Origin of the sequence: Paenibacillus sp. HGH0039 (assembly GCF_000411255.1) — a bacterium.
GTDB lineage: Bacteria > Bacillota > Bacilli > Paenibacillales > NBRC-103111 > Paenibacillus_F.
Genome location: NZ_KE150412.1, coordinates 2,453,324 through 2,500,107, shown reverse-complemented (window position 1 = coordinate 2,500,107; position 46,784 = coordinate 2,453,324). Strand labels below are relative to the sequence as shown.

Here is a 46,784-nt window from a genome sequence, read left to right as displayed (position 1 = left end):
CGGGGCCCGCCAAGGGTTACCAAGTCCAGTCAAACTCTGAATGCCACAGACATTACCCCGGGAGTCAGACAGTGAGTGCTAAGATCCATTGTCAAGAGGGAAACAGCCCAGATCATCAGCTAAGGTCCCCAAGTGTGTGTTAAGTGGGAAAGGATGTGGAGTTGCACAGACAACCAGGATGTTGGCTTAGAAGCAGCCACCATTTAAAGAGTGCGTAATAGCTCACTGGTCGAGTGACTCTGCGCCGAAAATGTAACGGGGCTAAACACACCACCGAAGCTATGACTTGCACCTAGCGTGCATGGGTAGGGGAGCGTTCTGTACGGAGTGAAGGTAGATCGTGAGGACTGCTGGACTGTACAGAAGTGAGAATGCCGGTATGAGTAACGAAAAGATCAGTGAGAATCTGATCCGCCGAAAGCCTAAGGGTTCCTGAGGAAGGTTCGTCCGCTCAGGGTAAGTCGGGACCTAAGGCGAGGCCGAAAGGCGTAGTCGAAGGACAACAGGTTGAAATTCCTGTACCACCGTAAGCCGTTACGAGCAATGGAGTGACGCAGCAGGGTAGGGACGCGGACTGATGGATGTCCGTCCAAGCAGTGAGGCTGATGTGTAGGCAAATCCGCACATCGTGAAGGCTGGGCTGTGATGGGGAGCGAAAATTACAGTAGCGAAGGTCTTAATCTCACACTGCCGAGAAAAGCTTCTAGCCAGGCGAAGGTGCCCGTACCGCAAACCGACACAGGTGGGCGAGAAGAGAATTCTAAGGCGCGCGGAAGAACTCTCGTTAAGGAACTCGGCAAAATGACCCCGTAACTTCGGGAGAAGGGGTGCCCCGGTAGTGTGAATAGCACGAGGGGGCCGCAGTGAAAAGGCCCAAGCGACTGTTTAGCAAAAACACAGGTCTATGCGAAGCCGCAAGGCGAAGTATATGGGCTGACGCCTGCCCGGTGCTGGAAGGTTAAGGGGAGCGGTTAGGAGCAATCCGAAGCTGTGAACCGAAGCCCCAGTAAACGGCGGCCGTAACTATAACGGTCCTAAGGTAGCGAAATTCCTTGTCAGGTAAATTCTGACCCGCACGAATGGCGTAACGACTTGGGCGCTGTCTCAACGAGAGATCCGGTGAAATTTTAATACCTGTGAAGATGCAGGTTACCCGCGACAAGACGGAAAGACCCCATGGAGCTTTACTGCAGCTTGATATTGGACTTTGGTACGATCTGTACAGGATAGGTGGGAGCCTTTGAAGCCTGAGCGCCAGCTTGGGTGGAGGCGCCGTTGGGATACCACCCTGATCGTATCGGAGTTCTAACCTACTACCGTGATCCGGTAGAGGGACCGTGTCAGGTGGGCAGTTTGACTGGGGCGGTCGCCTCCTAAAGAGTAACGGAGGCGCCCCAAGGTTCCCTCAGAATGGTTGGAAATCATTCGAAGAGTGCAAAGGCATAAGGGAGCTTGACTGCGAGACATACAGGTCGAGCAGGGACGAAAGTCGGGCTTAGTGATCCGGTGGTACCGCATGGAAGGGCCATCGCTCAACGGATAAAAGCTACCCTGGGGATAACAGGCTTATCTCCCCCAAGAGTCCACATCGACGGGGAGGTTTGGCACCTCGATGTCGGCTCATCGCATCCTGGGGCTGAAGTAGGTCCCAAGGGTTGGGCTGTTCGCCCATTAAAGCGGTACGCGAGCTGGGTTCAGAACGTCGTGAGACAGTTCGGTCCCTATCTGTCGCGGGCGCAGGAAATTTGAGAGGAGCTGTCCTTAGTACGAGAGGACCGGGATGGACGTACCGCTGGTGTACCAGTTGTCTCGCCAGAGGCATCGCTGGGTAGCTATGTACGGAAGGGATAAGCGCTGAAAGCATCTAAGCGTGAAGCCCCCCTCAAGATGAGATTTCCCAATTAGTAAGACCCCTTGAAGACGACGAGGTAGATAGGTTGGAGGTGGAAGCACAGCAATGTGTGGAGCTGACCAATACTAATCGGTCGAGGGCTTGACCTATAAGGTTATTTCCGACAGGAAAGACCGCATCGAAAGCATAGGCTATATATGCACCACAAGATCTTTGGATGGATCGAATGCACGTTTCGCTGCTAGTTTTCAGGGAGCAACCCTGATGTGTCTGAATAGACACCTGTTTGGTGACGATGGCGGAAGGGAACCACGCGTACCCATCCCGAACACGACCGTTAAGCCTTCCAGCGCCGATGGTACTTGGACCGAAGGGTCCTGGGAGAGTAGGACGTTGCCAAGCGATATTCCCTGATAGCTCAGTTGGTAGAGCACTCGACTGTTAATCGAGTTGTCACAGGTTCGAGTCCTGTTCGGGGAGCCACGCTTCCATAGCTCAGTAGGTAGAGTGCTTCCATGGTAAGGAAGAGGTCACCGGTTCGAATCCGGTTGGAAGCTTATTAAGGCCCGTTGGTCAAGGGGTTAAGACACCTCCCTTTCACGGAGGTAACAGGGGTTCGAATCCCCTACGGGTCATTACTGGGCGGACGCTTAGCTCAGCTGGGAGAGCATCTGCCTTACAAGCAGAGGGTCGGCGGTTCGATCCCGTCAGCGTCCACCATCATGCCGTTGTAGCTCAATTGGTAGAGCAACTGACTTGTAATCAGTAGGTTGGGGGTTCAAGTCCTCTCGACGGCACCATGTTTTATTGGGGGTTAGCCAAGCGGTAAGGCAACGGACTTTGACTCCGTCATGCATAGGTTCAAATCCTATACCCCCAGCCATTTTTAGTACGAGCCATTAGCTCAGTTGGTAGAGCACCTGACTTTTAATCAGGGTGTCGAAGGTTCGAGTCCTTCATGGCTCACCATTTTTCCAACTTGCGCGTGTGGCGGAATTGGCAGACGCACTAGACTTAGGATCTAGCGTCTTTGACGTGGGGGTTCAAGTCCCTCCACGCGCATCAGTTTTATGCGGAAGTGGCTCAGCGGTAGAGCATCGCCTTGCCAAGGCGAGGGTCGCGGGTTCGATTCCCGTCTTCCGCTCCATAATTTCATATGTGCCCTTAGCTCAGCTGGATAGAGCGTTTGACTACGAATCAAAAGGCCGGGAGTTCGAATCTCTCAGGGCACGCCATTCATATTTCGGGACGTAGCTCAGCTTGGTAGAGCACCTGGTTTGGGACCAGGGGGTCGCATGTTCAAATCGTGTCGTCCCGACCATATGTATGCGGGTGTAGTTCAATGGTAGAACTCCAGCCTTCCAAGCTGGTAGCGTGGGTTCGATTCCCATCACCCGCTCCATACATAACCAACAAAGATCTCATAGAGATCTTTTTTTTATTTATCCAGAACCGGGCTTGAGTTAAATCTTACTCGGCTTTCCTGTAATTGTCAGGCATGTTTCGTCAAAAATAGCTATAATGCAACGCGTGAATGTGGTAAAATATTCTGAAATGAGTATGAAATCAGATGAAATTTGGTGTGATTATCAGTAGAGAGAAGAGGCGAGGACATGTCGGATAACGAAACAATCGTTCAGAAAAATTCTACTAACAACTTGCTTCGCAGAGATGTGCGGTTTCTTGGGCATATACTTGGGGAAGTGCTGGTCCATCAGGGAGGCAATGAGCTTCTGGCAGTCGTAGAGAAGATCCGCGAACTGAGTAAATCCCTTCGGGCTCAATATGACCCAGCCATCTATGCGGAATTTAAAGCGACGATCGACGGGCTGCAGCCTGAAATTCGTCACCAGGTTATTCGTGCTTTTGCGATTTACTTTCAACTTGTTAATATTGCCGAGCAAACCCACCGTATTCGCAGAAAACGCGATTATGAGCGTTCCTCGGGAGAAACGGTTCAGCCTGGCTCAATCGAAAGCATCGTTCAGCAGTTGAAGCAGAATCAGATCTCCTATCGTGAGGTTCAGGAAATTTTGCAGACGATCTCGCTTGAACTCGTTATGACTGCCCATCCTACAGAAGCTACACGCCGTGCGGTTCTGGATATTCACCAGCGTATTTCCCAGGACGTGATGTACCTCGACAATCCAACGCTAACCTACCGGGAGAGAGAACAGCTTAGAGAAAAGCTTCTGGCTGAGGTTATGACGCTTTGGCAAACCGATGAACTACGCAACCGGAAACCGACTGTTATCGACGAAGTTCAGAATGGCCTTTATTATTTTGATGAAACCTTATTCGATGTTCTTCCTGAAGTTTATCAAGAATTGGAACGTTGTTTGGATAAATACTACCCGAATGAGACTTGGCACGTACCTAGTTTCCTTAAATTCGGTTCCTGGATCGGCGGAGACCGTGACGGCAACCCTTCGGTTACCTCTCATGTCACGTGGGAGACGCTGGAGCTGCACCGCGGCCTTGCTTTAAAGAAGTATGAAACAATTCTCGTGGATGTCATGTATCACTTAAGCTTCAGCAAGAATCTTGCTGAGATCAGTGATGAGCTGCAGAAATCTATTGAGGCCGATCATGAAGTTTTTGGTCCCCACAATGATTTCTGGAGCAATGACGACGAGCCGTACCGCACAAAGCTTGCCTACATGATCGAGAAAGTCAGAAACGCGGGGAACTCCCAAGTAGCGAGTTTCCAGAAGTATACCTCGCCGGACGAAATGATTGCGGATCTCTATGTGATCGAAAGAAGCTTGCGGAGCCATTTCGCCGATTATGCGGCGGACCGGTATATTAAGAAGCTGATTCGTCAGGTAGAATTATTCGGGTTTCATCTGGCTACCCTCGACATTCGTCAGCACAGCCGCGAACATGAGCTGGCCATGACGGAAATCCTAAACCGGATCGGTATCGTGGAGGATTACAGCACACTCCAGGAAAATGAGAAGATTGAACTGTTGAGCAAGCTTCTCGATGAGCCGCGTCCGATTACATCCCCATACATGAAATACTCCGAGTCTACTCAGGAATGTCTGGATGTATATAGAAATATTTATAAGGCCCAGCATGAGTTCGGACGCTACTGCTTGAACAGCTATCTGATTAGTATGACTCAGGGCGCGAGCGACATGCTGGAGGTTATGGTTTTTGCCAAAGAAGTAGGACTTTATCGTAAGGAAGCCGACGGTACGGTTGTGAGCAACATTCAGTCGGTGCCGCTTTTTGAAACGATCGACGATCTGCATGCGGCTCCGGAAATTATGGATACTCTTTTTAAAATTCCGGCTTACCGTGCAAGCTTGAATTCTGCGGCGCCTATGCACGAAATCATGCTGGGTTATTCCGACAGCAACAAAGACGGCGGCGTTATTACCGCTAACTGGGAGCTGCGCGTCGCGCTGCGTGCCTTGACGGATACCGGAAACAGAAACGGCGTGAAGCTGAAGTTCTTCCACGGACGGGGCGGTTCGCTCGGACGCGGCGGAATGCCGCTGAACCGGAGTATTCTGGCACAGCCTGTGGATACGATCGGCGGCGGTATCAAGATTACGGAGCAGGGCGAGGTGCTTTCATCCCGCTATTCGCTGCAAGGTATCGCGTACCGCAGCCTCGAGCAGGCAACGTTTGCTTTGATTAAAGGAGCGGTGCTGGCACGCAACCCGCAAAAACACCCGCTTGAAACCGAATGGGAAAGCATTATGAAAGGAATTTCGGAAAAAGCGCAGAATAAGTATCAGGACCTTATTTTCCGCGATCCGGATTTCATGACTTTCTTCAAGCAATCGACGCCTCTTCCGGAGGTCGGAGAGCTGAATATCGGTTCGCGTCCTTCCAAGCGGAACAACAGCGACCGCTTTGAAGATCTGCGCGCGATTCCGTGGGTATTCGCCTGGACGCAGAGCCGTTATCTGCTGCCGGCATGGTACGCTGCGGGTACGGCGCTTCAGGACTTTTATCAGGATAAGGCCGAAAATATGTCGGTTCTTAAGAACATGTATGAGAACTGGCCGTTCTTCAAATCCATGATCGACGGTTTGCAGATGGCACTAGCCAAAGCGGACCTTCTCATCGCCAAAGAGTACGGCAGCCTGCTTAAGGAAGGCAGCATCGCAAAGCGAATTTACGAGCTGATCAGCGCGGAATACGACCTGACTTCCAAACTGATTCTGGATATTACCGGGCAGCAGGAGATTCTCGACAACGTGCCGGTTATTCAAGAATCGATCCGGCTTCGCAATCCGTACGTCGATCCGCTGAGCTACCTGCAAGTGGATTTGCTCAAAGAACTGCGCGGGGCACGCGAGAATAACGAAGACGACAGCTTCCTGCTGCGTGAAGTTCTTCTTACGATCAACGGCATTGCAGCCGGACTCCGCAATACAGGCTGATAACGGACAACATCGCATAGGCACTGAAACAAAGAGTCAAGCCGTCCTTCCGGGCGGCTCGACTTTGTGTGTTTTACCGAACATAAGTGAAAAGAAGCCCCGTACTTCCTAGGGTTGGAGGAGTTATCTTGAATTTAGTAGAAACACGATTAGCCAAGCTTGCAAGGAATGGAGATCGTGGTGCTTTTGAGGAACTGGTGAATTTGTATAAAGATAAAATATTTCACCTGGCCTACAGAATGCTCGGTAACAAGCAGGAAGCCGAAGATGCTGTGCAGGATACTTTCCTGCGCGTATACAACAACTTAGACCGCTACGACGAGAACCAGAAGTTTTCTACCTGGATCTTCCGTATCGGAACCAACTTATGCATAGACCGGCTGCGCAAACGCAAACCGACCTATTCCCTCGACGCCGAAATGCCGGACAGTGAAGGAAACGATTTTTACGCCATGCTTGCGAGCAAAGATGAGCTGCCCGAGGACCAGATTGTTCTCTCGGAAACACAGCAGGTAATTCGCAGAGCCATTCAAACCTTGCCTGAAAAATACAAATCCGTCGTGATCCTGCGCTATCTCCACGATATGTCGCTTCAGGAAATCGGGGATGTACTCGGCATGCCCGTTACGACCGTCAAGACACGTGTTCACCGCGGCCGGGAGTATTTACGAAAGAAATTAGACACGGACGCAAATTTTTCTCTGTAAGTCCGATTTTTTTGAAACATCTTCTCCTGCCATACGTATGGTATTACACTATCGGCCAAGAACGAGAAAGGAGTGGCTTCGATGAATTGCAAACAGGCCCTCCCTTTGATGCACGAATATTTGGATGGGGACTTGCAGGGGGCCCAGGCGCTGGAGCTAAAGCAGCACCTTTTGTCATGTCCGGAATGCAACTCGCTGTTCCGGCAGATGGAAACGACGGATGCGCTCGTTCGTTCCATCCCTGCACCTACCGTGTCAAGTGATCTCACGAACCGTATTATGGGCAGTCTCCCTCCCGTTAAGAAGCGGAAGCCGTGGACGCAGTGGATCCGCAGACATCCTGCGGTTTCGGTAGCGGCTGTTTTTCTGTTAACGATGGCGGGCAGCTTTATGACCCTGTGGAATAACAACACCGAGTTAATGGTACGGGGTGCAGACCTGGAACGGGTAATCATCCAAGGCGATAAAGTGATCGTGCCCAGAGGAGAGACGGTAAAAGGCAATCTGGTGGTCGAGAACGGCCAACTGGTTGTAGAAGACGACGCCAATGTGGAAGGAAACCTGGTGGTCATCGACGGAAACATGAATTTGGCATCGACTGCTCACATATCCGGGGATAAAATACGCATTGACGAAGCTTTAAGCTGGATCTGGTTTAAACTGAACGATCTCATGCATTGACCTGCTTAAACAAAACAGCATGCATATCTCATACAGCTAAAGTCCTCGAGGGGTACCCCGGAGGGCTTTTTTCTTTGGAAACCGGGAAATGGGTAGAATAGAAGAATTGTTCGGATTGTGGTATTATCAAGGAATAGACAGATAAAGATAAGAAAAAAATCCGGATTTTTACGCGTTGATTTGGGGGAACTCCAGTGGAATTATTCGCAGATATTTCCATCACAGATATTATAGATATCTCGATTGTCAGTTATGTGGTTTATAAATTAATTATGCTGCTGCGCGGTACAAGAGCCGTACAGCTCATGAAAGGGATCATTGTCGTACTGGTCGCTTGGGCGCTCAGTGTTGCTTTCAACCTGAATACGCTGCAGTGGATCATGAACCAGATGTTTACGGTGGGTCTGATCGCCATTATTATTATTTTTCAGCCGGAACTTAGAAGAGCGCTGGAACAACTGGGCCGCGGCCGGCTTTTCTCACGCAGCTCGATGGACGTGGACCAGGACGTCAACATACGGATCGGCGAAGTGATTAAAGCGATGAATTACTTGTCCCGGCGTAAAATCGGGGCTTTGATCGTCTTTGAAAAGGAAACGGGCCTGACTGATTACATCGAGTCGGGAATAGCCATAGGCGGACGGATCAGTTCCGAGCTGCTTATTAATATTTTTATCCCGAACACGCCTCTGCACGACGGTGCGGTTATTATCCGGAACAACCAGCTGATGGCGGCGGGTTGTTATTTGCCCCTCTCGGAGAATCCTTTTATCAGTAAAGAGCTTGGGACCCGGCACAGGGCGGCTATCGGAATGAGCGAGGTTTCGGATGCCGTTTGTTTGATCGTGTCCGAGGAGACGGGGCAAATCTCGCTGTCGCTGAACGGGCAGGTCGTCCGGGATATCAAGGAAGAATCCTTGATTTCGAAGCTTTTTGATGAATTGAAGCCTAAGGCCAAAGACCGTCAAAACCCTTTCAAGAAATGGTGGGAGGGACGCAAACGTGGATAGATGGCTGAGAAATACAAATGTCGTCCGGGTGATCGCGGTCATTATCGGAATTCTTCTTTGGGCGGTTGTCCGGATGGAAGGCACTACCGTGACCAATTCGACAACGGGGGGAATTAAAGAGCTGCCGATCAGCAATGTGCAAATTACGCCGAAATACGATTCGGATAAATATTATATTTCTTCGATTGAGCCCAGCCGGGTACAGGTGATTTTGAAAGGGAAAGATTCCGCGCTGAAGCGGGTGAGTACGAGTGAGTACAAAGTCGTGCTGGATTTAACCAAGGCCGGCGGTAAAGGCGAGTATGTCCTTCCGTTGGAGGCGGTCGGCTTCCCGTCATCTTTGCAGGTGGACATCGTGCCGCGGAACGTCAAGGTGGTCGTCGAGGAGCAGGAGATGAAGGAAGTCCCTGTGAAGATCAATGTAAAGGGAACTCCGCAGCCCGGGTATAAATCCGGTGACCCTATCGCCAAACCGAGCAAGGTGCATGTATCCGTTCCGGCGAGCAAAGCGGACGAGGTGGCGACGGTTCAAGGGGAAATCTCGGTAGATAAAGCCGATTCGGCAGTAACCAAGCAGGTGAAGCTGAAGGTCTATAACAAAGAAGGCCGCGAGCTGCCTTACGATATAAGGCCGGCCGTAGTGGACGTGGATGTTCCCGTCACGAGTCCGTTTAAAACGGTGCCTCTGCAGATCCAACTGACGGGCAGTCTGCCTCCCGGTTACAGCATCGGTTCGATCAAGCAGAATCCGGACAAGATCATGGTTTACGGGCCGCAAAACGTGCTGGACGGCATGGACTTCTATTCGGGAGTTACGCTCAAGATCGACGGGCTCAAGGAAACGAAAGAATTTACGCTGGACATTCCTTTGCAAAAAGGGGTGACTCAGATTGAGCCGACGAAGGTGCAGGTAACCGTCGAAATCGTGTCTTCCATCAAAAAGGAATATCCGGGAATCCCCCTGAAAATAGTGGGACAGGCGGAAGGAACGGAAGTGAAGTTCACGGATCCTCCTAACGGCAGTATCACGCTGACCCTGGAAGGAGCGGCGCCTCAAATGGAGGCCGTTAAACCGGAAGACATCCAGGCTATCGTGGATGTGAGTAATTTGCCTCCGGGGACGCACGAACTGCCGATTACCCTCAATCTGCCGCCGTACATCAAAGATGGCGGGACACAGGTCACGAAGGCCAAGGTCGTCATTTCGGCGGCTCAGACGCAAACCGAGTCGAAAAATCCGAGTCCTACACCGATTCCGACTCCAACTCCAACCCAGAAACCGGATGACGTGGGAGAAACGGTCCCTAAAAAGGAGCCGTAACCCCCTAAACGGGAATTTTCCTTCGTAAGTTATAAGGGATATGTTAAAATCATGACAAGTTACCAGGATTTATAAAGAAGCCGATATGGCATTTACGTGCCGTTTATGAGAAGAGGGGAAGAGAACGATGGGGAAATATTTTGGAACGGATGGAGTTCGCGGAGTAGCCAATAAAGAGCTGACACCGGAGCTGGCTTTTGAAATCGGACGCTGTGGAGGATATGTGCTGACACGTCAGGCTCAGCATCCGAAGGTAGTCATCGGCCAGGACACGCGTATTTCGGGTCCTATGCTGGAAGCGGCGCTGGTCGCAGGTCTCCTGTCGATCGGAGCGAACGTGATCCGGCTCGGCGTCGTATCTACACCTGCCGTCGCGTATTTGACGCGCGTGCTTGGCGCCGACGCCGGCGTGATGATCTCCGCCTCGCATAATCCCGTGGAAGACAACGGGATCAAATTTTTCGGCGGAGACGGGTTTAAGCTGCTCGATGAGACGGAGCTCGAAATCGAGCGCCTCCTCGACGCGGACGACGACGAGCTGCCGCGGCCGGTGGGCGGCGAGATCGGTTCCGTGTCGGATGATCCGAAGGCGAAGTTCCTGTACGCCGACTTCGTCAAGTCGACCGTGCAGCATTCGTTCGGCGGCATGAAGATTGTGATGGACTGCGCGAACGGAGCCGCTTACGAGCTGGCGCCTAAGATTTTCCGCGAGTTGGGAGCGGAAGTGATTACGCTGGGAGCGGAGCCGAACGGGCGCAATATCAATGACGGCTGCGGTTCGACTCATCCGGAGAATCTGCAGAAGGCCGTCATGGAGCACGGCGCCAACCTCGGTCTTGCGTTCGACGGGGACGCAGACCGGCTTATCGCGATTGACGAGAACGGGGATGAAGTCGACGGCGACTTCATCTTGAGCATCTGCGGTGATGCGATGAACCGTGCGGGCAAGCTCAATCACAGCACGATTGTAACGACCGTGATGGCTAACATCGGCTTCTTCAAGGGAATCGAAGGCCACGGCCTGAAAGCGACGCAGACGGCCGTAGGAGACCGTTACGTGATGGAAGAGATGCGTAAGGGCGGCTACAACCTGGGCGGCGAACAGTCCGGGCATGTTATTTTCCTCGATTACAATACGACCGGAGACGGTATTCTTACGGGCTTGCAGCTCGCTGACACTCTCGTGGCGGGAGGTCGTCCGCTTAGCGAAGTGAAGCGGATTATGCGGAAGTTCCCGCAGGTGCTCGTCAACGTGCGTGTAGCGGATAAAAGCAAGCTGCAGGACAATGCAGCCATTGCTGGCGCAATCAGCGCCGTAGAAAGCCAACTGGGCGACAACGGCCGTGTGCTGGTGCGTCCGTCCGGGACGGAGTCTCTTATCCGCGTCATGGCTGAGGGGCCGGACAAGGATACGGTGGAAGGCTACGTCAATGACATCGTGGAGGTCGTGAAGCGGGAGCTCGGTTAATTCCGGGCGCGTTTTGCGGGCTTGATTTTGCCTGATCTATAAGGTTATAGACTGCTGTGTTGATCGGTTTGTGTAGGCCGCTTTTCTCTTAAGAGAGGAGCGGCTTTTTGGCATGCGGATGGGAGGGACAGAGGGCTGAGCGGTATAGGAGAGGGGGGTAGAGTGGAGTAGAGGGTTGTGGGAGGGGAGATAAGAGGAGTGAGTTCAAGGAAGCGGATGTAGATGCGCAGAAGGCCTGAGCTAATGGGTGGGCTCGTGATGGTTTTTAGAAGAATAGAAAGTCCTGTGGAGTTGAACCCCGGTGCGGGAAACAGCGTTTGTTGAAAATTGGAGGCACCGCTAGCCGCTAGCTCCCGGAGCGCGGCGAGGCGTCGCATGACGGGGTGTCAACCACACGTATGGAAGAAGAAACGAGCCTGCCGTCATGCAGTCGTACTTAGCCGAAGTGAGGCTCATACCGCGAATTTACACAAGATTTAACCGCCTATTATGGGGCTTGTATCTCATTTTGTATCGTGAGAGTTGCAAAGCGGGGCCAAAATGAATATGATGGGTATATGTTTTTTTACTCATGCAGAGAAAGGTGGATAGTGTTTCAGCAACAACAAGCGCCAGAACTTGCGCGGGAAGCGTCCGAATTGTACATGCGGGTTAATCGACCCGGTATGGCAAAGATAACGTGGAGCCGGCAAGTTGACGAGGTGAAGGTGTTCGAATTTTTCGGCGGGGACCTTCCGGTAGTTCATTCCTACCGACAAGCTGGAGAGCAAACTGTCCGGGTGACCGGGCACACAAGAATCCAGCCGAATGATTCATAGCAAGGGATCAGGGCCGCATGCTTGGATTTTAGAAGCAGGGATGGCTCTGGTTGAGGCTGCAGACGGGTCGTACGGAAACCGCTTAGGCGGACGAACGGAGCAGTCGTTTTTAGACAGGCAGAAAAGATCTTTGCCAAGCGGTGACGTTGGTTTAAGGATCTGTGCAGCATTGGGGCTGTATTGCGGCGCTGTTGGACGGGTGACCTCGGATATAGGGGCCTGTTTCTTCAGTTCTGTTTTTCGCGGCGAAGACGCTGCTTGGGCAGCTTGTATCGTTGCGTGTCAGGCGTCCTTTTATACTCGTTCCGGCTTATACGAGTAAGCCGCATTGTTTGAAAAACGCGAACTCGGAAGCCTTTTTTAAGTGCGCCTGTTAGAAGATTTCAGGGCATTTAGGACGAATACGGGTGTAAGAGTACCGGTTTACTTTTTAAATACGGGTGTTATGTAGACACTTGTAAAAGACAGATCTTGATACGAAACGTATCAAATGACTTTCGCTAGTTAATCTAACCGTACATCAATGCGCTAGTTAACCTAACCGGAATCAAGGTGGAAGAACGACTAAGGTGGTTTTGGTGTTCCGGTTTTTGAAATCATTCTTTTTAGACGAGATAAGGAATCGCAAAATATATAAGCAGGGCAGACGGTAGGAGTTTGAATTCTGGAGTGTGGCTCCGTTCAGTGTTCCGCCGATCTTTGACAAACAGCCTATGAACGTTATTCGCGGGATGCGGAGCGGGTCATGGAGCTCAAAAAATGGGGGTATTTTTGTATGTGCGGAATCGTTGGATATATCGGTAAACGTGATTCTCAGGAAGTGTTGATCGAGGGATTGAAAAAGCTGGAGTACCGCGGGTATGACTCGGCAGGCGTGGCCGTTTACACGGAGGGCGGGCTTCAAATCAAGAAGTCGAAAGGCCGTCTGGCTGTGCTGGAATCGCAGCTTAGCGATGCGCCTTTGAACGGAACGGTAGGAATCGGTCATACGCGCTGGGCGACACACGGCAAGCCTTCGGATGAGAATTCGCACCCGCACACGGACAATTCGATGAAATTCTCGGTTGTTCACAACGGGATTATTGAAAATTACATGACGCTGAAAGATGAGCTGATCGCTAAAGGGCACACGTTCGTTTCGGAGACGGATACGGAAGTGATCTCCCATTTGATTGCCGACCTGTATGAGGGAGATATCGTCAAAGCGGTTCAGCAGGCGGTTAAACAAATGCGGGGCGCTTTTGCTCTCGGCGTGCTGACGGAGTATGAGCCGGATCGGCTGGTGGCTGTACGTTTGGCGAGTCCATTGATCATCGGGGTAGGCGAAGGAGAGAACTTTATCGGCTCGGACATTCCGGCGATTCTGGAATATACGCGCAACGTGTATATCCTGAACGATGGCGAAATGGCGCTGCTTACGCGGGACGGTGTCGAATTGATGACAATCGAGGGGAATTTTATTTCTCGGGAAATGTTCCGCGTGGACTGGGATCTGGTAACGGCTGAAAAAGCGGGCTTCGATCACTTCATGATGAAGGAAATTTATGATCAGCCGAAAGCTTACCGCGATACGATCGGCAGCCGTATTTCCGAAGCGGGCGACCGCGTGATTCTGGATGAAATTTCGATGACGGCCGATCAAATTCGGAATATTCGGAATATCCAGATCGTAGCCTGCGGAACGGCGTACCATGCCGGGCTTGTCGGTAAAAGCGTCATCGAAAAGCTGGCGCGCATCCCGGTTGAAACGGATGTGGCTTCGGAGTACCGTTACCGGTCGCCGATCATCACCCCGGAAACGCTGGTCATTGTCGTGAGCCAATCCGGCGAAACAGCAGATACGCTGGCCGCGCTGCGCGAAGCGAAAAGAAACGGCGCGCGCGTGCTGGCGATCACCAACGTAGTCGGCAGCTCCGTATCTCGGGAAGCGGACGACGTGATCGTGACGTGGGCGGGGCCGGAGATTGCCGTGGCTTCGACGAAGGCTTACACGACACAGCTGATGGCGTTCTATCTGCTGGGCTTGTTCCTTGCGCAGACGCTGGAAACCGTGGAGCCGGCGGAAATCCGCCACACCTTGGCGGCAATGCAGAGCCTGCCGGAGCAGGTGGAAAGCATTCTGGCGCGCGGCGAAGAGATCCAAGCTTATGCGGAACAGAATGCTCCGAAGGAGCATTTGTTCTTCATCGGCCGCGGTATCGACTATGCCGTTGCGCTGGAAGGCTCGCTTAAGCTGAAGGAGATTTCGTACATTCACTCCGAAGCTTATCCGGCCGGCGAGCTGAAGCACGGAACCCTCGCGCTGATCGAGGATGATGTGCCGGTGATTGCCCTGGGACTGCAATCCGACCTTCAGGAGAAGACGGTGAGCAACGTCAAGGAAGTTACGGCGCGCGGCGGCAAAGTGCTGGGAATTGCTTACGAGGGAGACGCGGAGTTCGCAAAATCGGTGGACCAGATGTTCAGCATCCCGCGGACGCTGGATGTGCTGTCCCCTGCGCTGACCGTGATTCCGCTTCAGCTGCTTTCGTACTATGCGTCGCTGGCACGCGGGAACGATGTGGATAAACCGCGCAATCTGGCGAAGAGTGTGACGGTGGAGTAAGGCGGAAGCGTGTTGACACAGCAATTTGTCCGGTGATAATAATCTGGAACCAGTAAAGAAAGTCTGGAACCGATTAATGAGTGTCGAGCAGTTCTAGTGTTATTTCTAGGATTTGCTCGCCTTTTTTATTTCAAGGGAGGAAGCAAAGTCATAGAGATATACCAAAAAGATGGAGTATGTGTCGTACCGTCTAAAGATGGGAAAGTTGAGGAATATATAAAAATCTTTAGCGGGAAGGCGGCTCGGCGTAAACCCTCTTATATTAAGAATCAGTCTAATGGAGCTAATCAAGTTATGGATATAAAATTGTGAAGTCGCGTGGTTCGGCTGTTTTGTTTTAACGATATATTCTTGTTGATTATTGCTCGTTATTTGTATATCAATAAAAACAAGCAGGGGGACTGAATGCCACGGCAACGGTTCCCTGCTTTTCTTATTAGTGCTCTATCATTCGTGACTGAATAATTTAAGTGTTTCTTAAGGCCAGCGCCTCTTTAAGCAACCGATGTACAATTTGAAGCTCTGAGTTATCCAATGAGTAGAGCAAAGTATCGATTTTTTTCATTGTATCGTTTTTTACCTTATCCGAATAATCACTGTTTGTCTCTAGTAGTTGCGATGGATTAATTTGTAAAGCATCAGAGATTCTAGACAGTGTTCCAAGTGTAATATTAATTTCTCCTCTTTCAATTCTTCCTAAGTAAGACTGCTCAAGATCGATCAAATCGCCTAGTTCGTCTTGCGTATAATTTTTTGCTTTCCGCAAACTTCTTATTTTTCTTCCCACACTGGCATTAATATTAGACATCTCGCCACCTCTCTTTGAGAGTAGGCAAGAAGAGGAAGCTAATGAAGAGCATAAACTACATAATACCATTTGAAAATAGGACATATATATTCTGAAATGAAATCACAATATGCATGAGGAGAAATGCTACATGACATCTTTGGCGCACCAACATGTAATTGAAAATGTGCTACAGTACAAAATGCGCGGGAAGTTTGCATATCTTGGCAATGTTTCTGCTATGTCTGCTTTACAAATCACATATGTAAAACCATACGACCATCCATCCGGTAAGGGATACCAGCGCCCAGTCGACAGCAAGCGTTGCAATGATTTCGCTATGTATTTATCTAAAGGCGATGATGCTTTATTTGTACCAATACTATTAAATGCAGAAACACAGAAATGCTTTCTTATTTTGAGTTGAAAGACGAAATTGGGTTTAGATTGTTTTATGAGCAAACATTGAAATATGTGATCTTACCCTTTTCATTAGGTACAACATTTCCAATCCTTATATTCAAATATAGAGAAGCGGCTAATAAGAGTAAAGGGCAAAAAGTATTTGATAGCGCATGCAGCAACACCAACATCCCCACCTCTGAAATGATACACTTGTTACGTAAGGCAATCTATTTTGGAGAGGCTCGATCCGTGGTATGATCCATGGCCACTATGTCCTACATTCATATGTGCCGTTATTGAACGTGTACCGATCTCGTCGCAAGAGTTGGCTGCAAAAAAAACGTGCATCAATTATCTCGCTGTGTAGAAAAAGGATAGATAGACTACGCAATATACCAAATTCAATTCGACGGACGTTGCTTCAGGTCGGTGACTCTGTTAATACAGGCTTCAAAAACTTACGTGTAGAGTTTGAGTAAGCACGGAATAAGCGATATTTTGGGGTTAGACTTACAATAGCTTTATTTTTAGCTGTTGGTTGGGTTATTTTGGTGATGTCGGGTCTTTTAGCCAGTGTTCTCTCGAGCTTTTATGAAGGTTATGTAAGTCTATATGATTCTGATACTACAAGAGCACATGCTTCGTTTGTAATTCTATATTTGCTAATGGCTTGTTTGTATTTTTTAGGGAAATCAATAGCAAATCGCTATCGCCCTTCTATTTTTAAATTAGAACTGTGTAAGTTAGTTACGCATCTCCTGCTCTTAGTCTTATCGGTACTAATTGTATTCTTTACAGACGTTATCTACAAAGAATGGGTTGCCGCTCTCTTATTTCCTGGGATGTGGCACGTTATTTGGTTATTAGAACAGGTTGGCCGAACAAAGCAAAACAATAGACCTGGATTATTGGAAAACGACAAGAATTGATGTGAGTATATAGTCACATAAGATCAGCTTTTGTTTTTGAGAAGGCCATCGTAATACCAGTGGTGGAGGGTTTCCTTCATGGAGTTTCCAGTAGCCCAGGTAAAATGAAAGAAGTTCTAAAGGAACGTCTCAAGCCATTATAGGCTCTTTGCTACTGAACTCATCAGTAGCTTTTTTCTTTGCCGATTTGGGAAAAGTAGGATATTGGTATAAAATGTCGAATTAAAAGTAGGAATGGTTCATATTGCGTACAAATCAATTTGTGACTTTAAGGTGAGATCCATATGGATAGGATAAATGAATTAGTAGAATACGGATACGAGTGCGACTACTTAGACTTTAAAGAAAAACAATATTCCAAAGAAAAAACTGCCGACTTGATTGTGGACATTATGGCTATGGCAAACTCCCGTTATGACGGAGATAAATTTATTATAGTGGGAGTAAAGGATCGGCCTGAAGGAAAAGAAATCAAGGGAATAAACCCAGAAGAATTTATTGATTCATCAAACTACAAACAAGTAATTCTAAATAACATTGAACCTGAGATACATTTTGATTAATTCAAATATGACTACAAAGGATCAGTGTTAGGGATCTTAAAGATTTATAGTACAGATAACAAACCATATATGCTGAAAAAGAAATATGATCGTCTGAATGAAGGACTTTGTTTAATCCGAAAAGGCAGTATGAATGCCGTAGCAAAAAGAAATGACTTTGATTATATGTACCTTAATAAAGGTCAATTTGAAATTAGACTTCTAGAAAAATCTTTACATGCTGTACATGATATGGTGGGATGCGCATCAATAGATGTTGCGTTTTCGAATACAACGGATTTCCCCATTACGATTATGGCTGGAGAGCTATTCATATACGATAAACAAGGCGCAAAGATAACTAATCATCCTGTTTTTGGTTTAAACGAATATGTCGGTGCTGACTTCAAATTACCCTTACAGCCCAAATCAGAAGTTGTAGGACACCTGTTTGTTGGGTTTAGTTCATCTCAACCATTAAAGCTTAATATTGATGAACACGGATTGTGTGATGAAAAGTATGATTTTAACTACTACTTATGGATGCGCGGCATAAAAAATATTCTGCCACAATACGCCAATGTAGAGTGTTTGTTGATGGCGATTTTCTATGGAAAGTGAAGCAACAAAAAGGGATTCCACATAAGTTTCGAACTCATTGATGATGCTCATAATCTCAAACAACTGTACATCTATTAATGGTAAGTAGAGGTGGGTACTTTGGAAAACGAACTTGTTAGATATTCAAGGGCCGGCGACATTTTTCACTATCGGTGGGCTGCTCGGCGTTGCCTGCGTTTAATACACCCTAAATCTCGAATTAAATCTATCGTAATCGAGGGATCTAGGGAAAGTAAGCTGGCTGGAGAATACGTAATTGATGTAGCTGAGTATTTGGATTCCTTATTTCAAGGATGTCAGGATGTCGCCTATTATCAGTTGAAGCACACTACTGTACATAAAAATAATCCATTTAACCTTAGCGATCTCAAAGAAACATTCGAGGGCTTTTCAGCAAGATATAAAGAACTTATTAGTGAAGCAACAACTACAAAAGGTAAAGTGAATTTTACTATTGTCACCAATCGGCCGATTAATCAAAACCTTAAAGATAGCATAGAGAAATTATCTGCAGGTGAATCAATTAATTCACAGTATAGAAATACACTTTCAAAATATACACAGTTATCTGAGGAAGATTTAAAAAAGTTTTGTGCTTGTATAAAATTCGCAGACGGCGAAGGAGACTATAATGCACAGAAGTATAGGCTTCATGTAGAAATATCTCAGTTAGTTGCCGGAAGTATCGATAATCCTGAAATAGAAAGCATTACTGGACTAGTTCGTGACAAGGCTTTACCTGATAACAATGGTGTAATTGTTCGTGAAGAAATACTTGAGAAATTTAAAGTTACGTCTGAACGCGATCTCTTTCCTGCTCCACCTGAGTTTGAAAAACTTGAAACCCTTGTGCATAGAGAGCAGCATAATGACTTGTTGAAAACCATTTTAGAATCAGCAGCTCCGCTGATCATACATGCTCCTGGAGGAGTAGGAAAAACGGTTTTTGCTCGCCAAATAGCCAAATCATTACCTGTTGGATCTTTCGGTGTTGTATATGATTGCTTTGGTGGTGGACGTTATCGTAATCGGAGCGAAGTGAGGCATCACCATCGCCAAGCATTTGTTCAGATTGTTAATGAATTGGCTGTACAAGGCCTTTGCGATCCACTAATAGTGAATTCCGGCGCATCTGAAACAGATATATTAAGAAAGTTCCTCGACAGAATTGAAACAGCAGTTACTGCCATGAAGAAATCAAATAGCAATGCAGTCCTAGTGATTCTAATAGATGCAGCCGATAATGCTGAAATGGCCGCGGTGGAGTTCAATGATAATTGCTTTGCTCACGAACTTCTCCGTGAACGTATAATCGAAGGTGCTAAAATAGTTGCCCTTTGTAGAACCGAGCGTATACATTTACTCCAGCCGCCTAGTAACATCAAACAACTTGAGTTGAAGCCATTTTCGGAGAAAGAGTCTTTTGATTATTTAAGGTCCCATTATCCGCAAGCGTCTAAAGAGGATGGAATAGAATTTCATAGGCTTACTAGTGGCAATCCACGTGTACAGTCAACTGCTTTAAGTTTAAATGGTAGTACGATTGCTGAAGTATTCTCCAACCTTGGAAGTACTGGAACCACTGTCGATGAACAAATAGAAGGACAATTAATGTCAGCAATTGATTCAATAAGAGATAAACTTCATGATGATTACAGAAAACAAATCGACTCTATCTGTGTAGGTCTTGCTACATTACCTCCCTTTATTCCACTGAAGATACTATCTAGGGCAGCTGATGTTGAGGAGTCTACTATAAGAAGTTTTGTTGCAGATATAGGACGTTCCTTATGGCTTTCTGACTCCTCAGTTCAGTTTAGGGATGAGCCCACGGAAACTTGGTTTAGGAAAACTTATGCAGCATCGAAGGAACAAATAGAGTTTTTTATTGAACAAATCAAACCATTAGCTAACGAGTATTCATATGTCGCTTCTGCTATGCCTGCTCTGTTATTACAAGCAGGGAAGAACAACGCTCTTGTTGAATTAGCTTTATCCGATAATTATCTTCCCGATAATCCCATTGATGAGCGAAATGTTCGAGTATTTCGTCTTCAATTTGCATTTAAGGCTTCGTTGAAGCAAGAAAGCTTAGTTGAGGCGATAAAATTAGCTTTACGAGCTGGTGAAGAAGTAGCTGGTGATAAACGACAGTTCGAACTTCTTGCAACCAATATTGATCTGATTGCGCCTTTACAAGATGAACAACGTGTACAGGAGTTTGCTTTTCGTCGTTTGTTTAGCGGTTCTTGGAGAGGATCAGAGAATGTTTACTCAGCAGCGTTGTTATCAACGGTCAAGAATTTTAGGGGGGAAGCCAGAAGCTTTCTTAGGGCTGCTGAGAACTGGTTAAGTCTATACTTCCAGGATAGAGATAAGATAAAAGAAGAAGATATTCCATTTCATCGTGAACAACTAAAAAATGAAGAAATTATGGAACTCGTATACACACATTTTAATTTACATGGGGTAGAGAGGGCCTTCAAATTTCTTATGAGTTGGCGACCGAAGAAGGTTATCTATCATATCTCTAGGCAACTATATAAACGGCTTATGGACCTAGGGGAATTATCTGCTGCAATGCAGTTTGCAAAACTCGGTTCGCGTAATCAGTATTTAATAATTGCTTTTGCACATGAGTCCTTAGATATCGGACATATTCCCAATTCGGATGTACTCTGCTCTTGCCTTGATTTACTAACTACAAAACGGGCTAGAATTTCAAAAAAACAAAATACTTTTCAGGACACAACACTTCAATCTCTTATCTCTTTTCTTGAATCTTGCGCAGCAAACAAGTTACCGAAGGGGAAAATCATCAGGGTTCTAAATCATTATTTTCCTCAAAATGCTTCACGGTCTATTACAAGCGATTACGATAATAAAGATCGTGCAATTTTTATGCGTGCGCTGGCATTAAAAAAAGTATTACTTTCAGATCTCGAATTCGATATTAATGAATTGCTTCCAAAGGATCTACAACAGAATAGAAAATATAAGGATGAACAAGAGGTAAGGGAAATAAAAGAGGTAATTGGTGGACTGTTACCTTGGTATATGCTGCGGATACGCTGTTTAGCAGGGGATATTCTTGATTTTGAGAATGAAGTAGCGGAAGTGAAAAAGAAGTCAGGATCAGCAACAGCGAGTCGATATAGAGACTATGATAGTTTACCAACGGAAATAGCTAGAATATGTTGTGACGTTTTGATGTTTCATAAATTTTCCGGACAAATGTCAGCCAAAACTTTTTATGAAAATTATATAAAGAGTAACAGGATGTTTCTTCCTGATCATCTAAAATTAGTTCGTTCTGCTTTCCGATTAAGCCACTTAGCTGAACAGAAGCGCGATTTTGAACAATATGCTTATGACGTAATCCGTTCTGCTACAGACATTGGCCCAGAGGAAAGGGCAAACTGTTACATTGATCTTGCACGAGCATTGATTAATGCAAATCGTGATGATGCCGCGGTTTACTTCAATTTTGCCATCGATGCTGTTTCGAAATTTGGCGATGAAATCGTCGAGAGATGGGAAGCAGTTGTTTCCCTAGCTAACCAAAGAAAAGTAGATGAATTTGCACCTTACGATTTAGCTTACAGATTTATACGTTGTGCAGAGCTTATAGGAGAAAATGTAGCTCGCGAAAAGTATTGGGACAGGGACGAGGCTGTTAGGACTTGTATTCGATTGTCCCCGGTAACTGGAATCGCTGCACTAAGCAGATGGCGGGACCGGGAAATTGGTCGATTTAATCGTCAATTAATTGCTTTGTCCGAGGAAATTGTAAGAAGCGGCTACGTTGTACCAACGGTAGCATGGTCTCTTTCTGCGTTTATGACGGAGTTTGAAATAGGGGATTTCTCAAGACTATGTATAGAGAAGGAAACATCGCATGATAATCGGAAGTATATTTTTGAATCAGTCAGTAGAGAACTTAGGATAAACGGAGTTGGAGGGGAAGTTTGGGAAAGGATTGCTGAAACGGCTAAAAAGTACTCTTTACAAAGTAATCTATTAGATGAAGTTATTGCTTATAATCACGACAGTATTGATGAAGAAGGGAATATTATTAATCAAGAAAGTACTTCCTCGCTTCGTGTAAAGTCGGAAGAGATTGCAATTGATTGGAACGATCTGCTGTATGATTTGGACTTGGTTTCATCTAATGGATTAAGACAAGCTATCCAACGATATGATGGACTTCCTCAGACTGTGCGAAACAGCGAGTCCTTATGGCGTGAAGTCTACAATCGAATTTCCGATAGTGAAGCGAAGAAATTTTTGTATGAGCTTATTAAAGTAGATGAAGCCGATTTTTATGATATACAGAATGCGCTTTTGTTAGTGCCGGAAGAATGGCATCGTAAAATGAGCATTAAAATTGAGTGGCCCCAAATCATGCAATTCGTAGGGAAACGATTTGCTACGTTTCTGCTGGAAAGGGGATCAATCTCTTTTTTCACTAGGAGACTTCATTTAGGGGCGGAAAATATACCTTTTATTCAAAAAGGAATAATCGAAGGATTAGCAACCCATGGAGATTTGGTTCATGCAACTACATTTTTTGGCTTTGTAACTGTTGCTTCGAAACATATCTCAACACAGGAAGCAACTGATTTACTTGATTTCGCATTATCGAGATTCGAACTGCATATTGATTCTGAGTACGCTGATGGGCCATGGTCTCAATTGTTGTTGCCGTCGGTTCAAATGGATAGTGCTCTTACAGGTTTTGTTTGGTCTGCTTTAGGTTCTCCGAGATCTTCAACACGCTGGTGTGCCGTTCACTGTGTTCGTAGACTCGCAGAAGCTCAATGCAGGGATGAAATTGATGCTTTAATTGATTGGATGGAAAGGGATACTGTTGATGCATTTGGGGCTAATAAATTTCCGTTCTACAACTTACATGCAAGATTATATTTATTAATTTCACTTGCTCGAGTATCAATTGATAATCCGCACATTTTACTACGACATAAGAATGTTTTCTATAAGCATGCCTTGCAATCTTCACTTCATATACTTATTCAAAAATATGCAACTGATATAGCACTTAATATCGAGAAGGCTCATCCAGGTACATACTCGAAAGCAGTAGTTGACGGACTTCAAAAAGTGGGGAAAAGTCAATTTGATAAGGTTGAATTAGAGGGCCGTTGGGAAGCAAGAGATAGTTATTGGCATGCTAACGAGACGATTGATACTAGTTTGAATTTTCACCATGGGTACGATTTTGATAGATACTGGTTTGAACCATTAGGGCGGGTATTCGGTATTTCCAGTGAGCAAGTGGAGGATATTGCTACCGAAGTTGTTGTTAGTGAATGGAATATGCAGCTTCATGGTGGATATAAAAATGATCCGCGCCAATCTTTGTGGAGATCGTCGATAGAACAACAAGGAACTTATCACAGCCATGGGAGTTACCCAAAAATAGACGATTATAATTTTTATCTTTCATATCATGGCATGCTTGTTGTGGCATCGAAGTTGCTGGAGAAAATGCCTGTTGTCCACAGCCCAGATTGGTATGAAGATGAGTGGCATTATTGGTTACACCGACACTTATTGACTCGCAGTGATGGTTATTGGTTATATGACCGTAGAGATCCGATTCCTTTATATAGAAGGGATTGGATTAATGAAGTGAGAAATCTAGATTGGCGCGAAGAGATATCAAATGATGATTTTCTTGATGGTATATTGTCTGAAAGAAACGGAGAATTATGGCTAAACGTGTTCGGATCTTGGGAGGATGGAGATAGTGAAAGATCGGAAAGTTTCAATATTACAAGCTCTCTCGTATCATCGGCCGCTGCTCAATCTCTTTTGAATGCATTGAGTACATGTTCAAGTCCTCATGATTTTAAGTTGCCTGCTTACGAAGAAGATGATATGGAAATAGACTTGGATCCTTTTAAACTTAAGGGTTGGGTATATCGAGAAGAAGCGTATAAGCATTTGGATGAGTTCGACCCACATTCTGCTAAAGTAGATTACCCGCCTTATAAAATAGGTAGCTCAATCACTGAGAGAATGAAGATATCCTCTGATTATGAGAAGAGGGAATGGACTTTGGCTGATGAGAGTGGAACATCAATAGTTTGTGAAATCTGGGCGCCTATTCATGATAGTCATGAAGATGAGGAAATGCGCCACGGTAATCGACTATCAGCATCGCTCTCATTTCTAAAAAGACTTTGTACTGAATTCCAAAGTGAATTAATTATTGAAGTTCAAATTGGAAGAAGATTTAGACAGAAATCATACATGAGAGGGAGTGGGGCGGATGAGTATAAGCCACCGCTTAACAAATTATTTATCTTCTCAGCCGATGGAAGACTCAGAGATACAGAAACGTACTATGAACTTAGGCAAAGCGCTAGTCAAAGAACTTAATTTGGATCCTGGTGTAGATACCACTGCTCGTTGGATGGCGCATTATATTGCTGAGCAAATTGAAATCGCCGAACACAGTTCAGGTATTCAGAAACAAGAGGCAGAAGAACGTTGCTTTGAAACGATATTAAAATTATGGAATCATAGATCAGCTTTCCCCAGGGGCTCAAGGCCGTTTGAAAATTTTGAGCCTATACTTCGTACACTTGCACGACTTGATCCTGAAAATGATCGTCATTTTTTCTTTGAAAATAGAAGGGATACAACAGACAACGTCCCGGAAGAAATCCAGAAGTGGCTGGATGTTGCCGGTGGAATAGATGAAGCAGCGCGTGTGTGGTTGAAATATGTTTTTGAACAAGCTGCATTGGCCGCAACTGATGACTCTTCAATCGAATGGTTAGAGAATTCAGTAGCACTTCAGGAAGAAGACAATTTCTTAGTAATCTTTAGAGAGCTGCATAGTGATATTGATGACAATTGGGGAGAGGGCCAAAAAGAAAATGAAAGGAAGCGAAAGATTATAGTTTCAAGGATTAAGAAACTGGAGGCCTTCGCAGAATTAAACCAATTATTATTGACTGAGTATAGAAACGAACTTGTGAAGTCTGAGTAAGTAGTGGTGGCAAATCCAATAAAGCCTTATAGCCATAATCTGAAATAGTTGGGAAACTGTTTGCAGGATGATTGATAAGCTCTTGATATTAAATTATTTTAAAGGGGTGGATTAAAAACGGTCATGAAACTGTCAAAGAGATTCTGGATATTGGTTTCTATATTATTAACAATGCCAATTTTCACTGCATTGGTCATGACTTTTATATTGTTTGGGAGTTTAGATGATGTACTTAAGCTACTATATTACTATAGAAACAATTTGTCATTTAGTCCTGAAACTTATCCTAAATTATCAGATACCATAAACTATTTAATTGCAGGGTATTCTATAATTGTCACTGGGATTTTCAGCTATGTTGTATGGCAAACAAGTATTCGTAGCTATCAGGTCGCTGAATCTGTAAAAAAACTCGAAGAAAACAGGGATAAAGAAACGGTGCGCCAAAGTGCACTGATTATTTATTATGAGTTGTTATCGGCCTTCTCTAACCTGCGTGACTTATATATTAGTAGAATTATAGAAAATAAAAATCCAAATCCAAGTCAACTGTTTTTCTCCCAAGAATGGGTGAAAAATATTGCAGCTTTACGAGATAAATTAAGTCCTTTAGAAATAACCGAGGTTCACAAGCTTTATAGCAGATTTCATACGTTGAAATTCTTTTTGGAATCAGAATCGGAGCGTGCAAACTTAGATGCTTATATAATAGAAACAGCCGAGAAGGTATTCGCTAGTTTTTTAGCCGACGAAATGCTCAAAAACGATTTTGGAAATATCACGATATATCTAAACAGAAAATATAGTATTATTCTTTCTAAAATCAGAATAGCGACGTATACGGCAAATCACATAAGTATTACAGTTCAATCGAAAGAAATACAATTGTTGTCAATAGATAATACACCTGTTTATCTTGGCTCTATGGAAAATAATATTTTCCACGGTAAAGGAACTTTATACAATGATGAAGGTCGACCTAAATATGAAGGCACATTTCAAAAAGGGAAGTTTATTTCGGGAAAGGTGTTTGGCTATTATGATAATGGAGAAATATTATATGAGATTGAGTATGAAGAAGATATAAAAAAGCACGGGATTATGTATAAACGATCCGAGATTGATCATAAAATTCCATACTACTTCAATGGCAAGTTTGTCGGAAATCATATAAGCGATGGAATTACGATGGAATTTCATAACAATCATGCAATTAAGTATGAAGGTAGCATTCAAAATGAAGAGTATCAAGGCTACGGCATTCTTTATAATTCAAACGGTAGCGTAAGGTATCGTGGGGATTTCGGGCAGGGAGAGAAAATTAATGGTGAGTTGTTTGGAAAAGATGGATATTATTTCATAGGTATTTTTAGTAATGGACTACCATGTACAGGTGACGTGAAAAATTTAAGTAATCATTTTGTACAAAATTTCACTGGCTCAATCGTAAATGGTAAACCTCATACTGGAGAGGGTCTTGTTTTTAATAGAGATCAGGACGGATACGACCGTCACCAACACGAAGTCCAAGACGAGATCGATTATTTTGAAGAAGAGCAATATTATAGAGAGCAAGAAGAATGGCAACAGGAACAAATTAACCAAAGTTCTAGAGAAGAATACGAGCGCTGGGATGAATACATAAAGGCTAAATGGAATAATGGAAATATTAAAGAATATGAGGATAAAGAGATTAATAAGAGGGTATATATCTACACTAATTCACAAAAGAAGAAGTGATTTGGGCTTAATCACAACTGAATTTAAAATTATAAAATATATGAGACTTTTTAGTTAAAGCATTATAAAATGCATAATTCAGCTAAACTCTATGAATAACGGTTTCCCACTTTCTTTCTATGGTAATTTCTAGCGGTTCCAGACTTTTTACTTTTCGCCTTTATCACGTGCCGCGGCAAACCTAGTAAAATCAACAAAATTGGTCCCAGAGATTTTTTACACTTGACACAATTGAATGTGTTAAATTTAGTATGTAACTGAAAAATTAACATTGTAACTGATAAAAGAAGTATGCAACTGAATAATATTGATTGTAACTTCTTAACTAAGCAACAAAGGAGCTCAGACTTGTCTGAGCTCCTATCTTAATAGACCGTTCTTTAAAGGACAACTTACCAGACGAACAGTACACGCTAATAGATAACTCTTGTTTACTTTACCGAAATGCGTTGCGCTAACGAGGAACGATAGCCCATAAAGAAATGCGAGCAGCCAACCATGATCTGCTCCCCTTACGGTAAACAGGTGAAATAATATAACCTGCTAGTGTGAGGGGAGATTTTACATGTCTAGGGGATAATATAATGCTTTTTAAATCTCTGTGCTGGAATGCGGCACTTGCTGAATCCTGCAAACTGTGATATTTTAGTTTCAATGTAAACAATATGGAGTGTGAACCGGAACATGGATTATCCTGAAAGTATCAAGGCGTTAATTTATAAGCAATTGCTTCATTTATTCCATTTGCAAGAACAGCGGCTGGAGCTGGAGCTTAAAGAAATCAAAGATTTGGTGCAGCTTCATCAGCTGAAAGGCGTCCCTGGAAGTTTATCGGCCATCCATGTCCTGGATTGCATCGGCAATCACGAACCGATCAATCATTCCGCGATTGTGGATAAATTAAATTTGTCGAAGGCGAGTATTACAAAGATCAACAAGAAGCTGCTTGCACTTGGCCTCATTAATCGGACCCAGCTCAACGATAACCGCAAAGAGGTGTATTTTCGGCTAATGCCCCTAGGGAAGCAGTTGTTCGAAATGCATCGGGCTTTGCATGAAGCGGAGGAGCAGAGCTTTATCCGGTTTTTGGACAGTTACTCCGATAGTGAGCATCAGACGATTTTGAAGTTTTTTCAAGGCGTGACCCGGTATATTGGCGAGAGATAAGCTAAATTTTTTTATTGTTTTTGTTTACTAGTAAACCATAAGGAGGGATTATGTTGGATTTTTCCCAAACGATTAGAGAACGTAGAACCATCCGGAGATTCAACGCAACTCCGGTAGAGCCGGAACTGCTCATATACTTGCTGAACGGAGCGGCAAGCCTGTACGAGGCCGAGGGTACGCCGCGCTGGCGTTGTATTTACGCCGGCACGCCGGAGTCGCGTCAAAGGCTGGTTGAGAGCATGATAGCTAAGATGAAGGAAAGCAAACTCGGGAAGCTCCTTCCTGTCAAAATGATCGATTTTCTCACAAAGCGAATAACGGATATTCCCGCTCACCTGATCTTCATTGCAGAATCCGCCGCCAATCGGCGGCAGAGCGACGAAAATTACGCAGCAGTTTGCAGTGTCATGCAAAATTTTCAACTGCTGGGCTGGGAGCGTGGGTTGGGCATGCTGTGGGACACGGACCCAATGTTTCAAAGCGAGTCGTTTCTTGCGGAAATCGGTTTGCGGGAAGGTGAAAGGCTTGCAGGGATTTTGCATGCGGGATATTTCGATAAAGCGCCGAGATCCCGGAGAAGAACGCCGGCGAAGCAGAAATGGACCACAATCGGTGGAGGCGGGGAGCCAGATGGGCCGCAGTTGGATAACGTCCGAATTCCCGCGCAAAGCATCCTCGAAATGCTGAATGACGCCGTCTGGGCGCCGAATGATGGACTAAGGGAACCGTGGCGCTTTATCTATGTGACGGGCGGCGAAGCGGCCGGCAAGCTTCGAGTTTCGTATGGGGATGCGTCGCCGGCATTTCTCCTGATCGTGGCGAAGGAAGAAGCGGATCCCCACAAGCAGGAGGAGGATTACGCGGCGGTATGCTGTTTGATCCAAAATTTTCAATTGTTAGCCAAATCCAAGCATTGGCACGTGCGGCGCACGGTTCCGGAATGGATTTATGACCGGGAATGGTGCAAGCCGTTTGGGATTCGGCCGCAGGAGCGGATCGTGGCGGTGCTGGAGCTCGGAGGAGACGCTCCATCCTCGGAATCCGCTCCGGCTGCTCCCCTGTTGCTGAACATCTCACATCTATGACAATACTGCTAGGAGCAGTCATCCTTAGGCGTAAGGTTAAATTCATTGTACGATAATGCATCTACAGAGTATATTTTAGAGGTTGAGTTCGATCAGTCTATACCACTCTAGGTTGAGATTGAACTAACGAGGAAGTATGACAAGTTCTGCTATAAGCACCAATCAGTGTGAAAAGCAGGAGATTACGGAGTGTAATCTTAAATTTACAACCAAGGATGGGAATGATGGAACCATGTATCCCGAAACCATCCCGCCAATACTCCTGCGCGCGTCATGACTAACAGGTCATGGGGTGTGAAGTACAGGTAGATTCGACAGAACGAAGGCTGGAGCCAATTTTTTAAAAAAGGTATGCCAACGGATATGTCGCGCGGCTGAAAAACTGGATATGGTGAGAATGCTCGCACAGAAGCGAACTGACGAACTTCCGAATGTACAGGTCTAAAGTTAGAGCATGCGGAAACGTATGTACCATCGGACGATGGGGTGAGTGGCGTAGAGTAAAACTTTCTTCTATGAAATACGCTATGCCGAACAATGGTGGCATTGGTCTCACAGGCTTAGAGGAAGCACCTAAGTCCAGAACGCATAGATAGGATGTAGGGGACTTGGAAAGCAAGGGACGTTGCAGTAAGGGCTGTTACCCAAAACGGTTGCAATAAGGCACTAGCCGAAATGGATTTATTCTTGTGAGGGTAGGGGCACGACTGATGAAGCCTCTGTAATCGAGGTGGAGGAACAGCCCCAAGTCTAATTGAATAGAACGATCATTTTCCATACGTGAATTGCACCGATCAGGTAGGAACGTGGGGACATCGCTTCATTAGGAGAGATGCTACAGTGCAAGCTCTACGAAATTGGGAATATTACGGCATGCCGGAATCTTTTACGGATTTGTACGAAAGAGCAGCAAACAAAGAAATCTTCTCTCCTCTCTATGGGACCATTACATCCAGAGAAAACATATTGCTAGCTTATCGCACGATGAAGTCCAACAAAGGATCAAAGACCACCAGGAACCGATGGGTTAACCATCAAAGACATCGAACAATGCTCCTAAAATGAATTAGTTAGTGAAATCCAAAACAGGCTGAAAAACTACCGCCCTAAGAAAGTCAGACGGAAGCTTATTGAAAAAGATAACGGCAAAATGAGACCTCTTGGCATCCCTTGTATTCTAGATCGCATCATTCAACAGTGCTTCAAGCAAGTCCTTGAGCCCATAGCTGAAGCCCAATTTTACAACCATAGTTATGGCTTCAGACCCCTTCGATTGACACATCATGCCATGGCAAGAGTGCAATTTCTCATCAATCAGGCATCAATGCATTTTATAGTAGACATCGACATATTGGGATTCTTCGACGACGAAACCTTTCAAATCGAGAACCGGCGAGAGGGTTGCGAAGATACGGTCCAGCCTGAAAGAAGGCTACCTGGTGCGCTACGCGGACGATTTTAAAATCATTTGTCGCGATTGGAAATCAGCCCAAAGGTGGTATACGCTGGGATAAGATGCTATGTTTAATTTCTTATTGGGGTGAGTTGTCAAGTTATGGATTGGATAACTATTGCAGCAAAAAAGAACGCAGCTAACTTAGCTGAGTTCTTTTGCGTGTTTTTGAACCATAGAAAAATTATGGAAATTATTAGGGTGCTAGCTAACAAAAGTCTTAGCAGCGTTTAAAAGATCTCAAGCTGTCATTTCAGAGAAACTAATATTTCTTTTATTACTATCCAATATTAAGGAGAAAATTTATTTTTCTGAACCATAAGTATAATAAGGATTTTTTTCAATAATTGCTTTCTGGATTTTTTCTTTTAATAGATGTTTTAAGTCACCGCCATGTGACAGCATATTTAATATCTCGTGGAGATTACACAGCACTATAAAAGCTTTACTCAATGCATCCTTAGATAGTTTGATTGCTGGGTCTGTAAAGCCATTGACAGAAATGAAGATTACTCTTGCTTCGCCGCGTAACTCTAATTAGGCAAGCAAGTAATATAATGTTAAAGTCCGCTCTTGCAGCAGCATTTATTTCACCGGTTCGTACGCTTCATCCAAGAAACCGCGAATGGCTTGAAAAGCCTGAAGTCTATTTTTCTCCAGCAAAACCATGTGCGTCCCTTCACCGATTTCAACCCAGCGGCGATATGCTGCTCCTGTCAGGGAAGTGAAGAAGTTCTGGGCTAATTTAAGAGGGACATCGATATCCCACTCGGCATGGACAAGAAGGACGGGAACGGTAATTTCCTTAGGATCATAGAAAGCTTTGCCAGCCGTCCAGTATTCGCGGATATCCAGGATAGGGCCGTTGTTCGCCCGAATATGCTCCGGATGATTGGTTAGGCTCCCTGGGTCGGAAGCAAGAGTGGCTTTGACCCATTGTTTAAACCAGCCATCTGGAATCAAATCGCCGCGTTTATGTTCCGGTGCGGCGCTTAGCCAGCGTTCCTTCGTGCTGCCGACAGCAACAAGGCGATACGAACCAAGCGGACCTCCGGTATCGATAGGAATCGGTTTGGAGCTCAGCCATTGCGGAGCGACAAGCGTAAGCTTGTTTACTTTATCATTGTTTTGACTGGTATAAGCTCCCGCAACCGTTCCTCCCCAAGACATCCCCAGTACGTTGACCTTCATTAAATTCCGGCGTTTCAGAACATAGTCCAGGGCTGCGCCAAAATCTCGGACCCCTGTTTCCGTGCGAACAAGCGGCGGATTAAGGGCGGCAGGCTGCTCCATCTCAGGAGGTCGTGTCGAGCCGCCGTAGCCGCGGACGTCCACGGCGTACACGTCATAGCCATGGCTTGCAAGGTAGTCCAGGAAAGTGAAGCCGTCCAGCTTCACATCGTACAGACTGCAAATTGGATAGGTAGCGCCATGAACCATCACGATTGTTTTTTCGTTAGAGAAGGTATTCATGGAAGCTGGACGTTTGTTTCGTACATAAAGATCGATTCCGGGCGTATCACTCGGGATACGCAGGTCTTCAGTCACGATATTTATATCATTAAGAAAATCATGGGTTGTCATAAGTTCAGCGCCTTTCGTATTGTGTTTGTTGTCAGGTCGTATTAAATAAAGTCCCACTTGTACCCGTCCCCGCTGCGAGTCACGTACCCCGCCGCGCTTTCGGGGAAATGCGTACTGAAATAAATGACCGGGCGATCCGCTATGAATTCCAGCACCCGGAGCCGTGAAATATGGGCTTGATCGGTAAATTCGCAGTACATGGAATTCCATTCCGGATTATAGACCTGTAACGGATGGTGCATCACATCGGCGCCAAATAAAGCTTCTTTTCCGCCAGATTTAAGACCGATGGACATTTGGCCGATGCTGTGGCCGGGTGTCGGAATGAATTTGAAAATATCAAGAAATTCCCCGCCCTCTGGGCCGATGGTTTGCGTTAAGCCGGCTTCAACAACAGGCAATACGCTTTCTTCGTAAACGTTAAAGTTTACTTCGTTTGCTTTGTTGTGGCTGGCCTCGCTGGAGTAATATTGTTGCTCTGCAAGGGGAAATACGTATTTGGCATTTGGGAAAGTCGGTACCCATTTTCCGTCAACGAGCTTCGTATTCCAACCGACATGGTCCACGTGCAGATGCGTCAGCAGAACGTAGTCCACTTCCTCCGGCGTAACCCCCGCCTCCTTCAGCCGCTCGAGATAAGGGAGCTGGAGATTGGCGAGATCCGGATTTAGAGGCAAGTTTTTATCATTTCCTGTAGCCGTATCGATAAGGATCGTATGCTTCGGGGTTTTCACCACCCATGTTCCAATGCTAACGATAAGCTGAGAATTGCCATCGATCAGGCCAGCCGAAAGAGAGTTCCGATTCTCCTCCAGGAACATGGGGTCCCACGATCCCGGAAAATACACTTCTGGTGGAATACCGTCAAGCATCATCTCCGTGACACGTGTAACGGTAACATCACCTACTTGATAGACCTTGGGAATTTTGGTAGACATTCTTTATGCCCCTTTCGTCCTTCTGACACGGTTCTATGAATCCGAATAACAAGGAAAGGCTTTCCGTTGCAATCATGTGATTCGTATTTCGTTTCCTTAAAAATTTCGCTACAAATGAAAATTATTCTGTTGAGAATGAACGATGTGTAATATCCGGGGGAATTCGTCCGTCAACCTTAATAAAATAGTAGTCCACTAAAACGGACAAATCAACGTTTTTACACCGTAATTCCGTCCTAGTAAAAGGGCTTGATGTTGCTCATGTTTACACCTATTATAAAGTTACAAATTTCGCTGTCAGCGAAATAAGTTTGAAATTTAGGAGGCTGGCACATGAATTCGATCGGTGAAACAATTCGAAGCACGCGAAAAAAACAGAAATTAACGCTCAAGAAGGTAGCCGAAGCAGCCTCTGTATCCTTGTCTTTTCTCAGTGAAATTGAACGCGATAAGGCGAATCCGTCCATCAGTGTTCTGAAGCGCATAGCGAACGCATTAAACGTGAATTTTACGAATTTGTTCGGCGAGGAGAAGCGAAGCATTGTCGTTAGAAAAAACGAGCGCAAACCTTTGGTGCATTCCGAGGGTTCCCGTATTACCTGGTACGCTCTCAGCCGAGGAAGCAGCAACAAAATGGGACCGATATGGGGAGTACTGGAACAAGGAGCCACTTACGGCGACATCGGCGTCGGCCATAGCGATGGCGAGGAGTTTCTATTTGTTCACTCCGGGCGTTTGGAGTTTGTGCTTGGCAATGAACGTTATACGCTCGAAGAAGGGGACAGCATCTATTATGATGCCAGAATCCCCCATAGTTATAAGAATATCTGGGATGGCGAAACGATGTTAATAGCGGTTTCTACTCCACCTACTTTTTGACTAAGTCAGCAATGCTCCAACTGTGATGAAATCGGAAAAGAAAACATTGGCTGTGCGGACACATCGTTTTACTTGTCTCTCAAGTGCCGGGGCAAGCCCAATGAAATCAACAAAATTAGTTCCAAAGTTTTTTTACTGCTGACATAATTAATTGTTTTGCAGCTCTTAACTTGAGTATAAGCTTGCAAAATGAAAAGCCTGCTACCTGTATCTTGGGTTGCAGTTTTTTTGTTTTTTTATAGTATGTAGGAAAATTCGAAGTGGGCGGAAGAACATCTAGGCAAAACGGGGGGGACATAACAGTATGAGATTTGGCGCGTTTGTACAATTCCATACAAAAAGGACCCGATCTTGATCGGGTCCTTTTCTGCAACGGCAAGCTTATAGCATGTGTTCAGCCGAACACGCTTTTGTTTACGGAATGTACTGCTGAACGATTTTCACGACCTTATGGTCTTTGATCGTTAAATGGAACGGAAATGTGCTCACATCGAGCAGGTTATTGTTAGGATAAATGGCTAGGAACTTGGTGAGCGGTACTTCTTCGTTCCACTTGACGTCTACGCCTTCGTAAGTGCCGTCATGATCGTAAAGCTGCATGAGGACCTGGGCGTTCGGATCGATTTCGAAGCTTTCGAGCTTCTCTTGATCGTTAACGATATAGTAGCCGTCGGGGGCGTGTGTCATATCGCCGATGTCCGTTTCATGCTCAATGAATTTTTGATCGGCTTCTGCGCCTTCGTACCACTCGATTTGGTCTCCTTGCAGATAGAGAGAGCCGTTTTTATTTTCAAGGGAAGAAATCATAACGGTTACGGTGTCCTCGCTGCGGGGAACGGGCGAATATTCGGAATCGACTGCATTGGCGGAAGTGACGAAAGCCAGCATAGATACCATCAGAGTAGTGAAAAAGACCATCTTTTTCATGTGTGTGTAACCCCTTTGCGGAAAAATGATTAGGATGCCTTACAGATTCTTTACCCGGCTGGGCCGGTTTAAAACGCTCTGTCTGGCTTGTTACTCTCATCATAAACCAAAATGCGCATGGAAAGGTCACAATGTAGTTACAAACGGTCTGTAATCAGATAACCTTGTTCCGGTTCAAATTCAACAAAGCCGGCCATGTGGCGGGCTTGGTACGTTAGGGGGCTGCTGCCGCCTGCCAGAAGGATGTTCAGCGTATCCCGTGTGCCTTCCGAAGGCAGATAAAAAGCTTTCCTGTGAGAAAAAACCTCGCCAAGGGTTGTGTAAATGGCGCTGATATGGTTGTCGCGCATGCTTTTGCCGAACAGATTCATGAGAATGGCACCGTCCGGGTTCAGCTTGCTGCGGCTGAGCTTGAAGAATTGGCGGGAGACGAGGTGCCGGGGGGTTCCTTTCTCGGTAAAAGCATCCAGGATCACGTAATCGTACGCCTCCGGCGGTTCCTGATCCAGAATCTCACGTCCGTCGCCGAGAATGATATTTTCCTGGTCGCAGCCGAAATAGGTTCTGCTGAGTTCCACGACTTTAGGATCGTGTTCCGCTATGGTGAACCGTTTCTGCGGATAGTGCCCCGCCAGAGTCCCGATTCCGTGACCGATCATAAACACGTTTTCGAAAGCGGGCCGGTTCATCTCCATGAGATGGACGAGCGCTCTGGGATATTCGAACAGGATGCGCCCGGGATTGTTCAGATCAAGCGCTCCTTGTATGGCATCATTTGCGAATTGGAGCACGCGGAAGCGGCCTTTCTCGCCGTACAGTTCGTTCGTGTCGTAAACCCGGATCACATGGCCGGGGCCGGTTTCTTCAAAAAGCAGCTGCAAAATGTCCGTTCTCCTTTGCGGTACGCTTGAAGCGCTGGAAATGTCCTAACCAGTATACCATTCCAGAAGGCTTTTCAGGTTTGGCTGGGGACTTCGGGTGCTTCGGCTGCTCCGTGTGCTTTACACTTTCGGAAGATGGGCAATGAGAAAGCCCGGCCGTGACGACAGGATGCACAACCGGAACAAAGCCGCGGGCAGGAGATCCGCGGCTTTGTCTTTTAATCTTCTACGCTCCGGGGAAGGGTAAACTGGGCTTCCGGAATCCAGCGCTGCCGGTAAAAGTCGCGTCCTTTGATGCTGACTTTGTCTTTGTATACTTCGACATACAGGCCTTCGCTTTCGTCCGGACCCGTAAGCATTTCGCCGCCGTTTCCGTTGTCGGTCCAGGGCTGGATGACGGAGGACGAATTCACCATTGTAAACTTGTCTTGGACAAGGGTGCCCGGCAGTTTGAGCTCCCAGTGGGTGTGGCCCGAGAAGAAGATCACCTGGGGATAAGCCGAGAGGATTTTTCGCAATTCCTCATGCTGAACGATGGCCCGGTTATTGACGCAGCAGAAACTCGTACCGGATACGGTGCCGGGAAGCGGCTGATGCAGGAAGACGAAGACGGGCTTGCCGCTCGCGGCTCCTTTCCGTAGGGAAGCTTTGAGGAATTCAAGCTGCTCCCCCGAAAGCCAGGCATCCTCCAAGTTGCTCGGATCCGACTGACGGTACTGTTCCGAGCCCAAGAAAATGAAGCGGAAGCCGTTCACGACCTGATCGCCGTAAACTTTTTTCTTGCCGGAGAGTTGAAGAAACCGTCCGATAGACGCTTGCTCCGTCTCGCCGTTCGGAAAAGCATCCGCATTCCAGGAGCCGTTCCGGTCGATCCAGGCTTTGTAGTATTCATGGTTGCCCATCGTGTAAAACACTTTGCGCGGATGCGGGTTCTGCTCCATCAGCTCGCTCAGCTTAGCGTAATCCGCCGGCATGCCGTTCGTGAGATCGCCGTTGATGACAAGCGCGTCCGCGTCGGGGTCCAGCGTATGGAGATCGCTCAGGGCCGCTTTGAACTTTTGATGCGATTGCGGGTCCCATGACTGGATGTGAATATCGCTGATGACGGGAAAAGCGAGAAGCGGCTTCTCTTTCCCCGGCTTTGCGCCAACGGCGGAAGGAATCACGGCGGCCGCCAGAAGCGATAACGACAGGGCTGCGGAGAGGAACGTTTTTCGTAACATAGAGCCTCCTCGGTCATCGATTTTATTTACATTTCTTACCATACCTATTATTTGTCAGAGGGAGATCGTTGTTGTGTAAAGGTTTTATGAATGGGGCTTGGTATTTTACTTAATTTTTAAAAGAGTTTACAGCAGCCGCGGATCGGGAATCTGTTGAACAAAATCACCGGCAGGCGGGAAAGGGGACCCTTTCCCGTCTTTGTTTTGCCCGGGGAGTTCATATCAAACAAGATAGTCCACCCTTTTGACAATCTTTGGGGTCGTTTTGCAGCTTGTCCATTCTTTATAATACAATTTGTAAGCGATTTCATATTAAGGAGGGAAATGACACATTCTGACCGTGCCTTTTGTTAGGCAGCGCACACGAAAAACCGCAGCTTAACCGGACTACATAAGACGCAGGATTCAAGGGAATGAGAGAAAAAAGGCAGCCGGCTGCGGCGCGGGGACCTTTGTACTCTCGATAAAATGCTTGATAAAGGAAGGGTGTATGGGATGAGTTTGACGAAAAAAAGCATGAAAAAAGCGGCCCTGCAGCTGCTCGGTTTCATTCTGGTACTGACGACGGTTCTGGGCTGGGGACCGGCCAGGGCCGGTGCTGCGGTTGCCGGTGATTTTCAGGCATCGGTGATGGGACCGCTGACGAAGGTTACGGACTGGAGCGCCTTCAAGAACCAGCTTCTCACGCTAAAAAACAACGGAGTATATGCCGTCACGACCGATGTCTGGTGGGGGATGGTGGAAAGCGCCGGAGATAACCAATTCGACTGGAGCTATTACAAGACGTACGCGGGTGCCGTACGGGAAGCGGGGCTAAAGTGGGTTCCGATCCTGTCCACGCACAAATGCGGCGGCAATGTCGGGGACGACTGCAACATTCCGCTGCCGAACTGGCTGTGGGCTAAAGGGACGGCGGACCAGATGCAGTTCAAAAGCGAAACCGGTTATGTGAACAACGAAGCCGTGTCGCCTTTCTGGAGCGGACTAGGTACTCAGTACAGCGAGCTTTACGCTTCTTTTGCGGCTAATTTCGCTTCCTACAAGGATATTATTCCGAAGATTTATTTAAGCGGCGGCCCGTCCGGGGAATTGAGATTTCCTTCTTATTATCCGGCTGCCGGATGGAGCTACCCGTCCCGGGGCAAGTTCCAGGCTTACACGGATACCGCGAAGCAGGCGTTCCGCACGGCCATGACGGCCAAATACGGATCGCTCAGCGGAATCAACAGCGCATGGGGCCTGAGCCTGACTTCGATCGATCAGATCAGTCCTCCTAATGACGGAGACGGCTTCTACACGAACGGAGGTTACAAGACCGCTTACGGCAAAGACTTTCTGTCCTGGTACCAAAGCGTGCTGGAAAATCATCTGGGTGTAATCGGCAGTGCCGCGCATAAAAATTTCGATTCCGTGTTCGGCGTGCCGATCGGAGCCAAGGTATCCGGCGTCCACTGGCAGATGACGAATCCGTCTATGCCGCACAGTGCGGAGCAGGCTGCCGGGTATTACGATTACAACCGTCTGCTGCAGAAGTTCAAGGACAGCAACCTGGATCTGACGTTCACCTGCCTGGAGATGTCCGACAGCGGAAGCGCGCCGAATTACTCCATGCCGTCCACACTTGTCGATACCGTCGCAGGTATTGCGGGCGCCAAAGGCGTCCGCCTCAACGGGGAAAATGCGCTTCCGGCTTCGGGAACGGCCGCGTTCCAAAAAATCGAGGAAAAGCTGACCCGCTTCGGATTTAGCGGCTTCACGCTTCTGCGTCTCGCTAACGTCGTGAATGCGGACGGTTCCGTCACAGGCGAGATGGCGAACTTCAAGAAATACGTCATCAGCCATGCGGGAACGGGTTCCGGGGGCACGAACAATACCGTAACCGTGTACTACAAGAAAGGTTACTCAAGCCCGTACATCCATTACCGTCCCGCAGGAGGGACCTGGACAGCCGTACCGGGCGTAAAAATGGCCGATTCCGAAATTAGCGGCTACGCCAAAATCACGGTCAATATCGGCGCGGCGACTCAATTGGAAGCGGCTTTTAACGACGGGAACAACAATTGGGACAGCAACAGCATGAACAACTATTTCTTCGGCACCGGCACTTCCACCTACACACCCGGCACGGGAGGAGCGGCAGGAACCGTTAAAGCCGGAGGGCCCTCTTAACTTCTTCCCGCGCGTACCGCAAGCAGAAGCGGGAGGGAACCAACCGCCCGATGGTTTCTTTGAACGGCCGCCAGCCCGAAGCTGACGGCTGTTTTTTTGTGGAGGAGCAGGGGGCTGCAAGGTTGTAAAAGTCTATATCGATCCGTGAAAGGAAGTGCAAAGAGAGCGGTTTATCTTTACAAAAAAATACCACTTCTCCTGACTTATCCATGGTAGAATGAGGTCGAAAGTTCAACTAGCTTCCAGTATAAAGGAGGAAATTCATGAAGAAGAGATTCGCAGGGTGGAAGGCTAAGGTTTTCAAGGCTTCACTCGCCCTATCCGCGGCGCTTTCCGTGCAAGTATTGACCGATGGTTGGCAGGTGAAGGCGGAAGGGCCGGCCGATCCGGCTCCCTATATTGAAGCGAAAGTCGTCAATGAGAACGCCGGCAAAAAGGTGCTTTTCGACAACACCCACGCTCAAACGGCGGGAGCCGCGGACTGGGTCATCGACGGCGGGTTCTCGGATTTCGGCAATGCGCTGGCGAGTAATGGCTACTATGTGAAAGAACTCCGCAAATCGACTCCGATCACGCTGGCCGACTTAAGCGGATACGATGTTTTTGTAGTCGCGGAAGCGAATATTCCATACAAGGCAAGCGAGCAGGCGGCCATGGCGGCTTATGTGGAAGGCGGAGGAAGCATCTTCTTCATCGGCGACCACTACAACGCGGACCGCAACAAGAACCGCTGGGACGGTTCGGAAGTATTCAACGGCTACCGCCGCGGCGCCTGGGACAATCCGGCGAAAGGCATGAGCGCGGACGAAGCGGGCTCGGCGGCTATGCAGGACGTGGTCAGCTCCGACTGGCTCGGCTCCCAGTTCGGCGTGCGTTTCCGCTACAATGCGCTCGGAGATATCACCGCGAACAACATTGTAGCTCCGGAACAGGCCTTCGGCATCACGAAGGGCGTATCCTCGGTGGCGATGCACGCCGGCTCCACGCTGGCTATCCTTGATCCGGCCAAGGCGAAGGGCATCGTGTATCTGCCGCAGACGAAAGCGGCATGGCCCAACGCGGTCGATCAGGGCGTCTATAACGGCGGCGGAGTGGCGGAAGGACCGTACGTGGCCGTTGCCAAGAAAGGCGCGGGGAAAGCGGCTTTCATCGGCGATTCCTCCCCGGTCGAGGATGCCACGCCGAAGTATCTGCGCGAGGATACAGGCGCGAAGAAGACGACCTACGACGGCTTTAAAGAGGCGAATGACGGCGTGCTGCTCGTCAACACGATCAACTGGCTGGCGAAGAAAGAAAGCTACACGAGCCTGTCCCAGGTAAGCGGCCTCCAGCTCGATCAGCCGACGGCTCTGCTGCCTTTCGAGGCCCCGGCGGCTTCGACCGAGCCTCAGCCCGAGCCTTGGGCGGCGCCGAACGCGGGCTACAAGTGGTATGACCGCGGCACGTTCAAGGCCGGCTCCTACGGCAGCGGCGGAGGTACGACAGTGCCTTCCAACCCGGCGTACAGCTTCGTCCGCCAGGCGACTTTGCCGAACGCGGCGGACTTCCAGATCCGCGTCGTGGTTGACAATCTGCCTGCGAACACGACCGTTTCGGGCTTCAGCGCAGGCGTATATCTGGCCACGGGAGGCACGCAGGTAGCGCAGGTCCGGAATGCGGACGGCACATGGCCGGCTTCTTACGGATACAGCGCGGCTTTCAGCCTCACATCCGACAGCAAGGGCCATGCTTACAAGGATCTTACCGTCCGCATTAAGCCGGGCACGACCGGCGCGGCTAACCTCAGGCTCCGCCAGAACGGAACCAACCTGAAGACGGAAGCCGTGTCGATCGCGAACGTGCCGGCCGAGCCGCTGCCGGATGAGCAGGGGCCGATTCCGGCCAAGATTACCGTTGCCGAAGCGCGCAGCAAAGGCGAAGGAGCTCTGGTGACGCTGGAAGGCGTCGTTACGACAGAGCCGGGCATCTTCGGCGGCCAGTCCTTCTACCTGCAGGACGCAACCGGCGGTATTTATGTGTACCAGAACCTCGGCGGATTTCACGCCGGGGATGTAGTGAAGGTGACGGCCTCTACGGCCGTCTACAATTCGGAACTGGAATTAACCGATCCGGTCGAAGTCGCCAAAACGGGCGCTTCGGCCGTTCCTGCGCCTGTGAAGGCCGATGCCGTTACGGCCGGCAACCAGGGACAGCTCATCGAGCTGAGCGGAGTGACAATCGGCGCTGTTAAAAGCGCGGTGCCGGAAGGTTCTTTCGAGTTTGACGCGGTCAAAGGAGATGTGGTGAACCACATCCGCGTAGACGCGCGCACGGGGCTTACACAGGCTTCTTTCCCGTATAAAGAAGGACAAACCGTTGACATCCGCGGTGCCGCGGCGATTTTCAAAGGCGCGTTCCAACTGAAGCCGAGAGGACTGTCCGATTTCACGGCACAGGCGGATACGACGGCTCCGGTAACGGCTGCGACTCTTTCGGAAACGTCCAACGCGGAGGGCTGGTTTAACAAGAACGTTACCGTTACCTTAACGGCCCGCGATAACGAAGGGGCTGCCGTTCTGACGCAGTACGATATCAACGGCGGAGAGGCGAAAGGCTATTCGGAGCCGTTCACCGTCGAAACGGAAGGAACGAACATCGTCCGTTACTATTCCACGGATGCTGCAGGCAACAAGGAGGAAGCCAAAACCCTTAACATCAAGCTGGACAAAACGGCCCCGGCCGCGTCCCTGACGTTGAACGGACAAGCTGTCTCCGATGTGACGGACAAAGATTCCTTAACCTTCAATCTGCTGAGTACGGATGCGGGTTCGGGAATTGCGGACCGGAAGCTGCTTCTGGACGGGAAGGAAATTGCCGACGGCGTGACGTTGAAAGCGGGCGAGCTCGCTGTCGGTCCGCACAACATCCAGTACCGCGTGACGGATCTTGCCGACAATACGGCGGCGGATACGCTCAGCTTCGACGTAAAGGCGAGCCTGACGCTTAGCCAGGTAGAGCTTACGTCCGGCAAAACCGTTCTGAAGCCCGGTGAAACGACCGATCTTCGTGTGAGCGGCACATGGAGCAACGGCACCGCAGCCGATTTAACCGTGGCGCAAGTCGTTTACCGCAGCAGCAATGAAGCGGCGGTTACGGTAAACGCGCAGGGAAGGCTTACGGCCGTCGGCGAAGGAACCGCGGATCTGACGGCTTCCGTAACACTGGGCGGCGTCACCGTCGTGTCGGGCGCGGTTACCGTTACGTCCGCCAAGCCTCTGGCAACGGGTGTTCCGGGCAAGCCGGTGCTGTCCTCGAACAATGGCTATGACGGCCTCAAAGGCGGCAGCTTTACCGTGACGATGAACATGTGGTGGGGCGCCAACGGCTCCGTGTACAAGCTGTACGAGAACGGCGTGCTGATCGGCACGCAGACGCTGAAGGACGCCTCACCGGTGGCCCAGACGGTCAAAACGGATATCAAAGGCAAAGCGAACGGAACGTATACGTACACGGCCGAGCTGATCAACGCTTACGGAACGACCGTAAGTTCGCCGCTCGTCGTGAACGTGACTAATGCCGCACCGGGCAAGCCGGTTCTTTCCCAGGACAATTGGGATGGCGACGGCACCTACAAGGTGACGATGAACATGTGGTGGGGCACCAACGCTTCCGAATACCGGCTGTTTGAAAACGGTCAGCTGATCGAAACGAAAGCGTTGGAAGAAGCGACTCCGAGCGCTCAGAGCGCAGTAACCAGCCTTACGGGACGGGCTCCGGGAACGTATGAGTACCGTGCCGAGCTTGTAAATGCCTCGGGTGTTGCCTCCAGCGAGAAAATTGTGGTGAAAGTAATCCGCTAGTTTGCACGGATAGGCTGTTTCCTGTCCTGTACTGTACTGTCAGTGTTGCTGAGAGGCTGTAAAGGATAAGGCCGAAAGCCGTTTGTTTTGGGATAAACAAACTTCATTTGTCGCAAAAGACCTCCATTTCCGCTTAAAGCGGAAGTGGAGGTTTTTCTTTTTTGGAAGCTAATTCCCGCCGGAGAAGGAGAGCAAATTCCATCCCGCGTCCGGTGATTGCGCAGGAGAGCAATTATATGATAAGGGTAGCGGCAGAAGGCAGGACGACGGACATTTAAGAGAGAGGGCGTCAGACCTCCAGCGACGAGAAAAAATGAATGAGCACCGTTATGCGACGCCCCGCACCACGCACCGGGAGCCTCGTGCGGTGAGGGAGAGACGGCCGACAGAGGCTGTCGACAGAGGCCGCCGGTAATGAGAAAAAGAAGATGCTGAAGTACGGGATGAACGTAGAAAATCGTGAATACGGTCTTACGGGCTCCCGTTAAGCGGCGGTTTGCGCCGTATAACGGCGGTCGGCCACACAAAAACAACGAGCAATAGAGACGGTAGTCCGGTGAGGCCGGGGACTCCGTTTACCGGACATAACCGGCTATCCATCGCAACGGGAAGGAAGCGACGGTATGATCAGTACCGATAGGAGCGGGATGGACTTTAAAGCGGTGCCGTCCGCCGGATTAAAGTTTTTGGAGTTGGATATGCCTGTTCTCGGGAACCTCCACCTGCACTTCGACGCCGGGGAAGAAGCATATGTAAAGCTGTCGGGAGAGCCCCGACTGTTTCCCGCATACACGGCAAGGGAGGGGGACCGGCTCGTCCTTAAAGGCCGCAATCTTCCCGCGTACTTGAGACACGGCCAGAAAGAACGGCTGCGCATCGACATCCATCTGCCGGAAGACACCGCGGTGGATCTGACTTTTCTCGCGGGAGTGGTCAGCCTTAACGGCGGATACGGCCCGCTCAGCGTGAAAGGTTTCTCGGGCGAGGTTTCCGGTTACACCGGGTCGGACCGCGTCCGAGTCCGGCTTCGCTGCGGCGACGTGTCTCTGGCCGGCCTGCCGGGCGAGGCGGACATCCGGATCGGGCTGGGCAGCTCAACCTTGCGCTGGTCCCGCCTGCTGGGAACCGAGCGTGTCCGGGTCCGCTGCGGCTTCGGAGGCGTAGAGCTGCTGGTTCCGCCGGACTGGGCGCAAAAAGAGGAGCAGGGCGGCTTTTTCAAGAAAAAGCGGCTCCATGCTCCTCCCGGCGCTTCTGTTTCGGCCGCGGTGTGGTTCGGCGGGTTGGATGTCGGCTCCGGCTAAGGGTTTACTGCACTTTAAGCGGCAGCGTATAGCAGCCAAACGTTTTATCCAGCAGAACAGCGGCTTCCTGGCGAAGCAGCGGCTGCTTGGAGCGGAAATCGACCGAGCCGTCCGGATTAACGGAGGCGTCGGGGTCTACGATGCCCTGCGACACCAGCGCAGTGACGGCTTTAACCGCCCACTCGTCGGTCGGTCCGGTCAGTTTGATTTCCGACGCAGGCTTAAGCTGCTTCATGTTCTGGATCATGGCGGCGGCCATCTGCCGTGTGACCGGAGCGTTCCGGTCGAAGCCCGGGATACCGGCGACCATCCATTTTTTGTTGCCTTCGACCGAATAAACGATGCCGTACCACCCGTGGGCCCGCAGAAGCACATCCGCAAATTCCCCTTGGGTCATCACGCCTTTAGGTTCGAACGAATTGCCTGTCTTGGCGCCCATAATTCCCCACGTATTCATGTTATCGATGTGGATTTTGTACGGGCTGTCTTTGGCGACGTCCTCAAACGGGGATTTCTCGTGCATCTTCTGGGCATCGGAAGCGAAATCCATGCTGTTCCGGTTCGAGTAATAGAAGTACTCGATCTGCCCGTGGCTGTCTTTTTTGAACGCTAACTTGTTCCCGGACTCGTCTTCGAAAAGCAGCGGATGGATCATTTTCAGGGTATGTTTGCCCGAGGAATTGGTTTCCATGATCAGATTGCCGTTGTCGTAGGAAAACTTCGATTTCAGGAACAGCATGCGCGTATTCTGGTACATGCCCGTGTATCGCTGCGCTTCTTTTTCATTCAAAGGAAGGTAAGTCGGCTTCTCGGCTTCTTTCTCGGCGGGGAAATAGTGATCCATGAATTCCTCGTACACTTCGACACTCATCATGGAGTCATTGTTATAGGACATGTAAATCCCCGTATTCTTATCCGGAAGCAGAACGATCAGGGACTGGTGTCCCGGCATGCTTCCGCCTTTCAGCACCACATGGTGGCCGTTCATGAGCTCCGGAAAGTACCCCTCAAAGCCGACCGTCGTAATCGGCATCGATTTTTCCGAGAATACCTGATAATTGTGCATGAGATCGATGCTCTTGGGGCTGACGATTTGTTTGCCGTCGTATTTGCCCTTCTGGAGCTGCATGATCAAATAGTTGGACATATCTTCCGCCGTCGAGAGGATGCTTCCCTGAGGCCCGTCACTCGGCGCCGGACCTGCCGTCGGCATAGGCTTGCCGGCCGGATCGTAATGAACAGCCATCCTTGCAAGCAGCTCCGGCGTAAAACGGACGCTTGTGGAATTCATGCCGAGCGGCTTGAACACCTTTTCCTGCATGTACTTGTCATAACGCAGTCCGCTCACGTTCTGAACGGCATATCCGGCCAGCAGAAAACCGAAGTTATCGTAAGTGTAGGCTTCGCCCGGCTTCCGCACGACCGTAGGCATGTGCTCGGCCAGGAACGGTTTCGTGGGGATATCCTGATCGACGAATTCGGGTCCTACATAAGTCGTAATGTCCGGATAATCGACCCCGCTCGTGTAGGTGAGAAGATCGAATAACGTGAGCGGCGTGCCTGTTTTGTTGGGCACCTTCAAGCCGTCCAGGTAGGGCTCGATGTCGCCCCTCAACTCCATTTTCCCCTCGTCCACAAGCTGCAGGGCGGCCAGAGCGGTAAACGTTTTGGTGACGGAGCCGATCTGGAATACCGTGTCTTTGTCGACCGGAATGTTCTTTTCCTTGTCCGCATAGCCGTACCCTTTACTCAGCACGACCTTGCCGTCTTTAACGACCACGAAGCTGGAGCCGTTGACGTTGTATTTTTTCATTTTCTCGGCAAAGACAGGATCGGCAAACGCCTCTACTTCCTTCGCGTCGACAGGCCCTTGGACGGAACCTTGACCGGGCTGCGTAGCCTCGTGCGGCTTGGCGGCGGGCGTACAGGCCGTAAAGACAGATGAAGACAGGACGAGCAGGGCAAGACTTGCGTGGCGTACGTTTTTTTTCATGGTTCATTCTCCTTTCCTTGATGTGCCCAGCATCCCAGACTTCCCGTCACCGCGGCCAGTGAGCATCCGTCAGGGTCCGTCATTTGTTGTGCCGGGAATGTCATATGACATTTGCTCACTGGCGCAGCTGACAGCAGGCGGTTTAGGATACAAGCAGCCGGAGGAGATACCGGGCACAAACGAAATCACAAGAACGAACAAGAAAGGACCGAGGTTCCATGAAAAAAGAAATCGTGCAAAGTCTGCAAGATATTTATTTTTTGCTGCTTACTTTCATTACAGGAGTGTTTTACTTTTGCTTCTACCTGGTCAGCCTGGTATTCAGCCTGAGCATGGCTTTTACCCTGGTCGGGCTGCCGATGATCACCTATGTCATGCGCAGTACGCGCACGTTCGCCCGATATGAAAGAATTCAAACCAAAATCTACACGGATCTTT

27 protein-coding genes, 12 tRNA genes, 1 rRNA gene, 1 pseudogene and 3 other annotated features (1 of these 44 cut by a window edge) are annotated in these 46,784 nt (G+C 48.3%); of the genes and pseudogenes, 34 read left to right on the top strand and 7 right to left on the bottom strand.

What is annotated here, in order from left to right; translation table 11 throughout:
- The first annotated feature begins 109 nt into the window (after positions 1-109).
- Positions 110-304, top strand: a sequence feature (23S ribosomal RNA rRNA prediction is too short).
- A 75-nt stretch (positions 305-379) separates the two neighbouring features.
- Positions 380-1,127 (top strand) — a sequence feature (23S ribosomal RNA rRNA prediction is too short).
- Position 1,128: 1 nt separating this feature from the next.
- Positions 1,129-1,989, top strand: a sequence feature (23S ribosomal RNA rRNA prediction is too short).
- Between the two features lie 148 nt (positions 1,990-2,137).
- The 20 genes from rrf (at position 2,138) to glmS (ending at position 14,862) form a co-directional block, all read left to right on the top strand.
- Positions 2,138-2,254, top strand: a 5S ribosomal RNA gene (rrf, locus tag HMPREF1207_RS10845).
- Between the two features lie 5 nt (positions 2,255-2,259).
- Positions 2,260-2,335 (top strand) — tRNA-Asn (locus HMPREF1207_RS10840).
- 1 nt (position 2,336) lies between these two features.
- Positions 2,337-2,409: transfer RNA gene (locus HMPREF1207_RS10835), tRNA-Thr, on the top strand.
- A gap of 6 nt (positions 2,410-2,415) precedes the next feature.
- A tRNA-Glu gene (locus tag HMPREF1207_RS10830) sits at positions 2,416-2,487 on the top strand.
- A gap of 9 nt (positions 2,488-2,496) precedes the next feature.
- Positions 2,497-2,572: transfer RNA gene (locus HMPREF1207_RS10825), tRNA-Val, on the top strand.
- 4 nt (positions 2,573-2,576) lie between these two features.
- Positions 2,577-2,652: transfer RNA gene (locus HMPREF1207_RS10820), tRNA-Thr, on the top strand.
- An 8-nt stretch (positions 2,653-2,660) separates the two neighbouring features.
- A tRNA-Gln gene (locus tag HMPREF1207_RS10815) sits at positions 2,661-2,735 on the top strand.
- A 10-nt stretch (positions 2,736-2,745) separates the two neighbouring features.
- Positions 2,746-2,821: transfer RNA gene (locus HMPREF1207_RS10810), tRNA-Lys, on the top strand.
- Between the two features lie 12 nt (positions 2,822-2,833).
- A tRNA-Leu gene (locus tag HMPREF1207_RS10805) sits at positions 2,834-2,914 on the top strand.
- 10 nt (positions 2,915-2,924) lie between these two features.
- A tRNA-Gly gene (locus HMPREF1207_RS10800) sits at positions 2,925-2,999 on the top strand.
- Between the two features lie 11 nt (positions 3,000-3,010).
- A tRNA-Arg gene (locus tag HMPREF1207_RS10795) sits at positions 3,011-3,087 on the top strand.
- 9 nt (positions 3,088-3,096) lie between these two features.
- A tRNA-Pro gene (locus tag HMPREF1207_RS10790) sits at positions 3,097-3,173 on the top strand.
- A gap of 7 nt (positions 3,174-3,180) precedes the next feature.
- Positions 3,181-3,254, top strand: a tRNA-Gly gene (locus HMPREF1207_RS10785).
- A gap of 211 nt (positions 3,255-3,465) precedes the next feature.
- The gene (gene ppc / locus HMPREF1207_RS10780) at positions 3,466-6,252 is read left to right on the top strand and encodes a phosphoenolpyruvate carboxylase (RefSeq protein WP_009675031.1); all 2,787 of its coding nucleotides are present in this window, start codon (positions 3,466-3,468) and stop codon (positions 6,250-6,252) included.
- Between the two features lie 128 nt (positions 6,253-6,380).
- Positions 6,381-6,959, top strand: coding sequence for an RNA polymerase sigma factor SigW (gene sigW / locus HMPREF1207_RS10775; RefSeq protein WP_009675029.1), 579 nt, complete (start codon positions 6,381-6,383; stop codon positions 6,957-6,959).
- Between the two features lie 81 nt (positions 6,960-7,040).
- Positions 7,041-7,640 carry a zf-HC2 domain-containing protein gene (locus tag HMPREF1207_RS10770; RefSeq protein ID WP_009675028.1) on the top strand — a complete coding sequence of 200 codons (600 nt, stop codon included), beginning with the start codon at positions 7,041-7,043 and terminating at the stop codon, positions 7,638-7,640.
- Between the two features lie 194 nt (positions 7,641-7,834).
- Entirely contained in the window at positions 7,835-8,650 is an 816-nt protein-coding gene (gene cdaA / locus HMPREF1207_RS10765; RefSeq protein WP_009675030.1) for a diadenylate cyclase CdaA, read from the top strand.
- Positions 8,643-9,971, top strand: coding sequence for a CdaR family protein (locus HMPREF1207_RS10760; RefSeq protein WP_009675034.1), 1,329 nt, complete (start codon positions 8,643-8,645; stop codon positions 9,969-9,971). The genes cdaA and HMPREF1207_RS10760 overlap by 8 nt, the downstream gene beginning before the upstream one ends.
- A gap of 127 nt (positions 9,972-10,098) precedes the next feature.
- Complete coding sequence (glmM, locus tag HMPREF1207_RS10755; RefSeq protein ID WP_009675027.1) at positions 10,099-11,439, top strand: phosphoglucosamine mutase; 1,341 nt, start codon at positions 10,099-10,101, stop codon at positions 11,437-11,439.
- 1,593 nt (positions 11,440-13,032) lie between these two features.
- Positions 13,033-14,862 (top strand): glutamine--fructose-6-phosphate transaminase (isomerizing), encoded by a 1,830-nt coding sequence (gene glmS, locus HMPREF1207_RS10745; RefSeq protein ID WP_036739638.1) that lies wholly within the window; start codon positions 13,033-13,035, stop codon positions 14,860-14,862.
- 466 nt (positions 14,863-15,328) lie between these two features.
- Here glmS and HMPREF1207_RS10735 read toward each other — a convergent pair whose 3' ends face one another.
- Positions 15,329-15,670 (bottom strand): helix-turn-helix domain-containing protein, encoded by a 342-nt coding sequence (locus HMPREF1207_RS10735; protein WP_016423657.1) that lies wholly within the window; start codon positions 15,668-15,670, stop codon positions 15,329-15,331.
- 130 nt (positions 15,671-15,800) lie between these two features.
- On the opposite strand from HMPREF1207_RS10735, the gene HMPREF1207_RS10730 reads away from it, so the two are divergent.
- From HMPREF1207_RS10730 to HMPREF1207_RS30765, 9 genes and pseudogenes are all read left to right on the top strand, one after another.
- Complete coding sequence (locus HMPREF1207_RS10730; RefSeq protein WP_016423656.1) at positions 15,801-16,076, top strand: hypothetical protein; 276 nt, start codon at positions 15,801-15,803, stop codon at positions 16,074-16,076.
- Positions 16,077-17,267: 1,191 nt separating this feature from the next.
- The gene (locus tag HMPREF1207_RS10725) at positions 17,268-17,546 is read left to right on the top strand and encodes an RNA-binding domain-containing protein (RefSeq protein ID WP_009671427.1); all 279 of its coding nucleotides are present in this window, start codon (positions 17,268-17,270) and stop codon (positions 17,544-17,546) included.
- A gap of 69 nt (positions 17,547-17,615) precedes the next feature.
- Positions 17,616-18,146 carry a hypothetical protein gene (locus HMPREF1207_RS10720; protein WP_009671438.1) on the top strand — a complete coding sequence of 177 codons (531 nt, stop codon included), beginning with the start codon at positions 17,616-17,618 and terminating at the stop codon, positions 18,144-18,146.
- Between the two features lie 99 nt (positions 18,147-18,245).
- Positions 18,246-24,551, top strand: a complete 6,306-nt coding sequence (locus HMPREF1207_RS10715; protein ID WP_009671434.1) for an ATP-binding protein — start codon at positions 18,246-18,248, stop codon at positions 24,549-24,551.
- The gene (locus HMPREF1207_RS10710; protein WP_016423655.1) at positions 24,517-25,167 is read left to right on the top strand and encodes a hypothetical protein; all 651 of its coding nucleotides are present in this window, start codon (positions 24,517-24,519) and stop codon (positions 25,165-25,167) included. Before HMPREF1207_RS10715 ends, HMPREF1207_RS10710 begins: the two co-directional genes overlap by 35 nt.
- Before the next feature lie 123 nt (positions 25,168-25,290).
- Positions 25,291-26,907 (top strand): hypothetical protein, encoded by a 1,617-nt coding sequence (locus HMPREF1207_RS10705; protein ID WP_016423654.1) that lies wholly within the window; start codon positions 25,291-25,293, stop codon positions 26,905-26,907.
- Between the two features lie 684 nt (positions 26,908-27,591).
- Entirely contained in the window at positions 27,592-28,074 is a 483-nt protein-coding gene (locus HMPREF1207_RS10700) for a MarR family transcriptional regulator (RefSeq protein ID WP_009671426.1), read from the top strand.
- A 50-nt stretch (positions 28,075-28,124) separates the two neighbouring features.
- A complete protein-coding gene (locus HMPREF1207_RS10695) occupies positions 28,125-29,159 on the top strand; it encodes a nitroreductase family protein (RefSeq protein ID WP_009671416.1) in 1,035 nt (344 codons plus the stop codon).
- Positions 29,160-29,999: 840 nt separating this feature from the next.
- Positions 30,000-30,661: pseudogene (locus tag HMPREF1207_RS30765) on the top strand (reverse transcriptase domain-containing protein); the annotation flags it as partial.
- A 536-nt stretch (positions 30,662-31,197) separates the two neighbouring features.
- Here HMPREF1207_RS30765 and HMPREF1207_RS10685 read toward each other — a convergent pair.
- Both HMPREF1207_RS10685 and HMPREF1207_RS10680 read right to left on the bottom strand, forming a co-directional pair.
- Positions 31,198-32,196, bottom strand: a complete 999-nt coding sequence (locus tag HMPREF1207_RS10685) for an alpha/beta hydrolase (protein ID WP_016423653.1) — start codon at positions 32,194-32,196, stop codon at positions 31,198-31,200.
- A gap of 41 nt (positions 32,197-32,237) precedes the next feature.
- The gene (locus tag HMPREF1207_RS10680; RefSeq protein ID WP_009671411.1) at positions 32,238-33,134 is read right to left on the bottom strand and encodes an MBL fold metallo-hydrolase; all 897 of its coding nucleotides are present in this window, start codon (positions 33,132-33,134) and stop codon (positions 32,238-32,240) included.
- Between the two features lie 333 nt (positions 33,135-33,467).
- On the opposite strand from HMPREF1207_RS10680, the gene HMPREF1207_RS10675 reads away from it, so the two are divergent.
- Positions 33,468-34,013 carry a helix-turn-helix domain-containing protein gene (locus HMPREF1207_RS10675; RefSeq protein WP_009671437.1) on the top strand — a complete coding sequence of 182 codons (546 nt, stop codon included), beginning with the start codon at positions 33,468-33,470 and terminating at the stop codon, positions 34,011-34,013.
- Between the two features lie 414 nt (positions 34,014-34,427).
- On the opposite strand, the gene HMPREF1207_RS10670 is transcribed toward HMPREF1207_RS10675, so the two are convergent.
- From HMPREF1207_RS10670 to HMPREF1207_RS10660, 3 genes are all read right to left on the bottom strand, one after another.
- On the bottom strand, positions 34,428-34,940 hold the full coding sequence (locus HMPREF1207_RS10670; protein ID WP_009671403.1) for a hypothetical protein: 513 nt from the start codon (positions 34,938-34,940) through the stop codon (positions 34,428-34,430).
- A gap of 137 nt (positions 34,941-35,077) precedes the next feature.
- Complete coding sequence (locus tag HMPREF1207_RS10665; RefSeq protein WP_009671410.1) at positions 35,078-35,821, bottom strand: spermidine synthase; 744 nt, start codon at positions 35,819-35,821, stop codon at positions 35,078-35,080.
- 218 nt (positions 35,822-36,039) lie between these two features.
- The gene (locus tag HMPREF1207_RS10660) at positions 36,040-37,044 is read right to left on the bottom strand and encodes a metallophosphoesterase family protein (RefSeq protein WP_009671419.1); all 1,005 of its coding nucleotides are present in this window, start codon (positions 37,042-37,044) and stop codon (positions 36,040-36,042) included.
- A gap of 495 nt (positions 37,045-37,539) precedes the next feature.
- Between HMPREF1207_RS10660 and HMPREF1207_RS10655 the strand changes: the two genes are divergently transcribed.
- The 3 genes from HMPREF1207_RS10655 (at position 37,540) to HMPREF1207_RS10645 (ending at position 44,353) form a co-directional block, all read left to right on the top strand.
- Positions 37,540-39,213, top strand: a complete 1,674-nt coding sequence (locus HMPREF1207_RS10655; protein WP_009671433.1) for a family 14 glycosylhydrolase — start codon at positions 37,540-37,542, stop codon at positions 39,211-39,213.
- A 263-nt stretch (positions 39,214-39,476) separates the two neighbouring features.
- The gene (locus HMPREF1207_RS10650) at positions 39,477-43,052 is read left to right on the top strand and encodes an OmpL47-type beta-barrel domain-containing protein (RefSeq protein ID WP_009671439.1); all 3,576 of its coding nucleotides are present in this window, start codon (positions 39,477-39,479) and stop codon (positions 43,050-43,052) included.
- Between the two features lie 623 nt (positions 43,053-43,675).
- On the top strand, positions 43,676-44,353 hold the full coding sequence (locus HMPREF1207_RS10645) for a hypothetical protein (protein WP_009671423.1): 678 nt from the start codon (positions 43,676-43,678) through the stop codon (positions 44,351-44,353).
- Between the two features lie 4 nt (positions 44,354-44,357).
- On the opposite strand, the gene HMPREF1207_RS10640 is transcribed toward HMPREF1207_RS10645, so the two are convergent.
- A complete protein-coding gene (locus HMPREF1207_RS10640) occupies positions 44,358-46,346 on the bottom strand; it encodes a serine hydrolase (RefSeq protein WP_009671436.1) in 1,989 nt (662 codons plus the stop codon).
- 218 nt (positions 46,347-46,564) lie between these two features.
- On the opposite strand from HMPREF1207_RS10640, the gene HMPREF1207_RS10635 reads away from it, so the two are divergent.
- Positions 46,565-46,784, top strand: partial view of a sensor domain-containing protein gene (locus HMPREF1207_RS10635; RefSeq protein WP_009671431.1) — the 5' portion only. Its footprint extends 368 nt past the window's final position; 220 of the gene's 588 nt are visible here — the first part of the coding sequence; the start codon lies at positions 46,565-46,567; the stop codon falls past the right edge of the window.

What these genes read in the sequence shown, in the direction of transcription:
- HMPREF1207_RS10735 (WP_016423657.1), bottom strand. Translation starts at nt 15,670, where the DNA reads ATGTCTAATATTAATGCCAGTGTGGGAAGAAAAATAAGAAGTTTGCGG.
- HMPREF1207_RS10645 (WP_009671423.1), top strand. Translation starts at nt 43,676, where the DNA reads ATGATCAGTACCGATAGGAGCGGGATGGACTTTAAAGCGGTGCCGTCC.
- HMPREF1207_RS10660 (WP_009671419.1), bottom strand. Translation starts at nt 37,044, where the DNA reads ATGTTACGAAAAACGTTCCTCTCCGCAGCCCTGTCGTTATCGCTTCTG.
- HMPREF1207_RS10695 (WP_009671416.1), top strand. Translation starts at nt 28,125, where the DNA reads ATGTTGGATTTTTCCCAAACGATTAGAGAACGTAGAACCATCCGGAGA.
- glmS (WP_036739638.1), top strand. Translation starts at nt 13,033, where the DNA reads ATGTGCGGAATCGTTGGATATATCGGTAAACGTGATTCTCAGGAAGTG.
- HMPREF1207_RS10675 (WP_009671437.1), top strand. Translation starts at nt 33,468, where the DNA reads ATGAATTCGATCGGTGAAACAATTCGAAGCACGCGAAAAAAACAGAAA.
- HMPREF1207_RS10730 (WP_016423656.1), top strand. Translation starts at nt 15,801, where the DNA reads ATGACATCTTTGGCGCACCAACATGTAATTGAAAATGTGCTACAGTAC.
- HMPREF1207_RS10720 (WP_009671438.1), top strand. Translation starts at nt 17,616, where the DNA reads ATGCTGAAAAAGAAATATGATCGTCTGAATGAAGGACTTTGTTTAATC.
- HMPREF1207_RS10685 (WP_016423653.1), bottom strand. Translation starts at nt 32,196, where the DNA reads ATGACAACCCATGATTTTCTTAATGATATAAATATCGTGACTGAAGAC.
- glmM (WP_009675027.1), top strand. Translation starts at nt 10,099, where the DNA reads ATGGGGAAATATTTTGGAACGGATGGAGTTCGCGGAGTAGCCAATAAA.
- HMPREF1207_RS10705 (WP_016423654.1), top strand. Translation starts at nt 25,291, where the DNA reads ATGAAACTGTCAAAGAGATTCTGGATATTGGTTTCTATATTATTAACA.
- HMPREF1207_RS10725 (WP_009671427.1), top strand. Translation starts at nt 17,268, where the DNA reads ATGGATAGGATAAATGAATTAGTAGAATACGGATACGAGTGCGACTAC.
- HMPREF1207_RS10650 (WP_009671439.1), top strand. Translation starts at nt 39,477, where the DNA reads ATGAAGAAGAGATTCGCAGGGTGGAAGGCTAAGGTTTTCAAGGCTTCA.
- HMPREF1207_RS10710 (WP_016423655.1), top strand. Translation starts at nt 24,517, where the DNA reads ATGAACTTAGGCAAAGCGCTAGTCAAAGAACTTAATTTGGATCCTGGT.
- ppc (WP_009675031.1), top strand. Translation starts at nt 3,466, where the DNA reads ATGTCGGATAACGAAACAATCGTTCAGAAAAATTCTACTAACAACTTG.
- HMPREF1207_RS10700 (WP_009671426.1), top strand. Translation starts at nt 27,592, where the DNA reads ATGGATTATCCTGAAAGTATCAAGGCGTTAATTTATAAGCAATTGCTT.
- HMPREF1207_RS10770 (WP_009675028.1), top strand. Translation starts at nt 7,041, where the DNA reads ATGAATTGCAAACAGGCCCTCCCTTTGATGCACGAATATTTGGATGGG.
- HMPREF1207_RS10670 (WP_009671403.1), bottom strand. Translation starts at nt 34,940, where the DNA reads ATGAAAAAGATGGTCTTTTTCACTACTCTGATGGTATCTATGCTGGCT.
- HMPREF1207_RS10640 (WP_009671436.1), bottom strand. Translation starts at nt 46,346, where the DNA reads ATGAAAAAAAACGTACGCCACGCAAGTCTTGCCCTGCTCGTCCTGTCT.
- HMPREF1207_RS10655 (WP_009671433.1), top strand. Translation starts at nt 37,540, where the DNA reads ATGAGTTTGACGAAAAAAAGCATGAAAAAAGCGGCCCTGCAGCTGCTC.
- HMPREF1207_RS10680 (WP_009671411.1), bottom strand. Translation starts at nt 33,134, where the DNA reads ATGTCTACCAAAATTCCCAAGGTCTATCAAGTAGGTGATGTTACCGTT.